General features: G+C 64.4%; 57 protein-coding genes (1 of these 57 only partly in view). 23 read left to right on the forward strand and 34 right to left on the reverse strand.

Annotated elements, in window-relative coordinates; translation table 11 throughout:
• Positions 1-425 precede the first annotated feature (425 nt).
• From JQ621_RS28850 to JQ621_RS28860, 3 genes are all read right to left on the reverse strand, one after another.
• Complete coding sequence (locus JQ621_RS28850) at positions 426-587, reverse strand: hypothetical protein (RefSeq protein ID WP_409334254.1); 162 nt, start codon at positions 585-587, stop codon at positions 426-428.
• Between the two features lie 62 nt (positions 588-649).
• Complete coding sequence (locus JQ621_RS28855) at positions 650-922, reverse strand: hypothetical protein (RefSeq protein ID WP_212239883.1); 273 nt, start codon at positions 920-922, stop codon at positions 650-652.
• Between the two features lie 23 nt (positions 923-945).
• Positions 946-2,475 carry a malonate--CoA ligase gene (locus tag JQ621_RS28860; protein ID WP_212239890.1) on the reverse strand — a complete coding sequence of 510 codons (1,530 nt, stop codon included), beginning with the start codon at positions 2,473-2,475 and terminating at the stop codon, positions 946-948.
• Positions 2,476-2,575: 100 nt separating this feature from the next.
• On the opposite strand from JQ621_RS28860, the gene JQ621_RS28865 reads away from it, so the two are divergent.
• The 4 genes from JQ621_RS28865 to JQ621_RS28880 all read left to right on the forward strand — a co-directional run bounded on the left by JQ621_RS28865 (position 2,576) and on the right by JQ621_RS28880 (position 5,966).
• Entirely contained in the window at positions 2,576-3,337 is a 762-nt protein-coding gene (locus JQ621_RS28865; RefSeq protein WP_212239892.1) for an SDR family oxidoreductase, read from the forward strand.
• Positions 3,338-3,729: 392 nt separating this feature from the next.
• Positions 3,730-4,284, forward strand: coding sequence for a fasciclin domain-containing protein (locus JQ621_RS28870; RefSeq protein WP_212239895.1), 555 nt, complete (start codon positions 3,730-3,732; stop codon positions 4,282-4,284).
• A 196-nt stretch (positions 4,285-4,480) separates the two neighbouring features.
• Positions 4,481-5,107: a cytochrome b/b6 domain-containing protein gene (locus tag JQ621_RS28875; RefSeq protein ID WP_212239898.1), complete on the forward strand. Its 627-nt coding sequence runs from the start codon at positions 4,481-4,483 to the stop codon at positions 5,105-5,107.
• 76 nt (positions 5,108-5,183) lie between these two features.
• Entirely contained in the window at positions 5,184-5,966 is a 783-nt protein-coding gene (locus tag JQ621_RS28880) for a molybdopterin-binding protein (protein WP_212239902.1), read from the forward strand.
• 10 nt (positions 5,967-5,976) lie between these two features.
• Here JQ621_RS28880 and JQ621_RS28885 read toward each other — a convergent pair whose 3' ends face one another.
• Together JQ621_RS28885 and JQ621_RS28890 are read right to left on the reverse strand one after the other, a co-directional pair.
• A complete protein-coding gene (locus tag JQ621_RS28885) occupies positions 5,977-7,899 on the reverse strand; it encodes an O-linked N-acetylglucosamine transferase, SPINDLY family protein (RefSeq protein WP_212239917.1) in 1,923 nt (640 codons plus the stop codon).
• 189 nt (positions 7,900-8,088) lie between these two features.
• Positions 8,089-9,273, reverse strand: a complete 1,185-nt coding sequence (locus JQ621_RS28890; protein WP_212239920.1) for a YbfB/YjiJ family MFS transporter — start codon at positions 9,271-9,273, stop codon at positions 8,089-8,091.
• Positions 9,274-9,499: 226 nt separating this feature from the next.
• Between JQ621_RS28890 and leuB the strand changes: the two genes are divergently transcribed.
• Both leuB and JQ621_RS28900 read left to right on the forward strand, forming a co-directional pair.
• A complete protein-coding gene (leuB, locus tag JQ621_RS28895) occupies positions 9,500-10,612 on the forward strand; it encodes a 3-isopropylmalate dehydrogenase (protein WP_212239924.1) in 1,113 nt (370 codons plus the stop codon).
• Positions 10,613-10,762: 150 nt separating this feature from the next.
• Entirely contained in the window at positions 10,763-11,401 is a 639-nt protein-coding gene (locus JQ621_RS28900; protein ID WP_212239928.1) for a DapH/DapD/GlmU-related protein, read from the forward strand.
• Positions 11,402-11,470: 69 nt separating this feature from the next.
• On the opposite strand, the gene JQ621_RS28905 is transcribed toward JQ621_RS28900, so the two are convergent.
• Together JQ621_RS28905 and JQ621_RS28910 are read right to left on the reverse strand one after the other, a co-directional pair.
• Positions 11,471-11,857: a hypothetical protein gene (locus JQ621_RS28905; protein ID WP_212239931.1), complete on the reverse strand. Its 387-nt coding sequence runs from the start codon at positions 11,855-11,857 to the stop codon at positions 11,471-11,473.
• Between the two features lie 156 nt (positions 11,858-12,013).
• Positions 12,014-12,814 (reverse strand): hypothetical protein, encoded by an 801-nt coding sequence (locus tag JQ621_RS28910; protein WP_212239933.1) that lies wholly within the window; start codon positions 12,812-12,814, stop codon positions 12,014-12,016.
• A 116-nt stretch (positions 12,815-12,930) separates the two neighbouring features.
• Here JQ621_RS28910 and JQ621_RS28915 point away from each other — a divergent pair, with 116 nt between their 5' ends.
• On the forward strand, positions 12,931-13,965 hold the full coding sequence (locus JQ621_RS28915; RefSeq protein ID WP_212239939.1) for an aspartate-semialdehyde dehydrogenase: 1,035 nt from the start codon (positions 12,931-12,933) through the stop codon (positions 13,963-13,965).
• Between the two features lie 222 nt (positions 13,966-14,187).
• On the opposite strand, the gene JQ621_RS28920 is transcribed toward JQ621_RS28915, so the two are convergent.
• Positions 14,188-14,832 carry a carbonic anhydrase gene (locus tag JQ621_RS28920; RefSeq protein ID WP_212239940.1) on the reverse strand — a complete coding sequence of 215 codons (645 nt, stop codon included), beginning with the start codon at positions 14,830-14,832 and terminating at the stop codon, positions 14,188-14,190.
• 112 nt (positions 14,833-14,944) lie between these two features.
• Here JQ621_RS28920 and JQ621_RS28925 point away from each other — a divergent pair, with 112 nt between their 5' ends.
• Entirely contained in the window at positions 14,945-15,826 is an 882-nt protein-coding gene (locus JQ621_RS28925; RefSeq protein WP_212239942.1) for an HpcH/HpaI aldolase/citrate lyase family protein, read from the forward strand.
• 71 nt (positions 15,827-15,897) lie between these two features.
• On the opposite strand, the gene JQ621_RS28930 is transcribed toward JQ621_RS28925, so the two are convergent.
• Positions 15,898-16,869 (reverse strand): helix-turn-helix domain-containing protein, encoded by a 972-nt coding sequence (locus JQ621_RS28930; RefSeq protein ID WP_212239944.1) that lies wholly within the window; start codon positions 16,867-16,869, stop codon positions 15,898-15,900.
• Positions 16,870-17,377: 508 nt separating this feature from the next.
• Here JQ621_RS28930 and JQ621_RS28935 point away from each other — a divergent pair.
• Positions 17,378-19,054: a methyl-accepting chemotaxis protein gene (locus JQ621_RS28935; RefSeq protein WP_212239946.1), complete on the forward strand. Its 1,677-nt coding sequence runs from the start codon at positions 17,378-17,380 to the stop codon at positions 19,052-19,054.
• A 27-nt stretch (positions 19,055-19,081) separates the two neighbouring features.
• On the opposite strand, the gene JQ621_RS28940 is transcribed toward JQ621_RS28935, so the two are convergent.
• From JQ621_RS28940 to JQ621_RS28955, 4 genes are all read right to left on the reverse strand, one after another.
• On the reverse strand, positions 19,082-19,501 hold the full coding sequence (locus JQ621_RS28940) for a DUF6455 family protein (RefSeq protein WP_212239949.1): 420 nt from the start codon (positions 19,499-19,501) through the stop codon (positions 19,082-19,084).
• A 225-nt stretch (positions 19,502-19,726) separates the two neighbouring features.
• Entirely contained in the window at positions 19,727-20,512 is a 786-nt protein-coding gene (locus JQ621_RS28945; protein ID WP_212239951.1) for a glycosyltransferase family 32 protein, read from the reverse strand.
• Positions 20,513-20,592: 80 nt separating this feature from the next.
• Positions 20,593-21,198: a 3-isopropylmalate dehydratase small subunit gene (gene leuD, locus JQ621_RS28950; protein ID WP_212239952.1), complete on the reverse strand. Its 606-nt coding sequence runs from the start codon at positions 21,196-21,198 to the stop codon at positions 20,593-20,595.
• 157 nt (positions 21,199-21,355) lie between these two features.
• Entirely contained in the window at positions 21,356-21,754 is a 399-nt protein-coding gene (locus JQ621_RS28955) for a metallopeptidase family protein (protein WP_212239953.1), read from the reverse strand.
• Positions 21,755-21,911: 157 nt separating this feature from the next.
• Here JQ621_RS28955 and JQ621_RS28960 point away from each other — a divergent pair, with 157 nt between their 5' ends.
• Positions 21,912-22,190, forward strand: coding sequence for a hypothetical protein (locus tag JQ621_RS28960; protein ID WP_212240122.1), 279 nt, complete (start codon positions 21,912-21,914; stop codon positions 22,188-22,190).
• A 9-nt stretch (positions 22,191-22,199) separates the two neighbouring features.
• Here the strand turns inward: JQ621_RS28960 and JQ621_RS28965 are convergent, their stop codons facing one another.
• A complete protein-coding gene (locus JQ621_RS28965; RefSeq protein ID WP_249125645.1) occupies positions 22,200-22,409 on the reverse strand; it encodes a hypothetical protein in 210 nt (69 codons plus the stop codon).
• Between the two features lie 185 nt (positions 22,410-22,594).
• On the opposite strand from JQ621_RS28965, the gene JQ621_RS28970 reads away from it, so the two are divergent.
• Both JQ621_RS28970 and JQ621_RS28975 read left to right on the forward strand, forming a co-directional pair.
• Positions 22,595-22,855: a hypothetical protein gene (locus tag JQ621_RS28970; RefSeq protein WP_212239955.1), complete on the forward strand. Its 261-nt coding sequence runs from the start codon at positions 22,595-22,597 to the stop codon at positions 22,853-22,855.
• A 137-nt stretch (positions 22,856-22,992) separates the two neighbouring features.
• Positions 22,993-23,547 (forward strand): hypothetical protein, encoded by a 555-nt coding sequence (locus JQ621_RS28975; protein ID WP_212239957.1) that lies wholly within the window; start codon positions 22,993-22,995, stop codon positions 23,545-23,547.
• Between the two features lie 28 nt (positions 23,548-23,575).
• Here JQ621_RS28975 and JQ621_RS28980 read toward each other — a convergent pair whose 3' ends face one another.
• The 7 genes from JQ621_RS28980 to ffh form a co-directional block, all read right to left on the reverse strand.
• Positions 23,576-23,779 (reverse strand): hypothetical protein, encoded by a 204-nt coding sequence (locus JQ621_RS28980; protein WP_212239960.1) that lies wholly within the window; start codon positions 23,777-23,779, stop codon positions 23,576-23,578.
• 93 nt (positions 23,780-23,872) lie between these two features.
• Positions 23,873-25,279 carry a 3-isopropylmalate dehydratase large subunit gene (gene leuC, locus JQ621_RS28985; protein ID WP_212239962.1) on the reverse strand — a complete coding sequence of 469 codons (1,407 nt, stop codon included), beginning with the start codon at positions 25,277-25,279 and terminating at the stop codon, positions 23,873-23,875.
• A gap of 328 nt (positions 25,280-25,607) precedes the next feature.
• Positions 25,608-25,991 (reverse strand): 50S ribosomal protein L19, encoded by a 384-nt coding sequence (gene rplS, locus JQ621_RS28990; protein ID WP_028133304.1) that lies wholly within the window; start codon positions 25,989-25,991, stop codon positions 25,608-25,610.
• Positions 25,992-26,101: 110 nt separating this feature from the next.
• Positions 26,102-26,857, reverse strand: coding sequence for a tRNA (guanosine(37)-N1)-methyltransferase TrmD (trmD, locus tag JQ621_RS28995; RefSeq protein ID WP_212239964.1), 756 nt, complete (start codon positions 26,855-26,857; stop codon positions 26,102-26,104).
• A 126-nt stretch (positions 26,858-26,983) separates the two neighbouring features.
• Positions 26,984-27,541: a ribosome maturation factor RimM gene (gene rimM, locus JQ621_RS29000; RefSeq protein ID WP_212239970.1), complete on the reverse strand. Its 558-nt coding sequence runs from the start codon at positions 27,539-27,541 to the stop codon at positions 26,984-26,986.
• Positions 27,542-27,550: 9 nt separating this feature from the next.
• Positions 27,551-27,883, reverse strand: a complete 333-nt coding sequence (gene rpsP, locus JQ621_RS29005; RefSeq protein ID WP_212239974.1) for a 30S ribosomal protein S16 — start codon at positions 27,881-27,883, stop codon at positions 27,551-27,553.
• A gap of 85 nt (positions 27,884-27,968) precedes the next feature.
• A complete protein-coding gene (ffh, locus tag JQ621_RS29010; protein ID WP_212239977.1) occupies positions 27,969-29,516 on the reverse strand; it encodes a signal recognition particle protein in 1,548 nt (515 codons plus the stop codon).
• 416 nt (positions 29,517-29,932) lie between these two features.
• Between ffh and JQ621_RS29015 the strand changes: the two genes are divergently transcribed.
• Positions 29,933-30,937: an MBL fold metallo-hydrolase gene (locus JQ621_RS29015; RefSeq protein WP_249125646.1), complete on the forward strand. Its 1,005-nt coding sequence runs from the start codon at positions 29,933-29,935 to the stop codon at positions 30,935-30,937.
• A 204-nt stretch (positions 30,938-31,141) separates the two neighbouring features.
• Here JQ621_RS29015 and JQ621_RS29020 read toward each other — a convergent pair whose 3' ends face one another.
• Positions 31,142-31,846 (reverse strand): SIMPL domain-containing protein, encoded by a 705-nt coding sequence (locus JQ621_RS29020; RefSeq protein WP_212240126.1) that lies wholly within the window; start codon positions 31,844-31,846, stop codon positions 31,142-31,144.
• Between the two features lie 5 nt (positions 31,847-31,851).
• Positions 31,852-32,619 (reverse strand): GyrI-like domain-containing protein, encoded by a 768-nt coding sequence (locus JQ621_RS29025; protein ID WP_212239983.1) that lies wholly within the window; start codon positions 32,617-32,619, stop codon positions 31,852-31,854.
• Between the two features lie 219 nt (positions 32,620-32,838).
• On the opposite strand from JQ621_RS29025, the gene dapF reads away from it, so the two are divergent.
• Both dapF and mtaB read left to right on the forward strand, forming a co-directional pair.
• The gene (gene dapF / locus JQ621_RS29030; protein ID WP_212239985.1) at positions 32,839-33,714 is read left to right on the forward strand and encodes a diaminopimelate epimerase; all 876 of its coding nucleotides are present in this window, start codon (positions 32,839-32,841) and stop codon (positions 33,712-33,714) included.
• Complete coding sequence (mtaB, locus tag JQ621_RS29035) at positions 33,714-34,967, forward strand: tRNA (N(6)-L-threonylcarbamoyladenosine(37)-C(2))-methylthiotransferase MtaB (protein ID WP_212239987.1); 1,254 nt, start codon at positions 33,714-33,716, stop codon at positions 34,965-34,967. The genes dapF and mtaB overlap by 1 nt, the downstream gene beginning before the upstream one ends.
• Before the next feature lie 178 nt (positions 34,968-35,145).
• Here mtaB and JQ621_RS29040 read toward each other — a convergent pair whose 3' ends face one another.
• Positions 35,146-36,255: a DUF2336 domain-containing protein gene (locus JQ621_RS29040; RefSeq protein WP_212239989.1), complete on the reverse strand. Its 1,110-nt coding sequence runs from the start codon at positions 36,253-36,255 to the stop codon at positions 35,146-35,148.
• A 106-nt stretch (positions 36,256-36,361) separates the two neighbouring features.
• Positions 36,362-37,063, reverse strand: coding sequence for an RluA family pseudouridine synthase (locus tag JQ621_RS29045; protein ID WP_212239997.1), 702 nt, complete (start codon positions 37,061-37,063; stop codon positions 36,362-36,364).
• 60 nt (positions 37,064-37,123) lie between these two features.
• Here JQ621_RS29045 and ftsY point away from each other — a divergent pair, with 60 nt between their 5' ends.
• Both ftsY and JQ621_RS29055 read left to right on the forward strand, forming a co-directional pair.
• Positions 37,124-38,071, forward strand: coding sequence for a signal recognition particle-docking protein FtsY (gene ftsY, locus JQ621_RS29050; RefSeq protein ID WP_212240006.1), 948 nt, complete (start codon positions 37,124-37,126; stop codon positions 38,069-38,071).
• A 3-nt stretch (positions 38,072-38,074) separates the two neighbouring features.
• The gene (locus JQ621_RS29055) at positions 38,075-38,677 is read left to right on the forward strand and encodes a septation protein A (protein WP_212240008.1); all 603 of its coding nucleotides are present in this window, start codon (positions 38,075-38,077) and stop codon (positions 38,675-38,677) included.
• Between the two features lie 196 nt (positions 38,678-38,873).
• Here JQ621_RS29055 and JQ621_RS29060 read toward each other — a convergent pair whose 3' ends face one another.
• The 5 genes from JQ621_RS29060 to ccmA form a co-directional block, all read right to left on the reverse strand.
• Positions 38,874-39,467: a DsbE family thiol:disulfide interchange protein gene (locus JQ621_RS29060; protein WP_212240010.1), complete on the reverse strand. Its 594-nt coding sequence runs from the start codon at positions 39,465-39,467 to the stop codon at positions 38,874-38,876.
• Positions 39,464-39,643, reverse strand: coding sequence for a heme exporter protein CcmD (gene ccmD, locus JQ621_RS29065; RefSeq protein WP_212240127.1), 180 nt, complete (start codon positions 39,641-39,643; stop codon positions 39,464-39,466). The genes JQ621_RS29060 and ccmD overlap by 4 nt, the downstream gene beginning before the upstream one ends.
• On the reverse strand, positions 39,643-40,374 hold the full coding sequence (locus JQ621_RS29070) for a heme ABC transporter permease (RefSeq protein ID WP_212240012.1): 732 nt from the start codon (positions 40,372-40,374) through the stop codon (positions 39,643-39,645). Before JQ621_RS29070 ends, ccmD begins: the two co-directional genes overlap by 1 nt.
• Before the next feature lie 104 nt (positions 40,375-40,478).
• Entirely contained in the window at positions 40,479-41,147 is a 669-nt protein-coding gene (ccmB, locus tag JQ621_RS29075) for a heme exporter protein CcmB (protein ID WP_212240014.1), read from the reverse strand.
• A gap of 262 nt (positions 41,148-41,409) precedes the next feature.
• A complete protein-coding gene (gene ccmA, locus JQ621_RS29080) occupies positions 41,410-42,012 on the reverse strand; it encodes a heme ABC exporter ATP-binding protein CcmA (RefSeq protein ID WP_212240128.1) in 603 nt (200 codons plus the stop codon).
• Positions 42,013-42,256: 244 nt separating this feature from the next.
• Between ccmA and acnA the strand changes: the two genes are divergently transcribed.
• The 3 genes from acnA to JQ621_RS29095 all read left to right on the forward strand — a co-directional run bounded on the left by acnA (position 42,257) and on the right by JQ621_RS29095 (position 46,997).
• Positions 42,257-44,977: an aconitate hydratase AcnA gene (gene acnA / locus JQ621_RS29085; protein WP_212240023.1), complete on the forward strand. Its 2,721-nt coding sequence runs from the start codon at positions 42,257-42,259 to the stop codon at positions 44,975-44,977.
• Positions 44,978-45,281: 304 nt separating this feature from the next.
• Positions 45,282-46,061 (forward strand): DUF1223 domain-containing protein, encoded by a 780-nt coding sequence (locus JQ621_RS29090; protein WP_212240024.1) that lies wholly within the window; start codon positions 45,282-45,284, stop codon positions 46,059-46,061.
• A 564-nt stretch (positions 46,062-46,625) separates the two neighbouring features.
• A complete protein-coding gene (locus JQ621_RS29095; protein WP_212240025.1) occupies positions 46,626-46,997 on the forward strand; it encodes a DUF2794 domain-containing protein in 372 nt (123 codons plus the stop codon).
• A gap of 142 nt (positions 46,998-47,139) precedes the next feature.
• On the opposite strand, the gene JQ621_RS29100 is transcribed toward JQ621_RS29095, so the two are convergent.
• From JQ621_RS29100 to JQ621_RS29115, 4 genes are all read right to left on the reverse strand, one after another.
• A complete protein-coding gene (locus tag JQ621_RS29100; RefSeq protein WP_212240026.1) occupies positions 47,140-47,667 on the reverse strand; it encodes a GNAT family N-acetyltransferase in 528 nt (175 codons plus the stop codon).
• A gap of 122 nt (positions 47,668-47,789) precedes the next feature.
• On the reverse strand, positions 47,790-48,581 hold the full coding sequence (locus tag JQ621_RS29105) for a Bax inhibitor-1/YccA family protein (protein ID WP_212240027.1): 792 nt from the start codon (positions 48,579-48,581) through the stop codon (positions 47,790-47,792).
• A 282-nt stretch (positions 48,582-48,863) separates the two neighbouring features.
• Positions 48,864-51,434, reverse strand: coding sequence for an ABC transporter permease (locus JQ621_RS29110; protein ID WP_212240028.1), 2,571 nt, complete (start codon positions 51,432-51,434; stop codon positions 48,864-48,866).
• Positions 51,431-52,153 (reverse strand): ABC transporter ATP-binding protein, encoded by a 723-nt coding sequence (locus JQ621_RS29115; RefSeq protein WP_212240029.1) that lies wholly within the window; start codon positions 52,151-52,153, stop codon positions 51,431-51,433. Before JQ621_RS29115 ends, JQ621_RS29110 begins: the two co-directional genes overlap by 4 nt.
• Before the next feature lie 55 nt (positions 52,154-52,208).
• Here JQ621_RS29115 and JQ621_RS29120 point away from each other — a divergent pair, with 55 nt between their 5' ends.
• From JQ621_RS29120 to zapE, 3 genes are all read left to right on the forward strand, one after another.
• The gene (locus JQ621_RS29120) at positions 52,209-52,844 is read left to right on the forward strand and encodes an arylesterase (protein ID WP_212240129.1); all 636 of its coding nucleotides are present in this window, start codon (positions 52,209-52,211) and stop codon (positions 52,842-52,844) included.
• A gap of 174 nt (positions 52,845-53,018) precedes the next feature.
• Complete coding sequence (gene thpR / locus JQ621_RS29125; protein WP_212240031.1) at positions 53,019-53,555, forward strand: RNA 2',3'-cyclic phosphodiesterase; 537 nt, start codon at positions 53,019-53,021, stop codon at positions 53,553-53,555.
• Positions 53,556-53,738: 183 nt separating this feature from the next.
• Positions 53,739-54,657: the 5' portion of a cell division protein ZapE gene (gene zapE / locus JQ621_RS29130; protein WP_212240033.1), read on the forward strand. Its footprint extends 269 nt past the window's final position; 919 of the gene's 1,188 nt are visible here — the first part of the coding sequence; it begins with the start codon at positions 53,739-53,741; the stop codon falls past the right edge of the window.

The following is a 54,657-nucleotide window of genomic DNA, read 5'->3' on the forward strand; positions in this document are numbered from 1 at the left end:
GCCCTCATTGCTGTCGCCAGGAAGCTGCTGACCATCCTCAACGCCATGCTGCGCGACCGAAAAATCTATAAGGTCGAACCATCAACATAACAGTTGCCGGTTCGAACTAGTCAGTTCATGACACATCACTTGGTCGACACAGCCAATCCGTCCTGTCGGATTTCCGCGATGCGCATCGATTTTCCGCCAGACGGCGGATATGCGCGCGCTGCATTCCACCCCAGCCGGACACTCCGGCGCGTCGACCGCGCAAATCGGATTGCCTGCAGCCGCCACAACCTCCGTCATTGCGAGCGCAGCGAAGCAATCCAGAATCTTTCCGCAGCGGCAGTCTGGATTGCTTCGCTGCGCTCGCAATGACGGGGCTGAGAGCGTGCGCTACATCAACCGAATGGTGTAAAGGCCGGCCGCATTGAATCGCCGGATTAATCCTTCAATCGCACTTCGCTGTGGAGCCATGATTGTAGATTGCCGATGCCTTCGATCCGATCGGAATCGGAAAGCACTTTCAATCGCGCAGCAATCACTTCACCTTCGATCGCGAATCCAAGCTCTCTGCAGCGATCCATCACGCAGGTGACCATCATCACGGTTTTCCGCCACGTCGGCTTCAGGACCGAGAAAATGATCTCATCGAATTGCTGCTCAGTCAGCGATGACGGAAGCTGCACCTGATCCCACGCGAGCTCGCAGACAAACCTAAGTGGTTCCCGGTTGGACTTGGGGGCTCAAGATCCGGATACTGATCGTAAATCGGCTGGAGCAATTCGTCCTCTAAAACGCCGACGACTTCGTCGAGCCAGTCTCCCAACTCGATCCTCTCGGCCTTGGCAAGCCCCGCGATAGCCATTCGGGCCTGATCAAGCGCCTTGTAGGCAGCAAGGAGATGATGATTGATCCGGACCGCCTGCTCGTGTTTCATGTTCCTGCCCCCCGCGTTTACCCCTATTTCTTCGCGTAAATGTCCTTGTACGTATCCCGCAGCACGTTCTTCTGCACCTTGCCCATGGTATTGCGCGGCAGCTCGTCGACGACAAAGACGCGCTTGGGCATCTTGAATTTCGCCAGCCGCCCGTCGAGCGCCTTCAGCACGGCAGCTTCGGTGACATCGGCGCCCTTGTTGCAGACAAGCACCGCCGTGACGCCCTCGCCGAAATCGGCATGCGGCACGCCGATCACGGCGGATTCGATCACGCCCGGCATGGCGTCGATCTCTGTCTCGATCTCTTTCGGGTAGACGTTGAATCCGCCTGATATGACCAGATCCTTGCCGCGGCCGAGGATGTGGACGTAGCCCTTGTCGTCGATTTTGCCGAGGTCGCCGGTGATGAAGAAGCCGTCGGGCCGGAATTCAGACCTGGTCTTCTCGGGCATGCGCCAATAGCCCTTGAACACGTTGGGGCCCTTGACCTCGATCATGCCGATTTCTTCGCGCGGCAATTCCTTGCCGGTCTCTGGCTCGGTCACGCGCACGGAGACGCCGGGGAGGGGAAAGCCGACCGCCCCGGGCACGCGCTCGCCGTCGTAAGGGTTCGACGTGTTCATGTTGGTCTCGGTCATGCCGTAGCGCTCCAGCACGGCGTGGCCCGTGCGCGCCGACCATTCGCGATGGGTCTCGGCGAGCAGCGGCGCCGAGCCCGAGATGAACAGCCGCATATGCCTCGTCGTCTCCTTCGACAGCGCAGGATTCTGTAGCAAGCGCGTGTAGAAGGTCGGCACGCCCATCAGCACGGTCGCGCGCGCCATCAGCTTGATGATGAGGTCAGGATCGAGCTTGGGCAGGAAGATCATCGACGCGCGCGAGAACAGCGTCACGTTGGTCGCCACGAACAGGCCATGGGTGTGGTAGATCGGCAGCGCGTGGATCAGCACGTCCTTGTCGGTGAAGCGCCAATAATCGACCAGCGAGAGCGAGTTCGACGCCAGATTGTCGTGGCTGAGCATCGCGCCCTTGGAACGCCCGGTCGTACCCGAGGTGTAGAGGATCGCGGCGAGATCGTCGTTTTCGCGCGGCACAGTGGCAAAGTCGCTGCTGGCCTTCTCGGCGGCCTCGGTCAGCGAACCCTTGCCATCAGCACCTAATGTCTCGACCTTGGCCTTCACCTTGGCGGCGATCGGAGCAAGGCCTTCGGCTTTCGAGGGATCGCAGACCACGAGTGCCGGCTCGGCGTCGCCGATGAAGTAATCAAGCTCGTTCAGCGTATAGGCGGTGTTGAGCGGCAGATAGACCGCGCCGGCCCTGACAGTGCCGAGATACAGCACGATATTGGCCACCGATTTCTCGACCTGCACCGCGACGCGGTCGCCGGGCTTCACGCCGCGCGCCACCAGCACATTCGCCATCTGGCCTGCCCGCGCGATCAGATCGCCATAGCTGATATGGGCGCCATCCTGCGTCTCGATGGCGAGGCGTTTGGGCTCGTCGAGGCCGTCGAACAGGCGGGAAAACAGATTGGCGTTGGCGGCAGGGTTCATGCAAGATTTCCTCGACCGCAAGGCTCGTAGGACAAGGTCGGTCAAAACCGAGGGCTGGATTAGCAAAAACCGCCCCAATGAAGCAACGGAGACAGTTTGCATGACCAAAAATGGGAAACGCGTAGCCTGGGTCACCGGCGGCGGCAGCGGGATCGGGGAGGCCGGCGCCGAGGCGCTTGCGGCCGACGGTTGGACAGTGGTGGTTTCCGGCCGCCGCAAGGACGCCCTCGAGACCGTGGTTGCGAAGATTGCCAGGGCGGGCGGGACCGCCGAGGCTATCGCGTTAGACGTGTCCGACGCGGCTGCGGCCCAGAAGGCCGCCGATCAGATCGTTGCGAAGCACGGCCGGATCGACCTGCTCGTGAACAATGCCGGCATCAATGTCCCCAGGCGCAGCTGGAAGGACATGGACCTCGACGGCTGGGACAAGCTCGTCCAGGTCAATCTCAACGGCGTGCTCTATTGCATGCGCGCGGTATTGCCGACGATGCGCAGGCAGCAGGACGGCTCGATCATCAACGTCTCGTCCTGGGCCGGCCGCCACGTCTCGAAGATGCCGGGCCCGGCCTACACCACCACCAAACATGCGGTGCTCGCGCTGACCCATTCCTTCAACATGGACGAATGCGTCAACGGCCTGCGCGCCTGCTGCCTGATGCCGGGCGAGGTCGCGACGCCGATCCTGAAGCTGCGCCCGGTGGTGCCGAGCGAGGAAGAGCAGGCGAAGATGCTGCAATCCGAAGATCTGGGGCGCACCATCGCGTTCATCGCCAGCATGCCGCCGCGCGTCTGCATCAACGAGCTGCTGATCAGCCCGACGCACAATCGCGGCTTCATTCAGACGCCGAACAACAGGGATTGAGGGCTCTCGTCGTCCTGGACAAGCGCAGCCTTGGCGACGCGGAGCGTTGGCCAGGGCGGAGCGCAGATCCAGGACCCATTGTCCCAGGGCGTAGTTTGGCGAAGACCCTTGGTGACCAGCCTCGCGCAACAAATCCTTTTTGGGGTAATGGGTCCTGGCTTTCGCCAGGACGACAGCGGCGTTTGTAGTGAGCGCCCGCGCGCACCCCACGAACACCCCGCGATATAGTTTCACGCATCACAATAAATTATTCCTCGAAACCCCATCGCAAACCCTCCCGTAGTTCGGTCCAACGACGCGCTGCTGCTTCACGTCAAACTGTCGCAGACGCCGTTGTTGCCCCAACGCAAATGCCGGCGAGCGCCGGTCACAATCCAATCGGGAGTATCTCCATGTCGAAGCGCATTGCTTACCTCACCGCTGCTGCCTTCAGCGCGCTGGCCGTCACTGCAACCGTCGTCGCGCCCGCCCGCGCTGAGGAAAAGACCGTCATGGTCGGCGGCGCCGCGATGTTCCCGTCGAAGAACATCGTCCAGAACGCCGTCAACTCGAAGGACCACACCACGCTGGTTGCGGCGGTGAAGGCGGCCGGTCTCGTCCCCACTCTGGAAGGCAAGGGCCCGTTCACCGTGTTCGCGCCGACCAACGCCGCCTTCGGCAAGCTGCCGGCCGGCACCGTCGACACCCTGGTCAAGCCCGAGAACAAGGCGACCCTGACCAAGATCCTCACCTATCACGTGGTGCCCGGCAAGCTCGAAGCGTCCGACCTCAAGGACGGCCAGAAGCTCAAGACCGTCGAGGGCGAGGAACTGACCGTCAAGAAGTCCGGCGGCACTGTCATGATCGTCGACGCCAAGGGCGGGTCGTCCACCGTCACGATCCCCAACGTCAACCAGTCCAACGGCGTCATCCATGTGGTCGACACCGTGCTGATGCCGGCGACCTAACACCGCGCACCCCCGTTTCATCCCCGACAGGATGCGGCAAAACAGCGAGCCGGGGAGACCCCTCGGCTCGCTTTATTGTGACTATCATAGCCCGCAGGCATCGATTCGATCGCAGCCAGGGCGTAACGAAACTGGCACGACCGGCGTATGATGTTCTGACACACGATCCCGAAGACGAAACCAGCACGGAACCACCATGTCGAGCCTGACCGTGACCGACGAGCAAATTAGCGCCAAACCTAAGGTGATCCAGCCGGCCTGGGTCAGGGTGATGCACTGGACCAATGCCGTCGCCATGATCCTGATGATCATGTCCGGCTGGCAGATCTACAACGCCTCGCCGCTGTTCGATTTCCGCTTCTCCCACGACATCACGCTCGGCGGCTGGCTCGGCGGCGCGCTGCTCTGGCACTTTGCCGCGATGTGGCTGTTGATGGTTAACGGCCTCGCCTATCTCGTGACCGGTCTTGCCTCCGGCCGTTTCGCCAGGAAGCTGCTGCCGATCACGCCGGCGGGCGTGCTCCACGACGTCAAGGCGGCGCTGACCTTCAAGCTCAGCCATGACGATCTCAGCGTCTACAATTACGTGCAGCGCACGCTCTATGCCGGCATCATCGTCGTCGGCGTGCTGATCGTGCTGTCCGGCCTGTCGATCTGGAAGCCGGTGCAATTGCATTGGCTGGTGACGCTGTTCGGCGATTATCCGACCGCGCGCTACGTCCATTTCTTCTGCATGGCCGCGATCTGCGCCTTCCTGGTCGTTCACGTCCTGCTTGCGCTGCTGGTGCCGAAGAGCCTGCGCGCGATGGTCATCGGTCGCTGAGCATGATCCGGAAAAGTGGGAACCGGTTTTCCGATAAGATCATGCTCAAAACGAAAGAATAGGAAGGAGAGCTGATATGGCCAAGCGTTCATTCCTGATCCCCGGCGTCGACAAACGGCTGCTGATCAAGGACTCTCTCAAGGTGATGCCTGATGTGACCCGCCGCCGCTTCATCGCGGGCGGCGCCAGCCTCGGTGCGCTGACCCTGCTCACCGGCTGCGATGTGGTCGACTCGTCTTCGGCTGACGCCCTTCTCGCGAGGATCTCGAAGTTCAACGACGCGGTGCAGGACTTCATCTTCAATCCTGACGCCTTGGCGCCGACTTTTGCGGAGAGCGCGATTACAAAGCCGTTCCCGTTCAACGCCTATTACGATCTCGACGATGCGCCGGAGGTCGACGGCAAGGCCTGGAAGCTCGAGGTGCGCGGCCTCGTCGACAACAAGAAGTCCTGGACGCTGGACGAGCTCACCAAACTGCCGCAGTTCACGCAAATCACCCGTCACATCTGCGTCGAAGGCTGGAGCGCGATCGGAAGCTGGACCGGCACGCCGCTGCGCGATTTCCTCAAGCTCGTCGGCGCCGACACGCGCGCGAAATATGTCTGGTTCCAGTGCGCCGACAAGGACGGCTACAATTCGCCGCTCGACATGCGCACCGCGCTGCATCCGCAGACGCAGATGACGTTCAAGTTCGGCAACGACATCCTGCCGCGCGCCTATGGTTTTCCGATGAAGATCCGCGTGCCGACAAAGCTCGGCTTCAAGAACCCGAAATACGTGATGTCGATGGAAGTCACCAACGACTACAAGGGCGGCTATTGGGAAGATCAGGGCTACAATTCGTTCAGCGGCAGCTAAAGCGTGAGGCTCAGCCGTTCCCGGTGACGCCGGTCGCACACCATTCGCGCCACATGGTGCGATAGGCGGCTTCGAGCTGATGGGTGAATCTCGGGCCGTCACACAGGGGTGACGCCGCGACCCGCTCACGAAGACTTGCCCGCAGCGCAGCGAGTGCCGGCACGTCGGCGGCGAGCCGCGCGGCGGCCGCGACGTAATCCTGCGATCGCTCGGTCACGATGTCCTGCAATCCGACCCGGCTCAGCATGCTGGCCCCGACCCGGGCTGCGTGCCGGTCGCCGGCGAGCGTCACGACGGGAACACCCATCCACAGCGCTTCGCATGTCGTCGTCGCGCCATTGTAGGGAAACGTGTCGAGCGCAATGTCGACCTCGCCATAGGCGGCGAGATGGTCCGCCATCGTCGGCAATTTGCCGATCAATTTCAAACGGTCGCGGGCAATCCCTCGCTGCTCGAACAGCCTCTCGATCCGCTTGCGCATCTCGGCATCGACCAGCCACTTCGATTTGAGAACCAGGTGAGAGCCGGCGACCCGCTGCAGAACGCCGGCCCAGGCGTCGAGCACCTGATGGTTCACCTTGACGAGATTGTTGAAGGACCCAAACGTCACGAAACCATTGCGCTCGGCGGGCAGCTTGCTCACGTCCGGCGCCGCAACGGGCGCGGTGTAGCAATGAAAACCGTCGGGCAGCCGAAACAGCCTTTCGGAGGATGTGGTGTCGGCCGTCCCCGGAGGATCGACGATCGCATCGGTGAGCCGGTAGTCGATGTCGGACAGGCCCGTCGTGTCGGGATATCCGAGCCAGGTCACCTGCAGCGGGGCGGGTTTGCGGGCAAAAACGCCGAGCCGATGGCCATAAGTATGGCCGGACAGGTCGACGAGAATGTCGATCGCGTCGGCGCGAATCCGGGCGGCGAGCTCCCTGTCGTCAATCCCGATGGTCGAGCGCCAATGCGCTGCGCGAGACCTGAAGAAAGCGGTTTGCTCGTCCTCGTCCGTCGTTCCCGAGTAACAGATGGTTTCGACGGATGCATCGTCGTGGTTGAGCAAAATCGCGGAGAGAAAATATCCGACCGAGTGCGTCCTGAAATCCGCAGACACATAGCCGATGCGCAGCCGGCGTTCCGGATCGCGCAGGTTCTGCCAGCCGCTGAAGCGCGGCGTTTGGGCATGGAAGCGCGCCACCTCGCGCGGGCCTTCCCGTAACATGCCTGGCGCGAATTCGCGGTCGTAATGCATTTGCAGCAGCATCGATGAAAGATGATCGCTGAAACTCGCGCGAAGCTGCGCCGCGAACCGAAATCGCTCGGCGGTGTCGGGGTCGCACCCGGCAGGCGGCCGTTCGTCCCTCCCGCACGCCAGATAGGCTTCGGCCAGCCGCGGATCGCGGGCCGTGGTGGCCTCGATGGTCGTCACCATCTTTGAAAACTGGCGCTGGATTTCGCGCAACGCGATCTCTGCAGGCGACGATGAGGCATCCAGGCTGGAATCCAGTGCGAGTGCCCGGTCGAAGCATTGTTGTGCTTCGTCCAGCACACCTGTTTCCGCCAGACAGTCACCAAGGTTGCGCCACGCGGTGGCGTAGTCGGGCTGCAGCGCCACCGCCTTTCGGTAATGCGCGATGGCCGACGCCCGGTCTCCGAGCGAATGCAGGGAGTCTCCGAGGTTGTTCCATATCTGGGCAAGATCGGGCCGCAGGACCAGCGCTTTCCGATATTCCGTCACCGCGGCGCTAAAGCGGTTCTGATCCTTGAGCGCGATGCCGAGATTGTTCAGCGCTTCGGGAAAATCGGGATGGATCGCGATGGCATCCCGATAACGGCCGACCGCGGCGTCGAGCCGTCCTGCCTGATGGTGCTGAAACGCCTCGAACAACGCTGTTTCGGCTTCGGGCGGCGCCCCCCGGGCATCCTGCTTAGCTGTTGCCTTCATCGCCTCTGCACCGCCACGAGAATTGCTCCAGGGATTGGCTTGCGACGCCCACGCGCTGTCCAGGCCGGAACCTGGCTTCGCTGCCGCCGAAACCGTTCGAATTTATCCTGATGACGCGATTGCCTTATGACAGTCCGGAGTCGGGCGGCCGCCGGACGCGGCGCCGGCGTCGCCCGTGCGATTCGCCGGCTATCGCGCCAGCCGACCCTGAAACGCCGCCAGAATGGCACCGAGCGCCAGCATCGCCGCCGAGAGGTTCAGCGCGTAGGAAAGGCTCCCCAGCGCATCGGTGATCGCGCCGACCACGATCGGCCCGAGCGTCTGTCCGAGGCCGAACGAGATCGTCATCGCCGCGATCGCGCGCGGCCACACCTGCGGCGGATAGTTGAAGCGCACGAAGGCGGTGGTCGAGCCGACCACGGCGAAGAAGGCGACGCCGAACACCACCGCCGAAGTCGCAAGCCACGCAGTGGAATGTCCGAGCATCGGCAGGCCGGCGCCAATCGCGTTGGTGCCGAGGATGATCGTGGTGGAAAGACCGCCGCGGTCGAGCGCGAGCACGCGTCGCCAGACCCAGGGCGTCACGAATGCGCTCATGCCGATCAGGCCCCAGAAGCCGGCCTGCGCCGCCGCACCGCCGCCGCTGTCGCGCACATAGGCGATCATGAAGGTCATGTAGGCGATGTAGCCGGCGCCGAACAGGAAGTAGGCGGCGAGGTAGATCAGCACGGGACGAACAGCGAAGGCGGCGTGGCTGCCTTCGCTGAAGCGCGCGCCGCTTTCGATCCGAACCAGAAACAGCGGCGCGGTCATCACGGCCGAGAGCAGCGTCAGCGCCCACCACACGATCCACCACGAGCCCGGTCCGAAATGCTGCAGCGTGAACGGCGCGATCAGCCCGGAGGCGAGAATGCCGATGCCGGGCCCGGCATAGAAGAGACTCAGCAGGAAATTGGCCCGCTCGGGACGCGACTGCGCGACGGTCGCGGCCAGCGCGCCGCCGGCGACGAAGCCGGCCGCGGCCCCGAGACCAAGCACGAGGCGCGCAAGGCTCAGCGCGATGAAATTCCCCGTCAGCGCGCAGGTGGCAAGCGCGGCAAGGCAGGCCAGCGTTCCGCCGCGGATCGCCGCCGACCATCCGACGCGCTGGATCAGCCGGGACGCAAACAGCGCGCCCACGAGATAGCCGACGGCGTTGATGGTGTTCATGAAACCGGCCGCCGAGTAGGACCAGCCGAGGTCCTCCCGCATGTCGGGCAGCACCAGCGCATAGGCAAAGCGGCCGATGCCGAGCCCGACCGTCGCGGCCAGCGACAGGGTCAGGATCAGCCGCGCAGGGCGCGCGTCGGGCGGGGGACGATCTGGGGCGAGCAAGGGATACTCCGGCGCGCGCAGTGTGGCAGGCCCTGCCCGCCTTGCACAGCCGCAGCGCGGCAATGGTGTCTTGCCAAGCGCGCAACGCCGCTCTAGCACTCCGGCCGAAATTCACGAGATGCCGTCATGCCCGGCCTTGTGCCGGGCATCCACGTTCTTCGCGCTGCAGGCAGGACGTGGATGGCCGGGTCAAGCCCGGCCATGACGAAACGGAGGAAGGACGACCATGGCGACCCACAAATTGCTGCTGCTCCCCGGCGACGGTATCGGCCCCGAGGTGATGGGCGAGGTGAAGCGGCTGATTGATTGGCTCAATTCGGCCGGGATCGCCAAATTCGAGACCGATACCGGCCTTGTCGGCGGCTCCGCCTACGACGCCCACAAGGTGTCGATCTCCGAGGGAGACATGGCCAAGGCGATGGATGCCGACGCCATCATCTTCGGCGCGGTCGGCGGTCCGAAGTGGGACGCCGTGCCTTACGAGGTGCGCCCCGAAGCCGGCCTGTTGCGCCTGCGCAAGGATCTCGCTTTGTTCGCCAATCTGCGCCCGGCCGTCTGCTATCCGGCGTTGGCGGATGCCTCGAGCCTGAAGCGCGAGGCCGTCGAAGGTCTCGACATCGTCATCGTGCGCGAGCTCACCGGCGGCGTCTATTTCGGCGAGCCCAAGACCATCACCGATCTCGGCAACGGCCAGAAGCGCGCGATCGACACCCAGGTCTACGACACCTATGAGATCGAGCGCATCGGCCGCGTCGCCTTCGAGCTTGCCCGCAAGCGCAAGAACAAGGTGACGTCGATGGAGAAGCGCAACGTCATGAAGTCGGGCGTTCTCTGGAACGAGGTCATGACTCAGGTCCACAAGCGCGAATATCCCGACGTCACGCTCGAGCATCAGCTCGCGGACTCCGGCGGCATGATGCTGGTGAAGTGGCCGAAGCAGTTCGACGTCATCGTCACGGACAATCTGTTCGGCGACATGCTCTCCGACATCGCGGCGATGCTGACCGGCTCGCTCGGCATGCTGCCCTCGGCTTCCCTCGGCGAAGTCGACGTCAAGAGCAGGAAGCGCAAGGCGCTGTACGAGCCCGTGCACGGTTCGGCGCCCGACATCGCCGGCAAGGGCCTCGCCAATCCGATCGCGATGATCTCGTCCTTTGGCATGGCGCTGCGCTATTCCTTCGACATGGGCGATCTCGCCGACAAGGTCGACGCCGCGATCGCAGCGGTGCTCGCCAGCGGTCTTCGCACCGCCGACATCAAGTCGGAAGGCACGACCGCGGCCTCGACCACGCAGATGGGCGAAGCGATTCTGAAGGAACTGCAGAAGCTGCATGCGTAAGGCGGCAGAGAATCGTAGGGTGGGTTAGCCAAGCAGATGCGCAAAGCGCATCTGCTTGGCATAACCCACCTCTTCTGTCTCCGCGGAAACCAAAGTGGTGGGTTACGCCTTCGGCTAACCCACCCTACGATCTGTCATCGGATCCACCTCATGGACACCTTACCCCGCCCCAAGATCGCGGAAACCTTCATCCATGAAACCGTGCGCCAGCGCGAGGCGCAGATCGGGCGGCGCTGCGAAATTCTCAGCCATAGCCGCATCGAATACGCCTCGCTCGGCGACTACTCCTATCTCGGCGAATATTGCGACGTTGCCGGTGCGGTGATCGGCAAGTTCTGCGCCATCGCCAATTCGGTGCGGATCGGCGCGCCCAATCATCCGATGGGCCGCGCGTCCCAGCATCGTTTCACCTACGTTCCCGAATATTACGAGGCGAGTGCGACCCGCGACCGCGACTTCTTCGCGCATCGCCGCGGCGATCGCGTCGTTGTCGGCAATGATGTCTGGATCGGCCATGCCGCGATCCTGCTGCCGGGCGTCACGGTCGGCGACGGCGCCGTGATCGGCGCGGGCGCGGTCGTCAGCCGCGATGTCGCGCCTTACACGATCGTCGGCGGCGTTCCCGCGCGTCCCATCCGCACGCGCTTTGATGATTCCGTGGCGGCAAGCCTGCAGCGCATCGCCTGGTGGGACTGGCCGGATGAGCTGATCTTCGAGCGCCTCGCCGATTTCCGCTCCGAGGCGATCGAGGAATTTTGCCGGCGCTATGACCCGGCGGCCAATTCGTAAAACGGATATCGAAAAAAACAAAAAGGCCGGGCGCAAAGCCCGGCCTTTTGATTCGGTCAGTTGGTCCGCTCAGTACAGCGGGAAATTCTGCGGATAGCCGCCGACATCGGCCGGGGTCGCCAGCGGCTGACGATCGATCGGGCGGTTGTTGTTCTCGCGGGCGAAGGACGGATAGCCCACGGCCGGCGGGAAGGCGTAGTCGGTGAACTTGCGGTCGCCCGGATTGACCTCGGTGCCGCCGTCGAGCCAGGAGCGCTTGCTCACGTAAATACGGGTCCGGCCCTGCTGGTAGACGGCGTTGGGTCCACCAGGGCCGTAGATCGGCCGGCCGCGATCGTCATAGCGCTGCTTGACCTTGGTGTCGGCCGAAGCCGGCGCCGCGAAGGCCATCGCAACCGCGGCGCCCGCCGCCAGCAAGATGGCCAATTTGTTCGCGGCAGAGAAATTGAAGCTCATCACGTCCCCTTCAGGCGGCAAGCCGCCAGTCGATTTCACCCCATACTAGCCCGGCCGGGGTGGCCACAACTAGGTCAATTCAGTCACACCGCGGCGGAATAATTGTTTCCGTCGGCAAAAGTTGCATGAATACCAGCGACTTGAGCTTGATACGCCTCAAAGCGCGCCGCGCAATTGCGCATTCGCCGCGCCCAGCAGCCAGTCGGCCGCGCCTTGGGAATCGCAGGAGCGGCGCTTCAGCTCGGCATGGGCGAACATCTCCGCAAGCTTCGGCTCGTTGCCCGAGGTCAGCAGCGTCAGGCGGTTGAGCGTGCAGGCGATCGCCGCGCGCCGGGCCGGCATGGTGCCGCCCTGGCAGGAGAAGCCTGAGATCTGCAGCGCCGGCTCCTCGTTGCGCTTGAGGTAGCCGAGGCAGGAGGATGCCCCCTCGGCTATGCCGGTCGGCTGAAACAGGGCGACGGGGCCGAACTTCGTGTCGATGAGGCCGGCCTGCTCGAGCGCGGTGGCCTCACCCAGGCCCATCCGGGCGGCGAGGCCTGATGTCGCCGGACGCGTGACGTCGAATTCGCCGCCTTCCCGGTAGATCTCGAGTTCGGCCACCGGTCTGTCGGCTGGCCTGCCGGCATCGCCGGCCCAGCGCATGACGTCGCGGCGGCCGCCTCCGGAGTGTCGCAGGACGGTATAAGAGGCTGTTGTTTCTGACGAATCGAGCTTGGCGACGGCGAAGGCCGGGCGCGAGCGGGAGGCCTCGGACCACTGCGGCTTCTCCGCGGCCTCGTCGGCGCGCAGATCAGGCAGCTGGCCGAGCCCGGCAAGCGCGAGGATGGCAAACAGAGCGAGCGTCCCCACATACAGAAACAGGCGCGCCAGCGTGCCGACGACCTCGTCGGCGAAATTGGCGAGCGTTAGATGGATCTGGGTGGGGCTAACGGCCGTGCTGGCCTCGGGCGACTGCATCCACGTCCCTAAGGCATGGTCCAACGTTGTCTTGAGGGCGGTTCTCGCATAGAAGCGCTGCTCTTCCTGTTTAAGCGTCAGCTTCAGGAACGGGCTTTTTCATCGGAGAGTGAACGATGGGTTACAAAGTCGCAGTCGTCGGCGCGACCGGCAATGTCGGACGGGAAATGCTCAACATTCTCGATGAGCGCAAATTCCCCGCGGACGAAGTCGTGGCCCTGGCGTCACGCCGCAGCATCGGCGTCGAGGTCTCCTATGGCGACCGCACGCTGAAGTGCAAGGCGCTCGAGCACTATGATTTCTCCGATGTCGACATCTGCCTGATGTCGGCGGGCGGCGAGGTGTCGAAGGAATGGTCGCCGAAGATCGGCGCCGCTGGCGCGGTCGTGATCGACAATTCCTCGGCCTGGCGCATGGATCCGGACGTGCCGCTGATCGTGCCTGAGGTGAACGCGGCCGCGACGGAAGGCTTCAAGAAGAAGAACATCATCGCGAATCCGAACTGCTCCACCGCGCAGCTCGTCGTCGCGCTGAAGCCCCTGCACGACAAGGCGACCATCAAGCGCGTCGTCGTCTCGACCTATCAATCGGTCTCGGGCGCCGGCAAGGACGGCATGGACGAATTGTTCTCGCAGACCAAGGCCGTCTACACCAACCAGGAGCTGGTCAACAAGAAGTTCCCCAAGCGCATCGCCTTCAACGTCATCCCCCACATCGACGTCTTCATGGAGGACGGCTACACCAAGGAAGAGTGGAAGATGATGGCGGAGACCAAGAAGATTCTTGATCCCAAGATCAAGCTGTCCGCGACCTGCGTGCGCGTGCCTGTCTTCGTCGGCCACTCCGAAGCCGTCAACATCGAGTTCGAGAATCCGATCAGCGCCGATGAAGCACGCAACATCCTGCGCACGGCGCCAGGCTGCCTCGTCATCGACAAGCATGAGCCCGGCGGCTACGCCACGCCGTATGAATCGGCCGGCGAGGACGCGACCTATATCAGCCGCATCCGCGAGGACGCGACGGTGGAGAACGGTCTCGTGCTCTGGTGTGTGTCGGACAACCTCCGCAAGGGCGCGGCCCTCAACGCGATCCAGATCGCGGAAGTCCTGATCAACCGCAAGCTGATCAGCGCGAAGAAGAAGGCGGCGTGACGAATTCTCTCCCGTCATCCCGGACAAGCGCGCCCCCGGCAACGCGTAGCGTTGTCCGGTAGCGCGCGCAGATCCGGGATCCATAACCACAGGAAGTGGTATGGTGCGAAGCTGGTCACTGCGGGTCTTCGCAAAATTATTGCTGCGGCGTATGGGTCCCGGATCTGCGCTGGCGCTTGTCCGGGACGACGACCTCGTTGACTTGGCAGTCTACGAAATAGCCTACACCACGCTATTCGCCCTCTTGAATTCCTTGGTCGCCTTGTCGAGCAAGAACAGCGTTCCCTCGGCGACGCCGAAATAGGCGCCGTGCAATTGCATCTGGCCGCTCTCGACGGCCTTGCGCACGAACGGGAACGTCATCAGGTTTTCCAGGCTACGGAACACCGCCGCCTTCTCGATGCGCTCGACGAATTGCGCCATGGTCTCGTGGTCGCGCTGCTCGACCACTTCGCCTGGCTTGATGAACATCTGCATCCATTTGCCGATGAAGTCGCCGGGCGTGAGCGGCTCGATCTTGTCGACGAAAGCGCGGATGCCGCCGCATTGGGCGTGGCCGAGGATGACGATGTGCTTCACCTTCAGCACGGTCACGGCATATTCGAGCGCAGCCGAGACGCCATGCGCGTTGCCGTCGGGCTGGTACACCGGCACGAGGTTGGCGATGTTGCGGACCACGAACAATTCGCCGGGCCCGACGTCGAAGATGACCTCGGGCGAGACGCGGCTGTCGCAACAGCCGATCACCATCACTTCCGGGAACTGCCCCTTCACTGACAGCTCGCGATAGCGATTCTGCTCGGTCGGCAGCCGCTGCGTGGCGAAGGCTTGGTAGCCTTCCAGCAAATGCGTCGGAAATGTCGTCATGGGCTATGCCTAATCATAGACCGCCGGGGCGAACAAGCCTTTCGAATGGGCAGGCCAGATGCTATTCGGCTTCGGTCAGCAAAGGGACGAGGAACCCGGAAGGAACGCTTGCATGACCCGCCCGCGCCGCAGCCATCTGTTCATGCCCGGCTCCAATCCCCGCGCACTGGAAAAGGCGCGGAACCTGGCCGCCGACGGCCTGATCCTGGATCTCGAAGATTCCGTCGCCCCGGACGCCAAGGCCGCAGCGCGTGATGGCATCGCCGCCGCGATCGCGGCCAAGGGTTTCGGCAAGCGCGAGATCCTGATCCGGACCAACGGTCTCGACACGCAATGGTGGGCCGAAGATGCCGCGATGGCCGCCAAGGCCTCGCCCGACGGCATCCTCGTTCCAAAAGTTTCGAGCATCGAGGACCTCAAGACCATCGGCCGCGACCTTGCGGGGCTCGGCGCCGCGCCGACCGTGAAGGTCTGGGCGATGATCGAGACCGCGCGCGCGGTGCTGCATGCCGAGGAACTGGCCGAAGCCGGGCGCGATCCATCCAGCCGCCTCGCCGGCTTCGTGTTCGGCCCCAACGACATCTCGCGCGAGACGCGGATCAAGATGCTGCCCGGCCGCGCCGCGATGATCCCGATGATCACCCATTGCATCCTGGCGACGCGCGCCGCCGGCCTCGAAATCCTCGACGGCCCCTACAGCGACATCGCCAATCCCGACGGCTTCGCCACCGAATGCGCGCAGGCGCGCGACCTCGGCTTCGACGGCAAGACGCTGATCCATCCCTCGCAAATCGAGGCCTGCAACGCAATCTTCACTCCACCCGAGGAGGAAGTGGCACGCGCGCGAAAGATCATCGCGGCGTTCGAGCTGCCGGAAAACGTCTCGCGCGGCGCGATCCGCCTCGATGGTGCGATGGTGGAACGCCTGCACGCCGACATGGCCCGGCGCACGATCGCGATCGCGGATGCGATCGCGGCGGTGGGGAAGGGCTAGAGGTTGTAGTCGGGCGCCTGCCGGGCAGGGCGAAGGCTGGATGTTCGGCGGGATGCTGCTGCCGCGTGCGCTTATCGCCTGCGTCGCGCATTCTTCAGGGTCTCGGAAGGCAACTCGCCGATTTCCCGACGATATTCGGATGCGAATCGCCCGAGATTGTGAAAGCCGCATTTGAACGCAACAGCAAGGACGGTTGTCTGCTCGTCAGGCCGTCGCAACAGCTCGGCTGCGCGACGAACCCGGACGCGCCGTGCGAACTGGCCTGGCGATCCCCGTCCGGATTCCGAGAATTCGCGGAAAACGGTTCGCACGCTCACCTTGGCGACCTCGGCGATCCGCTCCAGATCGAGTGGCTGGTCCCAATACGTCTCAATGTAGGACTCCACGAGGCTGACCACGGATCGGCTGGCTCTCGGTGCTGCGCGCTGGAGCCGGTCGGAGAAATTGTGTCGGTGCGCTAGAAGCACTCTGACCATCATGGCGCGTTCGAGTTCGGCGAGGGCGATGGGCGAATAATCCTGTCCGAATCTTTCCAGTTCCTCGGCCAGTCTGAAAACGTCCTGGCGCATATGGGTCATCATCACTGGGTCCGCTTCGCCCGAGTCGAAACGCAGGGTTGCGTCGCTGGCGTCGCCGAGCAGGCTTCCCAACAGGCGGGTGATCGCCGAGGCGTCTATTCTCAGGACCAGCTGGCGGTAAGCGGGGGCGAAATCCAGGTCCAGCCTGGCGTCGCCGGAGATGATCGGACTCCAGGTCTCGATAGGTCCACTCTTCCCACCAGTCTTGAAAGCGGCAGCTCCCTGGACGGAGAAGAACTGGCGGAACATTTGCGATTCGGGAAATGACAGTGATGCTGCCCCTTCATAGGCACAGAACGCCAGCCCGACGGACTGCAGGCGAATGAAATTGGCATGTATGCCAAATTCACGACCGCGCTTGTCGAATCGAACCGCGCCGTACTCCGTGAAAAGCCGTTCGCGCGCGACTTCGCTGTCGCGCGACTGAATCAACGGATAGCGGTCAAGATATGAAACGGCGCCCACAGCTGATTCCCCGGTACAATCAAACTACCGAACCGCCATCCGAGCGCTAGCAATTTCGGATTGCATCGAATGGGAGGGCCTGGGTAACCGATTCGGTGTCGACGACGAACAACGGTTGCGGAGACTGAGCGCGGTCGTGCAGACGTTCGGCCCAGCCGGATGGATCAGATATTTCGCGAGCACGTCGGCCAAGGGGACGAAGATGTGAACGGCCCATGCGACCTGTCGACGCCGGGCTTCTGCCAAATATCGATAGTGTTCTCAGCAGGACGTCGCACGCCAGGGCCCAGGGGGCCGCCGAGATGGCGCCGTGTGGCTTTCAGGTTAATCGCCGTGGCGAAATACGGCCATAGTGTCTGCGATCGGACAAATACTCTGATAATTCGATTCAGTTATTCAGACATACGCCCGGCCCCCTCCTCCCCCTTGGGTCGCGGCAATTCGATGAATAGTGAACGCAGGTTTCGGGCAGATGCTGCGAACCCGGCGTCTATTGCGGAGTGAGAAAATGTTTGGTCGCAAGTCCCCGGTTGATGCAGCAGCAAGGCTCGACGCAATCGGCCGTTCGCAGGCGATGATCGAATTCAACCCGGACGGCACGATCATTACGGCCAACAAGAATTTCCTCGACTCCCTTGGCTATCGGCTCGACGAGATTCAGGGCAAGCACCATTCCATGTTCGTGCCGGCCGACCAGCGCGACAGCGCGGAGTACAAGGCGTTCTGGGCCGCCCTGAACCGTGGTGAGTATCAGGCACGCGAGTTCAGGCGTATCGCGAAGGGCGGCCGCGAGGTCTGGATCGAGGCGTCCTACAATCCGGTACTCGACGGCAAAGGCAAGACGGTGATGGTTGCCAAGATTGCGACGGACATTACCGAGAAGAAGATCCGGAGCATGGCTGACGCTTCCAAGATCGCCGCCATCGGCCGCGCCCAGGCCGTGATCGAATTCAAGCTCGACGGCACGATCGTCACGGCGAACGAGAATTTCTGCAAAGCGCTCGGCTATTCGTTGTCCGAAATCGAGGGCAAGCATCACGGTATGTTCGTCACCGAGGCCGAGCGGAATGGCCATGCCTATCGCGAATTCTGGGCCGGGCTCAACCGCGGCGAGTACCAGTCCGGGGAATTCAAGCGCATCGGCAAGGGCGGCCGCGAGGTCTGGATTCTCGCCAGCTACAACCCGCTACTGGACGAGGACGGCAAGCCGTTCGGCGTCGTCAAGTTCGCAACCGACGTCACCACCGAGAAGCTCAAGAGCGCGGATTTCGCCGGCCAGCTTGCGGCGATCGACAAGGCGCAGGCCGTGATCGAATTCAACATGGACGGTACGATCATCACCGCCAACGAGAACTTCCTGCACACGGTCGGCTATTCGCTGGCTGAAATCAAGGGCAGGCACCACAGCATGTTCGTCGAGCCGAGCGAGCGCGACGGCTCCGCCTATCGTGAGTTCTGGGCCGCGCTGAACCGCGGTCAGTACCAGGCGGCCGAATACAAGCGCATCGGTAAGGGCGGCAAGGAGGTCTACATCCAGGCGTCCTACAATCCAATCCTCGACCTCAACGGCAAGCCGTTCAAGGTCGTGAAATACGCCACGGACACCACCAAGCAGGTGCTGGTCCGCATGGGCAACGAGCGCGTCCGCGGCATGATGGAATCCGTGGCCGCAGGCTCGGAGGAACTCAACGCCTCGGTGCGGGAGATTTCGGAAGCCATGACCAAGTCGCGCGAGACCGCAAGCCGCGCGGTAGACCAGGTCTCGGCCGCCGACGCGCAGGCCCAGCGCCTCACCGAAGCCGCGCAGGCCATGAGCGGCATCGTCGAACTCATCAACAACATCACCGGGCAGATCAACCTGCTGGCGCTCAACGCCACGATCGAATCGGCCCGCGCGGGTGAAGCCGGTCGGGGTTTTGCCGTGGTGGCTTCCGAAGTGAAGAGCCTCGCCAACCAGGCCAAGCAGGCCACCGACAAGATCGGCGCGGAGATCGGCAGCCTCAACGGTATCTCCGGCGACGTCGTCACCGCCCTGGCTTCGATCAAGACGGCCATCAACAACGTCAGCGAATACGTGACATCGACGGCCGCCGCGATCGAGGAACAGAGCACGGTGACCAACGAGATGTCGACCAGCATGCAGCGTGCCGCAGCCGAAGCCGCCGCAATCGCTGGCCGCTTGTGACCCCGGCAAACAGATCGGCGCGCCGTCTCAGTGCGGCGCGACCTCGGCGCGATCGAGCGATTCCAGCGTGGCGGCATTGCCGCAATAGCCGTGATAACTCTCCGCGGCGGTGCCGTGGGCCAGCTCGCGGTCGCATTCCGCCTTGTGAGCGCAGAGCGCGCAGACCCGCTCCATGTCGCGCAGCAACAGTGGTTGCACCTGTCCAAGCCGCTCTCCATCGATGCCGAGCTGCTCCAGCATCTTCGGCAACTCGTCGGCAGCGTGACGGCCGTGACGGACCAGTTCTTCGAGGTCGTCAGGCGCGATCTTGAGATCGCTCGCGATCCGGTCGAATTCCGAGCGGTCGAGCTGCCGCATCTCGTTCAGCTCGCGGCGATGCTTCAGCCAGGCGGCAAACGACTCGATGAGGTCCTGGACGATGGGATAAGGCCTGCTTGCGGTGCTCATGGCGCAGCTCCATTGATCGTGCGATGGAGCGACACTAGGCAAAATGATGCAGGACCGCGTTGCGCTGGATCAAATTGAGAAGCGGTCGAGAATTTCGTGTCCCGGACGCCGTGCGGCGCGAAACGTCGCTTCGCAGACCCGGACCCATCTTGCCTCCGTCCGGGCCCGGCTCTGCAGCGCTGCGACTGCGTCCGGGGCAGAGAGTGCGGGCCTCGCGGAGAGACCTCAGCCAAACCGCTCCGTTGCCCAGGCATACAGACTGCCGTGGATCGGTGGCTGCCCGCCCCGCCCCTTGGGCGAGATGTGCAGGCCGATGATCTCGGGGTTGGTGACGAGGCCGAGATAGCTCGAGGGATCGAAGAACAGCTTTGGTTCGGCATGCACGGCGTAGAACGACTGCTTCGGCAGCGCGTTGTGCAAGGCGCCGGTGCGGCGGGCGAGCGCGGTGAGCGCGGCCGGCCCGTAGATCGCGACGCGAATATCGGAGAGACGGTTCGAGCCGCCGCGCAGCCGGCGCATCATGAAGGTGATGCGGTGTCTCACCGACAGCCATTTCGGCGTCAGCTCCTCCTGCTCCATCAATTCTTCGAACGCCGTGACGATGCCGTGCTTGGGCGGCAGATAGATCACGGAGTTGCCGAGCTGGCGCGGCCGCTCCCAGGCGAAGTAAGGCTTTGCCGGATCGATCTCGACGGGCTTCAGCAGCAACACGTCGGCATCGAGCCAGAGGCCGAGATTCTTCGCCATCAGCTTCATGCGGAAGAAGTCGCTGAACTGAAGCGTGGTCCAGTCGCGCCAGCTGCCGTCCGGCTGCGGCGGCCGCAATCGTTCGGAGAAGGCGTGCGGCAGGATCGCTTCGGCGTCGGCATTGTCGACGCCCGCAGGCAGGCCCGGGATGGTGTCAAAGCTGTAGACCGTGACCTTGTGGCCCGCAGCCAGCTGCGAGCGCAGACAGGTCTGGCGCAGTGCGTCCATCGGGCCATGCCAGAAGGTGACGATCTCGGGCAGCATGCGTGCAGCTATACGGGATATTTTGGCCAAAGAAAAAGCCCCGGCGCCTGTGGCACCGGGGCTTTGAATAGGACTTGAGTTCAGGCCCAGGCGCGCTCGCGCTTGAGCTTCTCCTCATAGGTGTCGATCGAGGCCTTCTTCTCCATCGTGAGACCGATGTCGTCGAGTCCGTTCATCAGGCAGTGCTTGCGGAACGGGTCGATCTCGAACTTGACCTTGCCGCCGTCGGGACCGCGGATCTCCTGGTTCGGCAGGTCGATCGTCAGCGTCGCATTGGCGCCGCGCTCGGCGTCGTCGAACAGCTTGTCGAGGTCTTCCTGCGACACACGGATCGGCAGAATGCCGTTCTTGAAGCAGTTGTTGTAGAAGATGTCGCCGAACGAGGTCGAGATCACGCAGCGAATGCCGAAATCGAGCAGCGCCCAGGGCGCGTGCTCGCGGCTCGAGCCGCAGCCGAAATTGTCGCCGGCGACCAGCACCTTCGTGTTGCGATAGGCGGGCTGGTTGAGGACGAAATCCGGATTTTCGCTGCCGTCGTCCTTGTAGCGCTGCTCGGAGAAGAGCCCCTTGCCAAGGCCGGTGCGCTTGATGGTCTTGAGGTACTGCTTGGGAATGATCATATCGGTGTCGACATTGATGATCTTCAGCGGCGCCGCGACGCCTTCCAGCGTGGTGAACTTGTCCATTGTTGCGCTTCCCGAGGGGATGGTTAGGGACCGCGTATTTATCGCGATCGGGGCCTGAATCCTAGGCCGAATTCGGCAGGTCTCATCTGCTTGGCGGGTCTGGTGCGGCGTCGGCAGTCCACCTCTTTCCGCTGGGGAGAGGCGAACCGAGTCCGCGTCAGCCTTCCTGTGCCTCGATCGCTTCCATATCGTCGTCCGAGAGGCCGAAATGGTGGCCGATCTCGTGAATCAGGACGTGGCGGACGATATGGCCGAGGCTCTCGTCGTGCTCGGCCCAGTAGTCCAGGATCGGCCGGCGGTAGAGCCAGACCATGTTGGGCAGCCGCGCCACGTCCCCCAGGCTCTGCTGGGGCAGGCCGACGCCCTGGAACAGGCCGAGCAGGTCGAACTCGCTCTCGCATTGCATCTCGTCGAGGATCTCCTCGGTGGGGAAGTCGTCGACGCGGATGATCAGGCCTTCGCACAGGCTGCGAAATTCTGCCGGCAGGCGCTCGAAAATGTCGTGCGCCGTCACTTCCATCTCGGCCAGCGAGGGCGCTTTCAGATCCGTCCACATGGCCCCCCTCTTAGCGCGGGTTTCGCAGCGATGCATCCGGCTTTATAAGGGCTGCGAGGTTGACGGGCGCCGCCAAAACGGGGAGCGTGGGCCTCGATGGGGACGATTGAGGTGGGCCAGTAAAATGCGAGCAAAAACAGCGCTGACGCTACTGTGCATGGGGTTGTTTTCGCAAGCTGGCGGCGGCGCATATGCGCAGACGGCTGGCACGGCAGTTCGCGCGGCCCAGGCGACCACCCCTGACGCCCCGCCGCCGCGCAAGCGGCCCCAGACGCGCCTGCGCGTCACGCCCTACTACACCCCCGACGGCGTCTATCCGCGCTACAATCCGGGCCCGGATGCGGTCCGCGAATGCAACGCCACCTATGTTCAGGAATACCGGCCGAGCGGCACGGTGATCGTGCCGCATATGAGCTGCTACTGGCGTCGCGGCTGACGGACGGCCTCAGCGCCGGCGCAGCGCGCCGATCAGGCCGGCGCCGACCACGACTGCGGACACGCCATAGACCAGGATCGCCATCACGAGCTGCGTCAGCGGGCTTGCCGTGCCGCCCGCTGCGCCCGGCCCTTGCGAGGCCAGCGCTGAACCTGCGCCGAGCAGGACGCTCGCCGCGATCGCCAGGCACGATATCCGCAATCCCTGTAGCTGTGGCATGACCATCTCCTGCATGCACCGACCACAAGATACGCGGGTCGCTGACATCTGGTTTTGGCCGCGTCTGAAATGTAGCGCCGGTGTTCGCTTTCATCCATCAGAGATTGAGGCCCGGCGTTCCAGTTCGGGTGCTTTTGACTTGCAGGCGGCCGCGCGATCCTCTCATGATGCGTGTGGAGGTTGTCATGACGAGATGGATCGCATTGGCCGTTGCCGTCGGGCTTTCCGCAAGCCTGCCTCACGCTTCCGCCGCGCAGAAGCTGACGAAGCTGCCTGATGCCTCCGCGGGACGCGCGGTGTTCGATGGGCGACGGCATGTTCGATACGACAGCGCGCGCTATGTTCCGCGGCCGGATCCGCATTATTACGCGCGGCCGGTCTATTATCGCCCTTACCCCTATGGCGTGCCCGCGCCGTTCGTGATCGGCTACGGGCCGTTCTGGTGATGCGCGCGCAGCGTCGTTCATTCATGGCGCGTTCACGTCATCGTCTCTAGTTTAATCTCGGGAGCGACTGCAAATGAACAGCGACGGCGCGAGGCGCTGCGCCGCGATGCTGCTGTCCGCATTCAGGGAGACACTCCATGCTGAGGATATTGCGTCCCGGGACGAGCTCGCTGCGCTTGCTCGGGCTTGCCGCATTTGCCGTTCTGATGCTGTCATCAGGGACAGCGCGCCGCGCTGAAGCGATGACGCCGATCAACCCGACGGCGCTGCCCGCGGCGCAGGCTGCAAGCGATGACACGATGATCCAGGTCCGCCATGGCGGCGGCGGTGGTGGCGGCTTCCACGGCGGCGGAGGCTTCCATGGTGGTGGCGGCTTCCATGGTGGCGGAGGTCACTTTGGTGGCTTCCACGGCGGTGGCTTCCATGCCGCGCCGGCGTTCCATGGCGGCGGCTATCGTTATGGCGGCGTCCGCTACGGCGGATATGGCGGCTACCATCGTCATTGGGGTGGCGGCTACTATCGCCCGTATTACGGCTATCGCCACGTCCACCGGCGCTATTATTACGGCGGATACTATCCCTACTATTCCTACTACCACTATCCGCGCCGCTGCCGGATCATCTGGACCTACTACGGTCCGCGCCGCATCTGCCGCTGGCACCGCTGGCACTACCCGTACCGCTATTGGTGATGTTAGCCTTTGCTGGCATGACGGAGAACTAGTCCTTCAGCCTCCATGATGCCGATTTCCACGGCATCAAATTTTCGATCTTCCATTGCCGAAACATGGCCGGCGGCCAGCGGCTCAGCTTCGAGGTCTCCTCGACCTCGGGTCTGGCGACGATCCGAAGCGGCGTTGCGCGGCGCCGGTGCTGACGCGTGGCGTCGCTGATCAGATCGACATATTCAGGCTTGTTGGCCATGAGGCGTGTCCTCGCGAACCGTCGCGAGGACACAATGTGCGTGACGCCGATTAACGGCGGTTTGCCCCAATCGCTACAATTGCAGGGAGCGGCTCAGCGCCAGTCCCTGATATCGACGAAGTGACCGGCGATTGCGGCTGCTGCAGCCATCGCCGGCGACACCAGATGCGTGCGGCCCTTGAAGCCCTGGCGGCCCTCGAAATTGCGGTTCGAGGTCGAGGCGCAGCGCTCTTCCGGAGCCAGCTTGTCCGGGTTCATCGCGAGGCACATCGAGCAACCCGGCTCGCGCCATTCGAAGCCGGCCTTGATGAAGATCTTGTCCAGACCCTCGGCCTCGGCCTGCTCCTTCACGATGCCGGAGCCCGGCACGACCATGGCGTTGACGCTGCCTGCGACCTGCCTGCCTTCCGCGATCTTGGCGGCGGCGCGCAGATCCTCGATGCGGCCGTTGGTGCAGGAGCCGATGAAGACGCGGTCGAGCTTGATGTCGGTGATCTTCGTTCCTGCCGTCAGGCCCATGTACTTCAAGGCGCGATGCTTGGAGAGACGCTTGGCCTCATCGGCGATCTTATCAGGATCGGGCACGATGCCCGTCACCGAGATCACGTCTTCAGGGCTGGTGCCCCAGGTCACGATCGGCGGCAGCTTGGCGGCATCGAGGCGCAGTTCGTGGTCGAAATGTGCGCCTTCGTCGGAGCGCAGTTTCTCCCAGTAGCGCATCGCCGCATCCCAGTCCGCGCCCTTCGGCGACTTCGGACGGCCGCGCAGGAAGTCGAACGCCTTCTGGTCGGGCGCGACGAGGCCCGCTCGCGCGCCGCCTTCGATCGACATGTTGCAGACCGTCATGCGGCCTTCCATCGAGAGCGAACGGATCGCCTCGCCGGCGTATTCCAGCACGTAGCCGGTACCGCCTGCGGTGCCGATCTCGCCGATGATGGCCAAAATAATATCCTTGCCCGTCACGCCGTCCGGCAGCTTGCCGTCGACGGTGACGCGCATGTTCTTCGCCTTCTTCTGGATCAGCGTCTGCGTCGCCAGAACGTGCTCGACTTCGGAGGTGCCGATGCCGTGCGCGAGCGCACCGAACGCGCCATGCGTCGAGGTGTGGCTGTCACCGCAGACGATGGTGGTGCCCGGCAGCGTGAAACCCTGCTCGGGGCCGATCACGTGGACGATGCCCTGGCGCTTATCGAACTCGTTGTAATATTCGATGCCGAATTCCCTGGCGTTCTCGGCCAGCGCCTTGATCTGCTCGATGCTTTCAGGATCCGGATTCGGCTTGGTGCGATCGGTGGTCGGCACGTTGTGGTCGACGACCGCGAGCGTCTTCTCGGGCGCGTGGACCTTGCGCCCCGTCGCACGCAGACCTTCGAACGCCTGAGGTGAGGTCACCTCGTGCACCAGATGGCGGTCGATATAGAGCAGGCAGGTGCCGTCCTCGGCTTCGTGCACCAGATGGTCGTTCCAGATCTTGTCGTACAGGGTGGTCGGCTTGGACATGAGCTTAAGCTCCGAACAATGTTGGTAACGGAAATGCGCGGTCACGCGCGGGCCACAGAGAAGTGTTCAGCGCAGCCTTCAGGCTGCGGGACTAAGCTCTGACGTTGCCGAGGTCGCGAAGCGTCCGAAGAACCGGCCAGGCAGCCGCGAACGATCGTCGATGACGATGCGCTGGGGCGACACGAGGCTGGTCAGATCTGGAAACATTCCAGGAGTATATAGCAGGGAGATTTGGAAGCGCGAGGGCTTTGACGCGCACGGCTGAGGCAACAAAAAAGCGCGGGGCGTTTGGCCCCGCGCTTTTCGAAACTCGACTGTCTGCGACAGCTTACTCGTTGACGGCGGCCTTGGCGTGCTCAGTCTTCTCGACGATGCGGGCCGACTTGCCGCGAAGGTTGCGGAGGTAATAGAGCTTGGCGCGACGCACCTTGCCGCGACGCACCACCTTGATCGAGTCGATCATCGGCGACATCACCGGGAACACGCGCTCGACGCCCTCGCCGTAGGAGATCTTGCGGACGGTAAAGCTCTCGTTGAGGCCACCGCCGGAACGGCCGATGCAAACGCCTTCATAGGCCTGCACGCGGGTGCGGTCGCCTTCGACGACCTTCACGTTGACGATCACGGTGTCGCCGGGACCGAATTCCGGAATGTCCTTGCCGGCGGACAGCTTGTCGAATTGCTCTTGCTCGAGCTGCTTGATCAGGTTCATGGGTAAATCTCCATCGGCGCGCCCAGCCTTGCGAAACGGGGGCTGCGCGAAATTCGTCTATCCAGCCATTGCGGATGTGGCCGCTCCTATAAGGCAAGCCGGAGCGTTTGTCACCCGTCTGTCTTGTTTTTTGGCGTTTTTTGGCGTCCCGGCCGATTCGGCGGTTTGGGCGGGATTTTGGCCCATAAGTCAGGTCGCCGGGCCTCCGTCAGGGCCTCGGATTGCGCCCGCCGCCAGGCCGCGACCTTGGCGTGGTCGCCGGAGGTCAGGACCTCGGGGATCGGAACCCCCTCGAACAGCTGCGGGCGGGTGTATTGGGGGTATTCGAGCAGGCCGTCGGAAAAGCTTTCCTCGGCTCCCGAGGCTTCCTTGCCCATCACGCCCGGCAGCAGCCGGACGCAGGCGTCGATCAGGGCCATAGCGGCGATTTCGCCCCCCGAGAGCACGTAGTCGCCGATCGAGACCTCCTCCAGGCCGCGTCCATCAATCACCCGTTGGTCGATCCCCTCGAACCGCCCGCAGACGATCAGGGGGCCGGGGCCCAGAGCCAGCTCTCTGACGCGGGCCTGGGTCAATGGCCGACCGCGCGGGCTCATCAGCAGGCGGGGTCGGTCGGGGCCGATCTCCGCGGCATCGATGGCCGCCGCCAGAACGTCGGCCCGCAGCACCATGCCCGGGCCGCCGCCGGCAGGGGTGTCGTCGACGCTGCGGTGACGGTCGGTCGCGGAGGCCCTGATGTCCCGCGCCTCGATCTCCCAGAGCCCTGTGGCCAGCGCCCGGCCGGCGAGGCTCAGGCCGAGCGGCCCCGGAAACATCTCCGGAAACAGCGTCAGCACCGTCGCGCGCCAGGGGGAGGGATTGGTCATTCGATTTCAGTTCTCGTCGTCCCGGACAAGCGCGCCACAAGCGCGCGCAGATCCGGGATCCATAACCACCGCAGCCAGTTTTGCGATGGCTGGAGCTACCAGCTTACCCAAAACCACGGCCTGTGGTTATGGGTCCCCGCCTTCGCGGGGACGACTCGCGGAGGGAGCTTCGCCACGATCCTCCCCCTCGATCTCCCGCGGCAGCGCGATCACGACGCGGCCGCCGGCGATGTCGACCTCGGGCACGACCGCGTTGGTGAACGGCAGCAGCATCGTCGCGCCCTTGAGCGGTGCGATCTCGATGATGTCGCCGGCGCCGAAATTATGGATCGCGAGCACGCGGCCGAGCGCATCGCCATCGGTGTTGACGGCGGCGAGCCCGATCAGATCGGCGTGGTAATATTCGTCCTCGTCGGTCGCGGGCAGCTTTTCGCGCGCGACGTAGAGTTCGATGCCGTTGAGGCGCTCGGCCTCATCGCGGGTCGCGACGCCCTTGAACGTCGCGACCAGATGGTCCTTGGCTTCGCGGACCTGCGCCAGTTCGAACTGGCGCTTGCCGTCCTTGGCAAGCAGCGGACCGTAGCGCTTCACGGCAAAGGGATCTTCGGTGAAGGTCCACAATTTGACCGCACCGCGCACGCCATGCGCGGCGCCGATCCGCGCGACGCAGATCAGCGCCGACATAATCTAGCCTTAGCCCTTCGCGGCGGCTTCGGCCTGCGCCTTGCGCTCCTTGCGCGGCACGGCCTTCTCGGGGTTGTTGCGCTGCTCGCGCTTCTTGACGCCGGCGGCATCGAGGAAGCGGGACACGCGGTCCGACGGCTGCGCGCCCTTGGCGAGCCAGGCCTTCACCTTGTCCATGTCGAGCTTCAGGCGGGTCTCGTTGTCCTTCGGCAGCAGCGGATTGAAATGGCCGAGACGCTCGATGAAGCGGCCATCGCGGGGAAAGCGCGAATCGGCGACGACGACGTGATAGACGGGACGCTTCTTGGTGCCTGCGCGGGCGAGGCGGATAACGACGGACATTTAGTTCTCCTTCAAAGCACGTTTTGTTCGGTTGATTGGTATTCCGCGTTGCGCGGGACCGATGCGATCCCGTGCGACGAATTCCTCATTTCTTCTTGCCCGGGAAACCGCCGAGGCCCGGCAGCGTCGGCTTGCCGCTCAGTCCGGTCAGTCCCGGAAGGTTCGGCAGGCCGGTGCGAAGACCGGCCGGCAAATCCTTCGGCAGGCTCGGCAGACCCTGTCCGCCGCCGCTCTGCATCTTCTCCTGCATTGCCTTCATGTCTTCCGGTGACGGCATCTTCATGCCACCGCCAAAGCCCATCGCCTGCGCGATGCCGGCGAGCGGGCCGCGCTTGCCCGAGCCCATGGCCTTCATCACGTCCGCCATGTTCCGGTGCATCTTCAGCAGCTTGTTGACGTGCTCGACGCTCTGGCCGCTGCCTGCCGCAATGCGCTTCTTGCGGCTGGCCTTGAGCAGATCGGGATGACGGCGCTCGTCGCGCGTCATGGAATCGATGATGGCGACCTGGCGCTTCAAAATCTTGTCGTCGATGCCGGCGGCCGCGATCTGGTTCTTCATCTTGGAGATGCCGGGCATCATGCCCATCAGGCCGCTGATGCCGCCCATATTCGCCATCTGCAGCAGCTGCTCGCGCATGTCGTTGAGGTCGAACTGACCCTTGCGCATGCGCTCGGCGGTACGCGCGGCCTTCTCGGCGTCGATATTGGCGGCGGCGCGTTCGACCAGCGAGACGACGTCGCCCATGCCGAGGATGCGGCCGGCGATACGGTCAGGATGGAAGTCTTCGAGCGCATCGGTCTTTTCGCCGGTACCGATCAGCTTGATCGGCTTGCCGGTGACCGCGCGCATCGACAGCGCGGCGCCGCCGCGGCCATCGCCGTCGACGCGTGTCAGCACGATGCCGGTGAGGCCGACACGCTGATCGAACGCGCGCGCCAGATTCACGGCGTCCTGGCCGGTGAGGCTATCCGCAACCAGCAGCACTTCATGCGGATTCGCGGCGGCTTTGATTGCGGCTGCTTCCGCCATCATGTCTTCGTCGAGCGTGGTGCGGCCGGCGGTGTCGAGCAGCACGACATCGTAGCCGCCGAGCTTGCCGGCCTCGAGCGCGCGCTTGGCAATCTGCGGTGGCTGCTGTCCTGCGACGATGGGCAGCGTCGGAATGTCGAGATCGCGGCCGAGCACGGCCAGCTGCTCCATCGCCGCCGGCCGGTAGACGTCGAGCGAGGCCATCAGCACCTTGCGCTTGTCGCGCTGGACCAGACGGCGGGCGAGCTTGGCGGTGGTGGTGGTCTTGCCCGAGCCCTGCAGACCGACCATCATGATCGGCACCGGCGGCACGGAGTTGACGTCGATGGTCTGGCTTTCGGCGCCGAGCGTGTTGATCAGCTCGTCATGGACGATCTTGACCACCATCTGGCCTGGCGTCACCGACTTGACGACGGTGGCGCCGATCGCCTGCTCGCGGACCCGTTCGGTGAAGCTGCGGACGACCTCGAGCGCGACGTCGGCCTCGAGCAGCGCGCGGCGCACCTCGCGCATCGCGGCGTCGACGTCCTTTTCGGTCAGCGCCCCGCGCCCCGTCAGGCGATCGAGAATGCCACCAAGCCGTTCCGACAGATTGTCGAACAATGCACTTGTCCTGTTGCTGTCCCCTGGTAAGGGGCGCGCCGTTATTCTCCGCTGTCATGCCCCGGCTCGACCGGGGCATCCAGTACGCCGCGGCGCCTCGATTCTAGCCGAGCCGACTCGGAGTACTGGATCCCCGCCTTCGCGGGGGATGACCACTTCCGTGGGTAAGCGATCGTCCAAACACCTTTGCGCCCGAGGGCGCACAGCGCTGTCGGGCGTTGGCCTCTGGCCTCCAGGGCCAGTGGGCGGGTCGAAAAGAAAGCCTTTCCGAGAAAGTGGCGGGGTTAAACGCTGCCGATGCCCAAAAGTCAAGGAAAGTTAGGGGGTCGAAGCTCATTTGGACGGGCAACGCGTTGAAAATGCAGCCCTTCCGGCTCCGGGTTCCTTTTTCTCCGGCTCCGCCCATATAGCCGGTGATGTCTTACCTCCGGATCCTCCGCATGAAAACCTATGACGGCCCCGTCTCCGACCATTTCAACGGCCTCAATTTCTTCGATCCGGACGGCTCGCCGCCAAAATCGCTCCGTGAGGTCCTGCGCTGGCAATTCGGCCGCGGACGGGAGCGCGCGACATGGCCGGATTGGGCCCCGAGCCCTCACGCCGACACCCCGCCGGAGCGTGTCGAAGGCGGCAAGGTGCGGCTCTCCTTCGTCGGGCACGCCAGCTGGCTGATCCAGACCGGCGGGCTCAACATCCTCGTCGATCCCGTCTGGTCGATGCGTGTCTCTCCCGTCAGCTTCGCCGGGCCGAAGCGCCGCAACGATCCCGGCATCGCCTTCGAGAAGTTGCCGAAGATCGACGTCGTGCTGGTCTCGCATGGTCACTACGATCATCTCGACATGGCGACGCTGTCGCGGCTCGCCAAGAATTTTGCCCCGCGCGTGGTCACCCCGCTCGGCAATGACGTGACGATGCGAAGCTATGATTCGACGATCAAGGCGAAGGCGTTCGACTGGCACGAGCGCGTCCAGCTCGGTAACGGCGTCGCCGCGACGCTGGTGCCGACACGGCACTGGACGGCGCGTGGCCTGTTCGATCGCAACAAGGCGCTGTGGGCGAGCTTCGTGCTGGAGACGCCGGTCGGCAAAATCTACGTCGTCTGCGATTCCGGTTACGGCGATGGCAGTCATTTCCGCCGCGTTGCCGAGCAGCATGGGTCGCTGCGCCTGGCGATCCTCCCCATCGGCGCCTACGAGCCGCGCTGGTTCATGCGCGATCAGCACATGAACCCGGAAGATGCGGTCAAGGCGCTATTGGACTGCGGCGCAGAGCAAGCGCTCGGGCATCATCACGGCACGTTCCAGCTGACGGACGAGGCGATTGATGCGCCGGCGAAGGCGCTGCTGGAAGCGCTCGATGCCGCAAGGATTCCGCAGGAGCGGTTCGTCGCGATGAAGCCGGGGCAGGTGGTGGAGATTTAACTCCGGCGTCTCCACACACTCAGCACGTCGTCCCGGACAAGCGCGCCCCAAGCGCGCGCAGATCAGGGACCCATACGCCGCAGCCGAAATTTGGCGAAGATAGGCAATGATCATCTTGCGCGGCATCGACGGCTGCGGCGTATGGGTCCGGGCCTTCGCCGGGACGACACTGTTGTTGTAGCGGCCGCGTGCCTCTTCCGGCGCTTACTGCGCCGGCTTGATCGCCCAGCTCACATTCACCGTCACCGAAAGCGTCTCCTCGCCCGGCGCCACCGCTGCGGGTGCGGCGGCCATCGGTGCTACGGCCATGCGGCTCTTGAACAGCGGCATCGGAGCGCCGCCCTCGGCGACGCTGAGCGGCGCGCCCAGCGTGACGCCGGCGGCCTTGGCGTAGATCTCGGCCTTGCGGCGGGCATCGGCGACCGCCTGCTCGCGCGCGTCATCGAGCAGCTTCGAGGCTTGCGTGACCTCGAACGAGATGTTGCCGACATCGTTCGCACCGGCGCCGACCAGCGTGTCGATGATGCCGGCGACCTTGGTCACGTCGCGGATCTTCACGGTGACGCGATTGGAGGCGCGGAAGCCCACCACAGGCGAGGCGCCGGTCGTGCGGTTCGGCGCATATTGCGGCTGCAGCGACAGGCGCGAGGTCTGATAATCCTTCTCCGGGATGCCGGCGCCCTTCAGCGCCAGCAGCACCTTGCCCATCGCGGCGTTGTTAGCATCGGAGGCTTCCTTCGCCGATTTGGCGTCGCTGGCGACACCGGCATCGATCTGCGCGAGATCCGGGGCGGCGGAGACTGTTGCCTCGCCGCTCACCGAGATGGCGGACGGAATTTCGTCGGCGATTGCGGGCGCGGCCAGCAGTGTGGCGGCGAGGATTGCGGCGAGGGCAGCAGGCGTTTTCATCATTCTCACTTCAGCGGCACGAACACGTTGATTACGAGCTTGTCCTCGGCCGTCTTGAGGGGATCGGTGAGGTACTCTTCGATGAAGGTGTCCTTGGCTTCCAGCTTCTTGTCGTCGAGGTGATTGGTGATCGCCTCGTAGGTGTTGTCCATGTTGTCATAGGAGCCGCGATGGACGAATTTGAGCGCCTTGCCCTCGGGCGATTTGCCGATGCTCATGTCCTTGGTCAGGTTCTTCGGGTCCTGCTCGACCGGGATCTCGGCGAGGAAGGTGAATCCGGTGTCATCCGTCGAGGTGTAGACGATCATCGCATTGCCGGCATGCTTGATGCCCTGCTTGTCGAGCAGCGTGTTCAGCGCCTTGAAGGCGTCGACCAGGGTGTCGAAGGCGGAGTCCCAATTGGCGGTGCCCTTGACCATCACGACCTTCTTGGCCTCGAGCGTGGTCTCCAGGCCAAAGGGGTCGGCGGTCTGCACCGGAGCCGGCGTGGCGGCCGCGGCGGGCGGCGGTGCGGCCGGACTGGGTGACGCGCTGGCTGCGGGCGAGGGCGATGCTGCAGGAGCAGGCGAGGCGCTGGCCGCCGGCGATGGCGTTGCCGCGGGCGCGGGCGAAGCGCTCGCGGCGGGGGACGGGGACGCCGACGGGGCCGGCGAGGGGCTTGCCGAGGCGGCGGGCGCGGGGCTCGGGGTCTGAGCCAAAGCGCCTGACAACCCCAGCGACAGGGCCGCTGCCGGGATCAGCGCGGCCAGAGCAAGACGACGAAACCCAATCATTTTGTTCTCCCCAAGAAACTTCCGGATCAAGGCCTTGGCGCCCAGGCCCACATCCGGCCGCGCATCCCGGATCGCGCGAACTGCGCCGTTCTAACACGCGAGCGCCAAATTCGTCCCATGACAGATGCGTCATGGCGGACGTGCAGGCGCCCGGGCGGCAAATCACTGGCCAAGCCGGCCAGGATCGCCATATAAGGCAGGCGAAATTCGGGAATTTTCATGAGCGCGCTCGCCAATCACGCATTTGCCAAGATGAACGGCATCGGCAACGAGATCGTCGTTATCGACATGCGCGATTCCACGGGCAAGGTCACGCCGGACGACGCCCGCGCGGTGGCCTCCGCGGATGGCGGTGTGCCCTATGACCAGCTGATGGTGCTTCAGAAGCCCCGGCTCGACGGCACCGAAGCCTTCATCAGCATCTACAACAGCGACGGCTCCGAAGCCGGTGCGTGCGGCAACGGCATGCGCTGCGTGGTTCGCCGCATCTTCGAGAAGAGCGGGCAGACCACGGCCACCTTCCAGACGGCAGCCGGCCTGCTCAATGCCTGGCAGGGCCCTGCGCCGGATCTCTACACGGTCGACATGGGCGCACCGAAGTTCGGCTGGCGGGACATTCCCCTGGCGGAGGAGTTTCGCGACACCCGTTACATCGAATTGCAGATCGGGCCGATCGACAATCCGATCCTGCATTCGCCCTCCGTGGTCAGCATGGGCAATCCGCACGCGATCTTCTGGGTCGACGACGTCGATGCCTATGATCTCGGTCGCGTCGGGCCGCTGCTGGAAAATCATCCGATCTTCCCCGAGCGCGCCAACATCACGCTCGCGCATATCGTCGACCGCGAGCATATCACGATGCGCACCTGGGAACGCGGCGCCGGGCTCACCCGTGCGTGCGGCTCGGCGGCCTGCGCGACCGCCGTTGCGGCTGCGCGGCTGAAGCGCACCGAGCGCAAGGTGGAGATGACGCTGCCCGGCGGCAAGCTCGTCATCGAATGGCGCGAGCGCGACGACCACGTGTTGATGACGGGCACCGCGACCTTCGAATATGAAGGCCATTTCGATCCGGCGCTGTTCGCGCCGGCCGGCTGATGGCCGTCGAAATCGTCACCTTCGGCTGCCGCCTCAACGCCTTCGAGGCCGAGGTGATCCGCCGCGAGGCGGAAGGGGCGGGGCTTTCCGACACCATCGTCATCAATAGCTGCGCCGTCACCAACGAAGCGGTGGCGCAGGCGCGGCAGTCGATCCGCAAATTGAAGCGTGAACGGCCCGGCGCGCGCATCGTCGTCACAGGTTGCGCGGCGCAGACGCAGAGCGGCATGTTCGCCGACATGGCCGAGGTCGATCGCGTCGTCGGCAATGACGACAAGATGCGCGGTGATGCCTGGCGCGCGGCCCGCGCCGCCTTCGATCTCGGCGCCGGCGAGAAGATCGCCGTCAGCGACATCATGGCCGTGAAGGAGATGGCCCCGCATCTCGTCGACGGCTATGCCAGCGGCCTGCCGCGCGTGTTCGTTCAGGTGCAGAACGGCTGCGATCATCGTTGCACCTTCTGCATCATTCCCTATGGCCGCGGCAATTCGCGCTCGGTGCCGATGGGCGCGGTGGTCGATCAGGTGCGGGCGCTGGTGGAGCGCGGCCATGCCGAGATCGTGCTGACCGGCGTCGACCTCACCAGCTACGGCACCGATCTGCCGGGCGCGCCGAAGCTCGGCATGCTGACCAGGCAGATTTTGCGGCACGTGCCGGAGTTGAAGCGGCTGCGCATCTCCTCGATCGATTCGATCGAGGCAGACGCTGATCTGCTCGATGCAATCGCCGACGATATCAGGCTGATGCCGCATCTGCATCTGTCGCTGCAGTCGGGTGACGACATGATCCTGAAGCGCATGAAGCGGCGGCATTCGCGGAAGGATGCGATTGCATTCTGCGATCAGGTGCGGCGGCTGCGGCCTGATATCGTGTTCGGCGCCGATATCATCGCGGGTTTTCCGACCGAGACCGACGAGATGTTTGCGCGCTCGCTCGATCTCGTCGAGGCGTGCGGGCTCACCTTCCTCCACGTCTTCCCCTATTCGCCGCGTCCCGGCACGCCGGCCGCGAAGATGCCGCAGGTCGCGGGCGGTACGATCAAGGAACGCGCGAAGCGGCTGCGTGCGGCTGGCGAGGCGGCGCTGCGACGTCGCCTCCAAGCCGAGATCGGTGCGACGCGTGAGGTGCTGATCGAGAGCGATGCTCAGGGGCGTACGGAGCACTATCTGCCGGTGGCGATTGCGGGCGAGCGGGTCGGCAGCATCGTGCCGCTTAAGATTGCCGGCAGCGATGGTGCGCGGCTGACGGTCTAGTTGTTAAGGCGCTCTGCTTACCCCATCGTCGTCCTGGCGAAAGCCAGGATCCATTACCCCATGGCGAAGTTGTCGGACGTGATTGCCAACCACGAATCTTCATCAAACTGAATTCGGTGGTTATGGGTCCTGGCTTTCGCCAGGACGACAGTGGGGGGCTTGGCGCGCAGCGAGGACCCTACGACGCCCGCACCTGCCAGAAGCGCAGCGTGCGCCTGGCATTCTCGGTCGACATGCGCGCAAAATTGCTTTTCGCCCTCGCAATGTCCGCCGGCTTCATCGCACCACTGGCAAAGCGGCTTTCGAGCACGGCGGCCGTGGTTTCCCAGCTCAGCTGCGCCGCCTTGCACGGCACCAGCAAGCCGTCTTCGCGCAGGCTCTGCATCAGCGGACGAATCACTTCGACGGTCGATCCGGACAGCGCCGCCAGCGCGGCCACGGCCTCTTCGTAGCGCCGGTGTCGCGCGAAGCCGAGCAGCGTCGCCTCGTTGAGCTGGCCGGCGGCCTTGAGATTGGCGATGGCGCGCTTGGCGCCCTCGAAATCGCGCACGCCCGACATCTCGCGCTCGACGCCGACGGTGACGGCGGCGATCGCATTCTGGATTTCCTCGAACAGATGCGGCGGCGCGCGCGACAGCAATCGCGTGCGAACCGCGTCCGTTGCCGAGCGCAGCAATTGGCGGCGCAGATCCGACGGCATGTCGACGCGAACGCCGACGCTGACCGCGAGCTCCGGATCGGACTCGGCCTGGCGGACGATGATGGCAAAGCCGTTGCCCGAGACGCGCGCGCCGGGATTGGCGGCGAGACGGCGGCTGACGCTGGGATAGCGGCGCGCCAGCAGCGCGTCGGTGACGATCTCCTTCAGCCACCAGCGGCCGGCGACGGCGAGCAAATGCGGCTCGCCCTTGCTGGATGCGATCTTCACCAGATCGCCGTCATCGAGGCGCGCGGATTCCTGCAGCACGGGTCCGGCGATGCGGATCTCGTCATTGTTGGCGAGGCGGCGGATCACCGAGGGCGGCGCCTGCGTGATCGGCGCGAGTTGGGCGCTGATTTCGGCGAGCGCAATCCGCGCGCCCATGTCGGCGATGGCCCGCAGCTCGATGGTGCCGATCAGGCGTTCGAGCACGTCGTCGAACAGCGCGATCTGCTCGTCGTTGAAGCTTCCGGCGGAGGAGAGGAACAGGTTGGTGACGCGCCGGGCGGTCTCCAGGCCCTTTTCTGCCGAGCCGGCCCGGATCGCGGACTCGACCTCGTCGATGATCGAAAATTGGGCCGTAGACATGACGCGATGCTCGTCCTGAGCGGGATGACGGAAGCTTGTTCTAAGCAACCGCTATCATTAGAGGCGAGCACTGAACGTTTCGTAAACCATGCCTCCGTTGTCGCCACTATTCCCCGGTCCAGCCGCAGGCGCGGAGCTTGTCGTGCATGTGGGGCGGCGCCGGGGCGACCACGCGGACCGGCTCCTTGTTCCGGGAGATCGGCACCACGATCTCGCGGGAATGCAGGTGCAGCTTCGGCTCGCCGAAGCGCGGGCCGTTGCCGTAAATGTTATCGCCGAAGATCGGCCAGCCGGTCGCCGACGAATGCACCCGCAATTGATGGGTCCGCCCGGTCACCGGTTCCATGGCAAGCCAGGTGAAACCCTCGCCCCGGCCCATCACCTTCCAGTTGGTGACCGCCTTCTGTCCCTCGGGGTCGGGCTTCTGCCACCAGCCGCGCTCGGCATTGAGCCGGCCGAGCGGCATGTCGATGGTGCCTTCGTCCTCGGCAGGGCCGCCCTCGACCACGGTCCAATAGGTCTTGCCGATCTTGCCATGCTTGAACAGCAGGCCGAGCGAGGCGGTGGCCTTACGATGGCGGCCGAGCACGAGGCAGCCGGAGGTGTCCTTGTCCAGCCGGTGGGCCAGCACTGGCGGTCGCGGCAGGCCGAAGCAGAGCGCGGCGAAGGAGTCCTCCAGATTGGCGCCGCCCTTGGGGCCGCGATGGACCGGCAGGCCGGATGGCTTGTCGATGACCAGCATCAGCCCGTCGCGGTGGAGCACGCGCGCCTGGATCTCCTCGGCGGTCAATTCGGGAACATCGAGCAATGGCAGGACTTTCGGACAAGACTTTCGTTTGAGGGCGGGAACGGCTAACACACCCCCGCCATGAACGATACCACGTCAGATCCCCCCAAGCTGAGCTGGTGGCGCCGCCTGTCCGACGGGCTGAAGCGCACCTCGTCCTCGCTCGGGACCGCGGTCGCCGACCTCGTCACCAAGCGCAAGCTCGACCGCGCCATGCTCGACGACATCGAGGACGTGCTGCTGCGCGCCGACCTCGGCACCAATGTCGCGGTGCGGATCGCGGACGCCGTCGGCACCGGGCGCTACGACAAGGCGATCTCGGCCGACGAGGTCAAGGACGTCGTCGCGACCGAGGTCGAGAAGGTGCTGGCCCCGGTGGCGAAGCCGCTCGAGATCGACGCGGGCAAGAAGCCGTTCGTCATCCTCGTGGTCGGCGTCAACGGCTCCGGCAAGACCACGACCATCGGCAAGCTCTCGCAGAAATTCGCCTCCGAAGGCCGCAAGGTAATGCTGGCCGCCGGCGACACGTTTCGCGCCGCCGCGATCGAGCAGCTCAAGGTGTGGGGCGAGCGCACCAAAACTCCCGTGATCGCCGGCGCGCAGGGCTCGGATTCGGCGAGCCTCGCCTTCAACGCGCTGACCGCCGCGAAGGAGCAGGCCATCGACGTACTGCTGATCGACACCGCCGGCCGCCTGCAGAACAAGTCCGAGCTGATGAACGAGCTCGAGAAGGTCGTCCGCGTCATCCGCAAGGTCGACGCTTCGGCACCGCATGCGGTGCTGCTCGTGCTCGACGCCACCGTCGGCCAGAACGCGCTGTCGCAGGTCGAGGCCTTCCATCGCACGGCGGGCGTGACGGGCCTCGTGATGACCAAGCTCGATGGCACCGCGCGCGGCGGCATTCTGGTGGCGCTCGCGGAGAAATTCAAACTGCCGGTGCATTTCATCGGCGTCGGCGAAGGCGTCGACGATCTCGCGCCGTTTACCGCGCGCGATTTCGCCCGCGCCATCGCCGGAATCGAAAGCTAGAGAATGGACAAGACCCAGCCGCATCCGCTGTTCAAGCTTGCGACCGAGCTCGGTCCGCTGCTCGTGTTCTTCTTCGTCAACGCGAAGTTCAACCTGTTCGCCGCGACCGGCGCCTTCATGGTCGCGATCGTCGCAGCGATGATCGCCTCCTATGTGGTGACGCGCCACATCCCGATCATGGCGATCGTCACGGGCGTGATCGTGCTGGTGTTCGGCACGCTCACCCTGGTGCTGCACGACGAGACCTTCATCAAGGTCAAGCCGACCATCATCTACGGCCTGTTCGCCGCGATCCTCGGCGGCGGCCTGTTGTTCGGCCGCTCCTTCATCGCCGTCATGTTCGACCAGATGTTCAATCTGACGCCGCAGGGCTGGCGCATCCTGACGATGCGCTGGGCGCTGTTCTTCGCCGGCATGGCCGTCCTGAACGAGATCGTCTGGCGCACCCAGAGCACGGACTTCTGGGTGAACTTCAAGGTTTTCGGCGTCACGCCCCTCACCATGATCTTCGCCATCGCCCAGATGCCGCTGACCAAGCGCTACGGCGTCGAGCCGGTGTCGCTGGAGACCAGCGAGGCCGAGGCCGGGGATATCAGGAAGGGCTGAGCTCTCTCGACTCGTCATTTCGAGCCGAGGCGTCGCCACACACTCAACTGTCATCGTCCGACTTGATCGGGCGATCCAGTATTCCAGAGACGGCCCTGAGATACGGAGAAGCCGCGGCGGACTGGATGCCCCGGTCAAGCCGGGGCATGACAGCGGTGTTTGCGGCTGGCTTGTCGGCTCGCGCTGACAATCGTGATCAGCTCCCCGCCTTCAACGCCTTCACCATCTGCGGCAGCAACACGCTGCGGTAATTTTCCGGCGTGATCGGGCCGACCAGCTTGTAGACGATGGTGCCTTCGGGCCCGACCACGAACGTCTCCGGCACGCCATAGACGCCCCACTCGATCGAGGCGCGGCCATTGGCGTCGGTGCCGACGCGGCCGAACGGATTGCCGTAGCGGCCGAGGAAACGACGCGCGTTGTCGGGCGCGTCCTTGTAGTTGATGCCGACCATCTGGAAGCGCTTGTCCGCGGCGAGTTCGGTCAGCAGCGGCGCTTCGTCATGGCACGGCACGCACCAGGAGGCCCAGACATTGACGAGGCTGACCTTGCCCTTGAACGCGGCGGGATCGAGGCCGGGCACCTGCGCGCCGGCCGTCTGCAGTCCTTCGAGCGGCGGCAGCGTGAGCTGCGGCGCGGGCTTTCCGATCAGCGCCGAGGGTATCCGTGAGTGATCGCCACCGCTGAGCCCGAACCAGAACAGCGCGGCAAGCGCGCTGAAGGCGAGCAGCGGCAGCACCATCAGGAAGGTGCGGCGCTGCGCCGGTGCGGAGGTTGATTGATCGCTCATGGCGTATCCGTCGCGCTGCGCCCCGAGCGGCGGGTGACGCCGCTGCGGTCGAGCTCGCGCAGCCGCGCTGTCTGGTTGCGATAGTCGATGACGACCCAGCCGATCAGCATCACCACCACAATGGCCGCCGCGGCATAGGACGTCACGATGAAGGACGCGTAAGGACCGAGCGACATCATGCGGCTTTCTGGCTCGCCTGCATCATCTGCAGCGACCGTACACGTCGGCGTAGGATTTCGTTGCGCATGGCAGCCAGGTGAAGCGTGACGAACAGCAGCGTGAAGGCGACCGCCATCACCAGCAGCGGCACCAGAAACGCCTTGTCGAGCGTCGAGCCGCCCATGCGCATCACCGAGGCCGGCTGATGCAGCGTGTTCCACCAGTCGACGGAGAACTTGATGATCGGCAGATTGAGCGCGCCGACCAGGGTCAGCACCGCTGCCGCACGCGCCGCGCGCGAGGGATCTTCCACGGCGCGCCACAGCGCCATCAGGCCGAGATACATCAGGAACAGGATCAGCACCGACGTCAGCCGCGCATCCCATTCCCAATAGGTGCCCCACATCGGCCGGCCCCACAGCGAGCCCGTGAGCAACGCGAGGAAGGTGAAGCTGGCGCCGATCGGGGCGGCGGCCTTGGCGGCGACGTCGGCGAGCGGATGCCGCCACACCAGCGTGCCGAGCGAGGCGAGGCTCATCACGCCCCAGACGAACATCGACAGCCACGCATTGGGCACGTGGATGAACATGATCTTCACGGTCGCGCCCTGCTGATAATCGTCGGGCGCGGACGCGGATTGATAGAGGCCGATCGTGAGCAGGATGACGGTCGCGGCCGCGAGCCACGGCAGCACCCGCGCCGATAGCGCGAGGAACCGTGTGGGGTTGGCGAGGTCGATCAGCGACATGGTATCCTGATAATCACCGGGAGCTGCTCACGCAATCAGCATGAAAGCGCGCAGCGAAAGTTGATCGGGGTCAAGGCTTCAGACCCATTTCAGTCCAGCCCTTGTCAGTCCAGTCCATGTTTCAGGCTTGCCGCCGCCGCGAACGGGCCGATCACCAGACTGACCAGCGACAGCGCGCACAGGATCGAGAACGGCGCGCCGAATGACAGCGGTCCCGCGATCGCGGCCTGCGAGGCCGCGACCCCGAAGATCAGCACCGGAATCGACAGCGGCAGCACCAGCACGGCCATCAACAGGCCGCCCCGGTGCAGCGTCACCGCCAGCGCCGCGCCGATCATGCCGGTGAAAGTCAGGGCCGGGGTGCCGGCCAGCAGTGTCAGCGCCACCGCGCCGGTCGCGACCATGTCGAGGTTGAGCAGGAGGCCAAGCACGGGGGTGGCGACGACGAGCGGCAGGCCCGCAGCCAGCCAATGCGCCAGCGCCTTGGCCGCGCAGGCCAGTTCCAGCGGCGTCCGGCTCATCGCGATCAAGTCGAGCGAGCCGTCTTCATGGTCGGCCATGAACAGCCGGTCGAGCGTCAGCAGGCTGGCCAGCAGCGCCCCGAGCCACAGGATCGCCGGCCCGAGCCGCGACAGCAGCGCCAGGTCCGGCCCGACCGCGAATGGCATCAGCACGACCACGGTCAGAAAGAACAGCACGCCAATCAGCGCCCCGCCGCCAACGCGGAGCGCGATGCGGATGTCGCGGCGGATCAGGGCGGCGAGGGCGGTCATGGGCTGTCTCTTCCGCTTGCGGCATGGCGGCCGTGAGAGCCCGGCTCCGACCTCCGGCAAACTGCGCTCCCTCCCCCCTTGTGGGGGAGGGCTAGGGAGAGGGGTAGCCCCGGGCGAGATGGTTGTAGGAGGCGAGCTTGCCCGACGCTTGATCCGACAGAGCGCGCCGTGTGGCACCCCCCTCCCTGACCCTCCCCCACAAGGGGGGCGGGAACGGAGAGAGCTGGGCTTTGCCGCTCGAAAAGCTGAGGGTCCGCCGGAATCATACCCCGCCCCCGATCCGCAGCTCCCGCGCATCGATCCCCAGCGGCGCATGGGTCGCTGCGATGATCATTCCGCCCCTGGCGAGGTGCGCCCGCATGAGCCCGCCGAACATCTCCTGGCCGGCAGCATCCAGCGCATTGGTTGGCTCGTCCAGAAGCCAGACCGGGCGGCGGACCGTCAGCAGCCGGGCCAGCGAGAGCCGTCGGCGCTGGCCGGCGGACAGGAAGGCGGCGGGCAAAAGAGCTGCATGGTCGAGGCCGACGGTGGTGAGGCTCGCGGCCGCGTCACACCGCTCGCCGCCCAGGAAATCAGCCCAGAATGACAGATTCTCGACCACGCTCAGCGCGGGCTTCAGGGCATCGCGGTGGCCGAGATAGTGGCACTGCTCGGGCAGCGTCATGTCGGCGTCGCCCCCGTCCAGTACGATCGTGCCGCCAGCCGGAATGAGCAAGCCCGCAAGCAGCCGCAGCAGCGAGGTCTTGCCCGATCCGTTACGGCCGACGACCGCCACGGCCTCGCCGGAAGCGGCCTGGAAATCGAGCCTGGAAAACACCTCGCGGCCGCCGCGCACGCAAGTCACCCCGCGTCCGGTCAGCTGCATCTGGCCTTGTACCAATCCGTTCACAGCCGGGCCTCAGGAAATCTTGGGGTAGCGCATCAGAATTTTTGGCTCGCGACTTGCTCGGTACTGTTGTGGCTGTGGCGGCGCGGTTAGAAAACTTCTATAAGCCCGGAACTACTTGATGCAGCAACTCAACCTGCCCCTGCAAGCGACCCCCAGACGGATTCGCTGACGGTGTTAAAATACCCTGTGCCGGGTATGTCTAACAATTGGGATTTCCTACATGACCTCGCTCGACAGCTTCAAATGCAAAAAGACCCTCAAGGTCGGCGCCAAGACCTATGTCTATTACAGCTTGCCTACGGCGGAGAAGAACGGTCTGAAGGGAATCTCGAAGCTTCCCTATTCGATGAAGGTCCTGCTCGAGAACCTCCTCCGCAACGAGGACGGCCGCACGGTCAAGAAAGAGGACATCGTCGCGGTCTCGAAGTGGCTGCGCAAGAAGTCGCTGGAGCATGAGATCGCGTTCCGCCCGGCCCGCGTGCTGATGCAGGATTTCACCGGCGTTCCGGCGGTGGTGGATCTCGCCGCGATGCGCAACGCGATGCAGAAGCTCGGCGGCGATGCCGAGAAGATCAACCCGCTGGTGCCCGTCGATCTCGTTATCGACCACTCGGTGATCGTGAACTTCTTCGGCGACAACAAGGCCTTCGGCAAGAACGTCGCCGAGGAATACAAGCAGAACCAGGAGCGCTACGAGTTCCTGAAGTGGGGCCAGAAGGCGTTCTCGAACTTCTCGGTCGTGCCGCCCGGCACCGGCATCTGCCACCAGGTCAATCTCGAATATCTCTCCCAGACGGTGTGGACCAAGAAGGAGAAGATGACGGTCGGCAAGAAAACCGGCACCTTCGAGGTCGCTTATCCCGATTCGCTGGTCGGCACCGACTCGCACACCACCATGGTCAACGGTCTGGCCGTGCTCGGCTGGGGCGTCGGCGGCATCGAGGCGGAAGCCTGCATGCTCGGCCAGCCGCTGTCGATGCTGCTGCCGAACGTCGTCGGCTTCAAGCTGAAGGGCGCGATGAAGGAAGGCGTCACCGCCACCGACCTCGTGCTCACCGTGACGCAGATGCTGCGCAAGTTAGGGGTGGTCGGCAAGTTCGTCGAGTTCTTCGGCCCCGGCCTCGACAACCTCTCCGTCGCCGACAAGGCGACCATCGCCAACATGGCGCCTGAGTATGGCGCGACCTGCGGCTTCTTCCCGGTTGACGCTGCCGCGATCGACTATCTCAAGACCTCCGGCCGCGCCGCACCGCGCGTCGCGCTGGTGCAGGCCTATGCGAAGGCGCAAGGGCTGTTCCGCACCGCCAAGTCGGCTGACCCGGTGTTCACGGAAACGCTGACGCTCGATCTCGCCGACGTCGTGCCGTCGATGGCCGGTCCGAAGCGTCCCGAAGGCCGCATCGCGCTGCCGTCGGTCGCCGAAGGTTTTTCGCTGGCGCTCGGCAGCGAGTACAAGAAGGGCGAGGAGCCCAACAAGCGCTTCCCGGTTGAAGGCAAGAATTTCGATCTCGGCCATGGCGACGTCGTCATCGCCGCCATCACCTCCTGCACCAACACGTCGAACCCGAGCGTGCTGATCGGCGCCGGCCTCTTGGCGCGCAACGCCGCCGCGAAGGGTCTCAAGGCCAAGCCGTGGGTGAAGACCTCGCTCGCCCCGGGCAGCCAGGTGGTCGCCGGCTATCTTGCCGATTCCGGCCTCCAGAAAGATCTCGACAAGGTCGGATTCAACCTGGTTGGTTTCGGCTGCACCACCTGCATCGGCAATTCCGGTCCGCTGCCGGAAGAGATCTCGAAGTCGATCAACGACAACGGCATCGTCGCCGCTGCCGTGCTCTCCGGTAACCGCAACTTCGAAGGCCGCGTATCGCCGGACGTGCAGGCGAACTATCTGGCCTCACCGCCGCTGGTCGTCGCCCACGCGCTCGCCGGCAGCGTCACCAAGAATCTTGCCGTCGAGCCGCTCGGCGAAGGCAAGGACGGCAAGCCGGTGTACCTCAAGGACATCTGGCCGACGTCGAAGGAGATCAACGCCTTCATGAAGAAGTTCGTGACCGCGTCGATCTTCAAGAAGAAGTATGCCGACGTGTTCAAGGGCGACACCAACTGGCGCAAGATCAAGACTGTCGAGAGCGAGACCTATCGCTGGAACATGTCGTCGACCTATGTGCAGAACCCGCCCTATTTCGAAGGCATGAAGAAGGAGCCGGAGCCCGTCACCGATATCGTCGAGGCGCGCATCCTCGCCATGTTCGGCGACAAGATCACCACCGATCACATCTCGCCGGCCGGTTCGATCAAGCTCACCTCGCCCGCCGGCAAATATCTCAGCGAGCACCAGGTGCGTCCCGCCGACTTCAACCAGTACGGCACGCGCCGCGGCAACCATGAAGTCATGATGCGCGGCACCTTCGCCAACATCCGCATCAAGAATTTCATGCTGAAGGGCGCGGACGGAAATATCCCCGAGGGCGGTCTCACAAAACACTGGCCCGACGGCGAGCAGATGTCGATCTACGACGCTGCGATGAAGTATCAGCAGGAGCAGGTGCCGCTGGTGGTGTTCGCCGGCGCCGAATACGGCAACGGCTCATCGCGCGACTGGGCCGCGAAGGGCACGCGTCTGCTCGGCGTTCGCGCCGTGATCTGCCAGAGCTTCGAGCGCATCCATCGCTCCAACCTGGTCGGCATGGGCGTGCTGCCGCTGACCTTCGAGGAAGGCACCTCGTGGTCGTCGCTCGGCCTGAAGGGCGACGAGAAGGTCACGCTGCGTGGCCTCGTCGGCGACCTCAAGCCGCGCCAGAAGCTGACCGCGGAAATCGTTTCCGGTGATGGTTCGCTGCAGCGCGTTTCGCTGCTCTGCCGCATCGATACGCTGGACGAGCTCGATTACTACCGGAACGGCGGTATTCTTCACTATGTGCTGCGCAAACTCGCGGCCTAGCATGATCCGGACCCGAAGGCCGCGAGGGCGCAAAGTGCGCAGCGGTATTCCGGAACGATCATGCTCTGCCAGCCAGACAAAGTGCGCTCGGCGCACTTTGGCGCGCGAATTTGTGAACGGTGGCTCACCGCGACGTGAGTAGAACGTTAAACGAAGGCGGCCTATCACAAGGCCGCCTTCGTTCGTTTGCGGTATGTTTCGATGGGCCCGCTCTGCAAATTCCCGCCTTGGATGTACCGCGCCCGTAGGACTACGGTGACCATCAGGCGATAAGCGATCCCCCAAACGAGCTGTGACATTCGACATGACTGGCATGATGGCTTCCAATTTCGTTTCCCGATGGTCCGGAGCATTCTGGTCGGGAGCACTCGGCATCTGCGCTATCGTCGCCGTCATCCGCCCCGCCGAGGCCGATCCCCGCGCCGTGGTCGAGCTGTTCACCTCGCAGGGTTGCTCGTCCTGCCCGCCCGCCGACAAGGTCATCGGCGACCTCGCCAAGGACCCCTCGATCATCGCGCTGAGCATGCCGATCGACTATTGGGATTATCTCGGTTGGAAGGACACGCTGGCGGACTCACGCTTCTCGGCGCGGCAGCGCGCCTATTCGCGGATGCGCGGTGACCGCGAGGTCTATACCCCGCAGGTGGTCGTCAACGGCGCCGCGCATGTCATCGGCAGCGATCGGCCCGGCATCGAGAATGCGATCGACAGGACCGAGGCGGGCACGGGCGTCATGAGTGTACCGGTGACGATGTCGATCGCGGGCAAGCAGATCAACGTGTCGGTCGCCGCGAGCAAGGAGCCGACGGTCTCGCATGGCGAGGTCTGGATCTGCTCCATCATGAAATCGGTGCCGATCGAGATCAGCCGCGGCGAGAACCGCGGGCAGCAGATCACGTACCACAACGTCGTGCGCAATCTGCTCAAGGTCGGCGACTGGAACGGACATCAGGAAACCTGGACGGTACCGATCGAGAATCTGACCTCGCGCGAAGGTGTCGACGGCGCGGTGGTCTATGTCCAGGACGGCAGCCGCGACAAACCCGGTCCGATGCTGGGGGCGGCGTATACGTCGCTGCATTGAAGCGCACGTCAATCGACTCGGCAAAATCAGTCTTCGTCATTCCGGGGCGCGCGAAGCGCGAGCCCGGAATCCATTTCACCGCGTGTACCGCCGCCCAATGGATTCCGGGTTCGCGCCAAGGGGCGCGCCCCGGAATGACAGCGAGATTGAAACACCCCGCCACAAACAAAAAAGGACCAACTCGCGTTGGCCCTCCTTGTCATGCGCACAGACCCGATCCTGTTCGACCCCGGGGGGCTGGGGGCTGAGGAATCCGGAACCGAAAGGACCGGGTCAACGCACACAGATCTTTTCGCAATGCAGGGCGGCGCGCCGTGGGCGGAAAAGCGGCGATCCTGTGATTCCTGCTAACGATCCCGTGACGGTTTGTCGCTGACAAGTTCCACCGTTGCGTGTGTCATGAATCGCTCCGGGTCAGCGAAGCGAGCCAGTGGTCCCTTGAGGCTTCCTCGCTGAGCCTCTTGCAGCGGGGAACGGTTGGCGCAATCATGCAATTGTCATGATCCGCGGCTCCGAGGACGGTCTTCGCGGACGGGGTCATGCTGCGCGAAGAGGAGGCGCCCCATGAGTCTGACGTCGGAGGATGCCGAACCGAGCGAGCAGCGCGCAGCGGCGCGCCCCGCCGCTGCGAATGCACAGCCTGGCCGGGTGACGTTCAACCGGCTCGAGCTGCACCGAATTCTCAATCTCTATGGCCGCATGGTCGCCGACGGCGAATGGCGCGACTATGCGATCGATTTCCTGAAAGACCGCGCGGTGTTCTCGGTGTATCGCCGCGCCTCGGAAGTGCCGATCTACCGCATCGAGAAAGATCCGCGGCTTGCACGCAAGCAGGGCATGTACAGCGTGATCTCCGCGACCGGCCTGATCCTGCGCCGCGGCCACGAGCTCGAGCGCGTGCTGCTGGCGATCGACCGGAAGCTGGCGGTGGTGTAGCGGCACGAACGGTGCCGTAGGGTGGGTTAGCCGAAGGCGTAACCCACCACTTCTGTTGACTTGGAAACACGAGAGGTGGCTTACGCCTGGCGGTTTGCGCTTCGCGCAATCCGCGGGGCTAACCCACCCTACGAGACCGAGCTTATTTCGGCACCGTCGTCGCACCCTCGCCGAGATCGCGCTGCATCATCACCGTATCCAGCCAGCGGCCGAATTTCAGGCCGACATTCGGATGCGTGCCGATCATCTTGAAGCCGCCCCTGGTGTGCACGCCGATCGAGCCGGCATTGGCGGAATCGCCGATCACGGCGATCATCTGCCGGAAGCCGCGCGCCTCGCATTCGCCGATCAGCCGCTCCAGCAGCAGCGAGCCGATGCCGCGGCGGTGGAACGAGGGATCGAGATAGATCGAGTTCTCGACGGTGAAGCGGTAGGCCGGGCGCGGCCGGTAGGCGCCGGCATAGGCGTAGCCGGCGACGCGGCCGTCAATGATGGCGACGAAATAGGGATAGCCGCCGTCGATGAGCGCGCGATAGCGGCGCGTCATCTCGGCAAGATCAGGCGGGTCCAGCTCGAACGTCGCGGTGCCCTCGCGGACGGCCTGCTGGTAGATGGCGGTGATGGCGGGGAGGTCGGCCTCAAGGGTGGGCCTGATTTCGGGTGCGGACATGAGGGAAGATTAGAATCTTCCCGGGACGGCTGGAAGAGGGGCTACGGGACCTCGGCTCCGGCCCCAAACAAAAACCCCGGCCTTTCGGCCGGGGTTCGTGTCCGTTCTCCCGGGTCTGGCGCTTAGTCGCGCTGGCCGAGGAGCTGCAGCAGGAAGGTGAAGATATTGATGAAGTTCAGGTACAGCGACAGCGCGCCGGTAATCGCCGCGCGCTCGGCGATGTCACCGCCGGCCGCGGCGTAGCCGTAGATGTAGTCGTTCTTCAGCCGCTGGGTGTCGTAGGCGGTCATGCCGGCGAACACCAGAACGCCCACGATCGAGATGATGAACTGCATCATCGTGCTGACCAGGAACATATTGACCAGCAGGGCGATCGCGACGCCGATCATGCCCATGAACAGGAACGAGCCGAAGCCGCTCAGGTCACGCCGCGTGGTGTAACCGTACAGGCTCAGCGCGCCGAAGGTGGCCGCCGCGATGAAGAACACCCGCACGATCGAGTCATGCGTGTAGACCAGGAAGATGGTCGACAGCGAGACGCCCATCAGCGCCGAGAACACCCAGAACAGGATCTGGGCCGTCGAGGGGGCCAGGCGGTTGATGCCGGCCGAGATCACGAACACCATGGCGAGCGGTGCCAGCATGAACAGATATTTCAGCGGGCTCACGAACATCGCGACGCCGAACGGCGTCAGGAACAGCTTGCCGACACGGACGGCTTCCGGGGTCGGAACGTCAGTGACGGCAGCCATGTAGACACCGAGCGCGGCAAGGCCCGTGATGGCGAGGCCAATGCTCATGTAATTGTAGATGCGCAGCATGTAGGCGCGCAGACCGGCGTCGACCGTCGCGGCGTCAACACGCCCGGCGGCCCGGCCGAAAGGAGAAGCGTAATTGCGGTCTAGGTCCGACATGGTCGAATTCCCGTTGGTTGCCCGGTCCGGCATGGGGGGTGCCATGCCGCCGGTTCGTCAATTCTATCTCGGATACCGATGTCTGCCGACATTAATTTTGGCTAACAATCGGGGCTCCGAACCCATCCGATATGTGGGAAACTAACACATTCGGTGCAACGGTCCATGCGCGGCCGAATGTCGCCCTCGTCGCACGATCCTGACGCGAGCCTGACGAGCAAATGTGGTTAATTGCGGAAATCGCGCGATTCCGGCCCCGCGTGCGGCGGCCGCTACCTTTTGTCACAAATTCCGCAACACCGTGGCGGGCTTTTTGTTCAACGCCAGCAGCGTGCCGGCAAGACCAAGCCCGACGGTGACGACCAGGGCGGCCGCAACCACGCCGGCTGCGCTTGCAGCCTGCCAGACGAAAGTCAGCGTCATCAGCCGCGTTACGATCATCCAGGCGGCGAGGCTGCCGGCGATCACGCCGAACACCGCGGTGGCAAGGCCGATCAGCAGATATTCGAGCGCATAGGCCCCGAGCAGCCGCAGCCGCGTCGCGCCCAGCGTCTTCAGGATCACCGCATCATAGACCCTGTGACGATGCCCGGCGGCGAGCGCGCCGCCCAGCACCAGGATCGCCGAGATCAGCGTCACGGAACTGGCGCCGCGGATCGCCAGCGCGAGATTGGTCACCACCGCGCCGACCGTCTCCATCACCTCGCGCACGCGCACGCTCGTCACCATTGGGTAAGCGTCCGCGACCTGCTTGATGATCTTGCCGTCGCCGGTCGCATCGCCCGAAGCTTCGGTCAGCGTCGCGATATGGGTATGCGGCGCGCCCTTGAACGCGTTCGGCGAAAACACCAGCACGAAATTGATGCCGAGCCCCTGCCAGTCGATGGTGCGCAAATTGCCGATTTTCGCCGGGATGTCGCGGCCGAGCACGTTGACCACGATCTCGTCGCCGAGCTTCAAGCCGAGCCCGTCGGCGATCTTCTTCTCCATCGAGACCAGCGGCGGGCCGGAATAGTCGGCGCCCCACCATTCGCCCTCCACCACCTTGGAGCCCTTCGGCAGTTCGCCGGTATAGGTCAGGCCGCGATCGCTCTGCAGCACCCATTCGGAATCGGTTGACGGCTTGAGATCCTCGGCGCGGACGCCGCGGGCGGCGACGATACGCCCGCGCAGCATGGGCACGTCCTCGACCTTCGCGCCCGGCGCAATCTGGCGCAGATAATCGTCGAAGGGGGCCGCCTGCGTGCTCGGAATGTCGATGAAGTAGAATGACGGCGCCCGGTCGGGCAGCGCGGCGAGGAACTGCCGGCGCAGATTGCCGTCGATCTGGGTGATGGTGACGAGCACGGCGAGGCCGAGGCCAAGCGACAGCACGACCGAGGGCGTCAGCGCCCCCGGCCGGTGGATGTTGGCGATCGCCAACCGCAGCATGGTGAAGCGCGTGCGCGGCAGTTTTCGCGCGATGGCCATCAGCAAGGCGGCAACACCGCGCAGAACCGCGAATACGACGACGGATGAGGCCACGAACACCGCGGCGATGCGCTTGTCGAAGGAGAGGCCGATCACGACGGCGACGAGTAGCGCGACGACGGCGCCCATGAACACGACATAGCTGAGGCGCGGCCGGTGCCATTCGGCGGCGACGGTGTCGCGGAACAGCGCGGCGACCGGCACGTCATGAACGCGCCCGAGCGGCCACAGGCCGAACGCAAGTGCGGTGAGCAGGCCATAGAGGAAGGACAGCGCGAGCTCGTCGGCATGCACGGCCGGCACCACCGGGAGCGGCAGCAGCTTGCCGAACAGGCCGACGATGGCGAATGGCGTTGCCGCGCCGAGCGCGAGACCAATCACCGATCCGATCGCGGCGAGCAGGACGACTTGTGCGAGATAAATGCCGAACACGTCGCGCCCCGTGGCGCCGACGGCCTTGAAGGCCGCGATCACTTCGAGCCGGCGGTCGATATGGCTCTTCACGGCATTGGCCACACCGACGCCGCCGACCAAAAGCGCGGCGAGTCCCACCAGCGTCAGGAACTGCGTGAAGCGGCTGATATTGCGCTCGAGCTGCGGCGAGGCGTTGGAGCGGCTGCGGACCTCCCAGCCGGCCTGCGGCGCGGCGTCGCGCGCATCGGCGATGAAGGCGTCGGTGGCGCGGTCGCTGTTGGCGGTGTCAGGCAGCTTCACGCGATAGACCCAGCGCACCAGGCTGCCGGGCTGAATGAGGCCGGTCGCGCGCAGGCCCGCCTCGCTGATCAGGAAGCGGGGGCCGAAGCCGAGGCCGCCGGCGAGCTTGTCGGGCTCGGCCTCGACGCTGCTGCGGATCTGGAAGGTGGCCGAGCCGATGGTGACGCGGTCGCCTGTTTTCAGCGACAGCCGCGCCAGCAGCGTCGGATCGGCAGCCGCGCCGAATGCACCGTCACGCTCCGCGACCAGGTCGGACATCGGCAGCTGCGGCGCCAGCGTGAGCTGTCCCAGCAACGGATAGGTGTCGTCGACCGCCTTCATCTCGACCAGTGCCAGCTTGCCGTCCGCCGAGCGCGCCATGCCGCGCAGGGTCGAGGCGACGGAGACGGTGCCGCGCGAGCGCAGAAAGGCGACTTCCTCAGGCTTCGCCTCGCGCTGGAACAGCACGAAGGAAACGTCGCCGCCGAGCAGCGTGCGACCTTCGCGCGCAAGCCCATCGCTCAAGCTCGCCGACACCGAGCCGACACCTGATATCGCCATCACGCCGAGGGCGATGCAGGCGATGAAGACGTAGAAGCCGCGCAAGCCGCCGCGCAATTCGCGCAAGGCATAACGCAGCGACAGCGCGACGCCGTTCGGCTTCGCAAATGGTTCGACGGCTGCGCTCATGCGTTGGTCGTCTGGGTGTCGATGCGACCCGAACGCAGGCGGATCACGCGATCGCAGCGATGCGCGAGCGAGGAATCGTGTGTCACCAGCACCAGCGTCATGCCGCGCTCGGCATGTTTGGTGAAGAGCAGGTCGACGATCTGTTTTCCGGTGGCCTCGTCGAGATTGCCGGTCGGCTCGTCGGCGACGAGGATGGCGGGATCGGGCGCCAGCGCGCGCGCAAGCGCGACGCGCTGCTGTTCGCCGCCGGAGAGCTGTGTCGGATAATGATGCAGGCGATCGCCGAGCCCGACCGATTGCAGCTCCTCGGCCGCGCGCTTGCTGGCATCGGGATTGCCGGCAAGCTCGAGCGGCACGGCGACATTCTCCAGCGCCGTCATGGTCGGGATCAGGTGGAAGGACTGGAAGACGATGCCGACCTGGCGGCCGCGGAAGCGGGCCAGCGCGTCTTCGTCGAGGGCATTGAAAGGCGTGCCTGACACCACCACTTCTCCGCTATCAGGACGCTCCAGCCCCGCCATCACCATCAGCAGCGTGGATTTGCCCGAGCCTGACGGGCCGATCAGGCCGATCGTCTCGCCCGAGCCGACGCGCAGGCTGATATCCTTGAGGATGTGAACGCGTGCCGCCCCCGACCCCAATGAGAGATTGACGTTGGAGATGGAGATGGTGTCCGGCGCAGTGCCGGCGAGCGAAGAGGGAGAGATGCTGATGTCCATGGTCCGGTCATATGGCAACTCCGATGCCGCGGTCGAGAGGCGTTACGGATTGTTCATGCACATAGCCGTGTTGATGCTCGCTTTGATGACGCTCGCCGGTCCCGCTCGGGCGGACGCGACAAAACCGATCAAGCTTGTCGTGCTCGGCGATTCCCTGAGTGCCGGTCTTGGCCTCCCTGCGCAGGACGCGTTTCCGGCGAAACTTCAAAAAGCCTTGCAGACCAAAGGCATAATGGTCGACATGATCAATGCCGGGGTGTCGGGCGACACCTCGTCCGGCGGCCGCGACAGGCTCGACTGGTCGGTCTCCGACGGAACCGAGGGCGTCATTGTCGAGCTCGGCGCCAACGATGCGATGCGCGGCATCGACCCCGACTTGACGCGGGCGTCGCTGACCGACATCGTCCAGCGTCTCAAGGCGCGCAAGATCGCCGTGATGCTGTGTGGCATGCTGGCGCCGCCGAATTTCGGCGCGGATTATGGCGCGCGCTTCAATTCGATTTATCCGGATCTGGCGAAACGATTCGACGTGCCGCTCTATCCATTCTTCCTCGACGGTGTCGCCGCCGACGCCAGGCTCAATCAAGCCGACGGCATTCATCCGACCGCTGAAGGCGTCGACATCATCGTCGGCAGGATGCTGCCCACGGTGGAGGCATTCGTGCGCACGATCGGCGAGCAACGCCGATGAAAAGCAGGCAATGCTAACCCTAACAACCGGGGTTTTCCCGGTGTAGCCTTGGCAACTCTTCGCAGAGTCACACAACTGCGATAGGAATCAGGGTACCGGTGATTCGTCACCGGCTCTAAAATTTGGATATGATCCTTCCCAGGGATCATGCCCAAGCATCGGGAGTGCGAAACGATGCCGCGTTTGTTCACTGGTCTGGAAATTCCGGCCGAGATCGGCCAGTCGCTTTCCAACTTAAGGGGCGGCCTTCCCGGCGCCCGGTGGATCGATCCCGAAAATTATCACGTCACGTTACGTTTCATCGGCGACATCGACGGCGCCTCCGCCAACGAGATCGCATCGATGCTGTTTCGCGTCGATCGCAAGCCTTTCGAGGTGAAGGTGCAGGGCTTGCAAAGCTTCGGTGGCCGCAAGCCGCGCGCGGTGGTCGCCACCATCGCGCCGAGCAAACCGCTGATGGATCTGCAGGCCGAGCTCGAACGCATGATGCAGCGGATCGGCCTCGATCCGGAAGGGCGCAAATTCATTCCCCACGTCACGCTGGCCCGGCTGCATGACGCAACCGACCGCGACGTCGCCGACTATCTCTCGATCCGAGGCTACTTTCCGAGCAAGGTGTTCATGGCCGAGCGGTTCGTGCTGTTCTCGTCGCGCGCATCGACGGGCGGCGGACCGTACGTGGTCGAGGACGCTTACGAACTGTGCGAGTGAGCTTGGCTCTCGTGCCCCGGCCTCTGAGCCGGGGCCCAGTCTTTCCGTGAAGCATGAACGAAACAGTGGGTCCCGGACGCGCAGCATCGCAAGAGCGCTGCAGCGCGTCCGGGACACCAGCGCATAGCGCCCCGCACCAATTCACGGCTTGCAATTTCCGCCGGTCTCTGGCGGTAAAGGGCGATGCTCTCCACCCAGAATTCTTCCTTCAGCGAAGCCTACCAGACCCGGATCGCCTCCGGCGCGATCGAGCCCGATGCCGCGCAGGCCGAGGTCGCCGAGGCCTATGCGGCGCTGGACCTGCGGCTCGCGAACTACAGCCCCAGGCGCAAGCAGGGCCTGCTCGCCCGTCTGTTCAGCAACGGCGACAAGGATGGGGCGCCGCACGGGCTCTATGTTCACGGCGAGGTCGGCCGCGGCAAGACGATGCTGATGGATCTGTTCTTCCAGCACTCCAATGTCGAGCACAAGCGCCGCGCGCATTTCCACGAATTCATGGCCGATGTGCATGAGCGCATCTACGACTATCGCCAGAGCATCGCGCGCGGACAGATCCCTGATGGCGACGTCATCGCGCTGACGGCGCACGCGATCTTCGAGGAGAGCTGGCTGCTCTGCTTCGACGAATTCCACGTCACCGACATCGCCGATGCAATGATCCTCGGACGCTTGTTCGCAAAACTGTTCGAGCTCGGCACCGTCGTGGTCGCAACCTCCAACGTTGCGCCGGAAGATCTCTACAAGGGCGGCTTGAACCGCGCGCTGTTCCTGCCCTTCATCAAGCAGATCACCGACCACATGGATGTGCGACGGCTGGATGCGCGGACGGATTTCCGGCTGGAAAAACTTCAGGGCGTGCCGATGTGGCTGACGCCGGCGGATGGCGATGCGGATGCCGCCCTCGACAAGGCCTGGGTGAAGATGACCGGCAACGCCAGGTGCAAGTCGCGCGACATCCTGATCAAGGGCCGCACCCTGCACGTACCGTGCTCGGCCCATGGCGTGGCGCGCTTTGCCTTCGCCGATCTTTGCGAGAGACCGCTCGGCGCATCCGACTACCTCAGGCTGGCGCACGATTATCACACCATCCTGGTCGACCATA

It is taken from the genome of Bradyrhizobium manausense (assembly GCF_018129685.1).
In the GTDB taxonomy this organism is placed as follows: domain Bacteria; phylum Pseudomonadota; class Alphaproteobacteria; order Rhizobiales; family Xanthobacteraceae; genus Bradyrhizobium; species Bradyrhizobium manausense_D.

Excerpts from the sequence above, each read along its gene's own strand:
- JQ621_RS28880 (WP_212239902.1), top strand. The coding sequence starts at position 5,184 with ATGGCCAAGCGTTCATTCCTGATCCCCGGCGTCGACAAACGGCTGCTG.
- trmD (WP_212239964.1), bottom strand. The coding sequence starts at position 26,857 with ATGACCAATCCCTCCCCCTGGCGCGCGACGGTGCTGACGCTGTTTCCG.
- JQ621_RS28955 (WP_212239953.1), bottom strand. The coding sequence starts at position 21,754 with ATGTGGACGGATCTGAAAGCGCCCTCGCTGGCCGAGATGGAAGTGACG.
- JQ621_RS28850 (WP_409334254.1), bottom strand. The coding sequence starts at position 587 with ATGATGGTCACCTGCGTGATGGATCGCTGCAGAGAGCTTGGATTCGCG.
- JQ621_RS28870 (WP_212239895.1), top strand. The coding sequence starts at position 3,730 with ATGTCGAAGCGCATTGCTTACCTCACCGCTGCTGCCTTCAGCGCGCTG.
- JQ621_RS29100 (WP_212240026.1), bottom strand. The coding sequence starts at position 47,667 with ATGTCCGCACCCGAAATCAGGCCCACCCTTGAGGCCGACCTCCCCGCC.
- JQ621_RS29060 (WP_212240010.1), bottom strand. The coding sequence starts at position 39,467 with ATGAGCGATCAATCAACCTCCGCACCGGCGCAGCGCCGCACCTTCCTG.
- JQ621_RS29070 (WP_212240012.1), bottom strand. The coding sequence starts at position 40,374 with ATGTCGCTGATCGACCTCGCCAACCCCACACGGTTCCTCGCGCTATCG.
- ccmB (WP_212240014.1), bottom strand. The coding sequence starts at position 41,147 with ATGACCGCCCTCGCCGCCCTGATCCGCCGCGACATCCGCATCGCGCTC.
- ccmA (WP_212240128.1), bottom strand. The coding sequence starts at position 42,012 with ATGCAGCTGACCGGACGCGGGGTGACTTGCGTGCGCGGCGGCCGCGAG.
- JQ621_RS28865 (WP_212239892.1), top strand. The coding sequence starts at position 2,576 with ATGACCAAAAATGGGAAACGCGTAGCCTGGGTCACCGGCGGCGGCAGC.
- JQ621_RS29105 (WP_212240027.1), bottom strand. The coding sequence starts at position 48,581 with ATGTCGGACCTAGACCGCAATTACGCTTCTCCTTTCGGCCGGGCCGCC.
- thpR (WP_212240031.1), top strand. The coding sequence starts at position 53,019 with ATGCCGCGTTTGTTCACTGGTCTGGAAATTCCGGCCGAGATCGGCCAG.
- rimM (WP_212239970.1), bottom strand. The coding sequence starts at position 27,541 with ATGTCGGCGCTGATCTGCGTCGCGCGGATCGGCGCCGCGCATGGCGTG.
- JQ621_RS28945 (WP_212239951.1), bottom strand. The coding sequence starts at position 20,512 with ATGCTGCCCGAGATCGTCACCTTCTGGCATGGCCCGATGGACGCACTG.
- JQ621_RS28875 (WP_212239898.1), top strand. The coding sequence starts at position 4,481 with ATGTCGAGCCTGACCGTGACCGACGAGCAAATTAGCGCCAAACCTAAG.
- JQ621_RS28935 (WP_212239946.1), top strand. The coding sequence starts at position 17,378 with ATGTTTGGTCGCAAGTCCCCGGTTGATGCAGCAGCAAGGCTCGACGCA.
- JQ621_RS28855 (WP_212239883.1), bottom strand. The coding sequence starts at position 922 with ATGAAACACGAGCAGGCGGTCCGGATCAATCATCATCTCCTTGCTGCC.
- JQ621_RS29110 (WP_212240028.1), bottom strand. The coding sequence starts at position 51,434 with ATGAGCGCAGCCGTCGAACCATTTGCGAAGCCGAACGGCGTCGCGCTG.
- JQ621_RS28940 (WP_212239949.1), bottom strand. The coding sequence starts at position 19,501 with ATGAGCACCGCAAGCAGGCCTTATCCCATCGTCCAGGACCTCATCGAG.
- JQ621_RS28925 (WP_212239942.1), top strand. The coding sequence starts at position 14,945 with ATGACCCGCCCGCGCCGCAGCCATCTGTTCATGCCCGGCTCCAATCCC.
- leuB (WP_212239924.1), top strand. The coding sequence starts at position 9,500 with ATGGCGACCCACAAATTGCTGCTGCTCCCCGGCGACGGTATCGGCCCC.
- JQ621_RS28905 (WP_212239931.1), bottom strand. The coding sequence starts at position 11,857 with ATGAGCTTCAATTTCTCTGCCGCGAACAAATTGGCCATCTTGCTGGCG.
- JQ621_RS28860 (WP_212239890.1), bottom strand. The coding sequence starts at position 2,475 with ATGAACCCTGCCGCCAACGCCAATCTGTTTTCCCGCCTGTTCGACGGC.
- JQ621_RS29090 (WP_212240024.1), top strand. The coding sequence starts at position 45,282 with ATGACTGGCATGATGGCTTCCAATTTCGTTTCCCGATGGTCCGGAGCA.
- mtaB (WP_212239987.1), top strand. The coding sequence starts at position 33,714 with ATGGCCGTCGAAATCGTCACCTTCGGCTGCCGCCTCAACGCCTTCGAG.
- JQ621_RS28910 (WP_212239933.1), bottom strand. The coding sequence starts at position 12,814 with ATGCAGTCGCCCGAGGCCAGCACGGCCGTTAGCCCCACCCAGATCCAT.
- rpsP (WP_212239974.1), bottom strand. The coding sequence starts at position 27,883 with ATGTCCGTCGTTATCCGCCTCGCCCGCGCAGGCACCAAGAAGCGTCCC.
- JQ621_RS29015 (WP_249125646.1), top strand. The coding sequence starts at position 29,933 with ATGTCTTACCTCCGGATCCTCCGCATGAAAACCTATGACGGCCCCGTC.
- leuC (WP_212239962.1), bottom strand. The coding sequence starts at position 25,279 with ATGTCCAAGCCGACCACCCTGTACGACAAGATCTGGAACGACCATCTG.
- JQ621_RS28900 (WP_212239928.1), top strand. The coding sequence starts at position 10,763 with ATGGACACCTTACCCCGCCCCAAGATCGCGGAAACCTTCATCCATGAA.
- JQ621_RS29115 (WP_212240029.1), bottom strand. The coding sequence starts at position 52,153 with ATGGACATCAGCATCTCTCCCTCTTCGCTCGCCGGCACTGCGCCGGAC.
- JQ621_RS28980 (WP_212239960.1), bottom strand. The coding sequence starts at position 23,779 with ATGGCCAACAAGCCTGAATATGTCGATCTGATCAGCGACGCCACGCGT.
- JQ621_RS28965 (WP_249125645.1), bottom strand. The coding sequence starts at position 22,409 with ATGCCACAGCTACAGGGATTGCGGATATCGTGCCTGGCGATCGCGGCG.
- JQ621_RS29025 (WP_212239983.1), bottom strand. The coding sequence starts at position 32,619 with ATGATTGGGTTTCGTCGTCTTGCTCTGGCCGCGCTGATCCCGGCAGCG.
- JQ621_RS28960 (WP_212240122.1), top strand. The coding sequence starts at position 21,912 with ATGGGGTTGTTTTCGCAAGCTGGCGGCGGCGCATATGCGCAGACGGCT.
- ccmD (WP_212240127.1), bottom strand. The coding sequence starts at position 39,643 with ATGTCGCTCGGTCCTTACGCGTCCTTCATCGTGACGTCCTATGCCGCG.
- JQ621_RS28975 (WP_212239957.1), top strand. The coding sequence starts at position 22,993 with ATGCTGAGGATATTGCGTCCCGGGACGAGCTCGCTGCGCTTGCTCGGG.
- leuD (WP_212239952.1), bottom strand. The coding sequence starts at position 21,198 with ATGGACAAGTTCACCACGCTGGAAGGCGTCGCGGCGCCGCTGAAGATC.
- ftsY (WP_212240006.1), top strand. The coding sequence starts at position 37,124 with ATGAACGATACCACGTCAGATCCCCCCAAGCTGAGCTGGTGGCGCCGC.
- JQ621_RS28885 (WP_212239917.1), bottom strand. The coding sequence starts at position 7,899 with ATGAAGGCAACAGCTAAGCAGGATGCCCGGGGGGCGCCGCCCGAAGCC.
- JQ621_RS28920 (WP_212239940.1), bottom strand. The coding sequence starts at position 14,832 with ATGACGACATTTCCGACGCATTTGCTGGAAGGCTACCAAGCCTTCGCC.
- dapF (WP_212239985.1), top strand. The coding sequence starts at position 32,839 with ATGAGCGCGCTCGCCAATCACGCATTTGCCAAGATGAACGGCATCGGC.
- acnA (WP_212240023.1), top strand. The coding sequence starts at position 42,257 with ATGACCTCGCTCGACAGCTTCAAATGCAAAAAGACCCTCAAGGTCGGC.
- rplS (WP_028133304.1), bottom strand. The coding sequence starts at position 25,991 with ATGAACCTGATCAAGCAGCTCGAGCAAGAGCAATTCGACAAGCTGTCC.
- JQ621_RS28970 (WP_212239955.1), top strand. The coding sequence starts at position 22,595 with ATGACGAGATGGATCGCATTGGCCGTTGCCGTCGGGCTTTCCGCAAGC.
- JQ621_RS29040 (WP_212239989.1), bottom strand. The coding sequence starts at position 36,255 with ATGTCTACGGCCCAATTTTCGATCATCGACGAGGTCGAGTCCGCGATC.
- JQ621_RS29055 (WP_212240008.1), top strand. The coding sequence starts at position 38,075 with ATGGACAAGACCCAGCCGCATCCGCTGTTCAAGCTTGCGACCGAGCTC.
- JQ621_RS29020 (WP_212240126.1), bottom strand. The coding sequence starts at position 31,846 with ATGAAAACGCCTGCTGCCCTCGCCGCAATCCTCGCCGCCACACTGCTG.
- JQ621_RS29120 (WP_212240129.1), top strand. The coding sequence starts at position 52,209 with ATGCACATAGCCGTGTTGATGCTCGCTTTGATGACGCTCGCCGGTCCC.
- JQ621_RS28915 (WP_212239939.1), top strand. The coding sequence starts at position 12,931 with ATGGGTTACAAAGTCGCAGTCGTCGGCGCGACCGGCAATGTCGGACGG.
- JQ621_RS29095 (WP_212240025.1), top strand. The coding sequence starts at position 46,626 with ATGAGTCTGACGTCGGAGGATGCCGAACCGAGCGAGCAGCGCGCAGCG.